Raw genomic sequence first — 44,368 nt, forward strand, 5'->3', positions numbered from 1 at the left:
GAGGCGATCGCCTGGGCCCCGCGCCGGCGCCGTCCGCCCCCGGCCCGCGCCCGCGGCACGGCGTCCAGCAGCGCCCGCGTGTAGGGATGGGCGCAGCGCTCGAACAGATCTTCGGGGCGCCCCTGCTCGACCACCCGGCCGAGATACATCACCGCGACCTCGTCGCAGAGATAATCGACGACCGCGAGGTCGTGGCTGATCAGGATGTAGCTGAGGCCGAACTGCTCCTGCAGATCCTGCATCAGGTTGAGGACCTGCGCCTGCACCGAGACGTCGAGCGCGGAGACCGGCTCATCCGCAACGATCAGCTTTGGCTGGGTGATCAGCGCACGCGCAATCGCGATGCGCTGGCGCTGACCGCCGGAGAATTCGTGCGGATATTTGTCCATATCCGCTTCGCGCAATCCGACCTGCTTCAGCACCGTCGCGACGCGGGCACGGAAGGCGGTCCGGTCGGCATCGTCAAGCACGGTGAGCGGCTCGGCGACGATGCGGGCAATGGTTTGGCGTGGGTCGAGCGAACCGTACGGGTCCTGAAATACCATCTGGAAATCGCGCCGCGCACGGCGCAGTTCATCAGGAGAGATGCGGTTGAGATCGCGGCCGAGCAGCGTGACCTGCCCTGCCGCCGGCCGCTCCAGCGCCATCACGACGCGCGCAAACGTGGATTTGCCCGAACCGGATTCGCCGACGATGCCGAGGCTTTTGCCGCCCTGAACCTGCAGGCTGACGCCGTTGAGCGCGCGCACCTGGCCGGGCGGACGGAACAGGTTTTCGCGCGGCAGCGTGTAACGCTGCTCGAGATCCTTGACGTCGAGAAGCGGCGCTGCGGTCATGCGGACAGCGCCCCGACATTCGCGGCCATCGAAACGTCGGTTCTGATGCAGCGGACATTGTGGCCGGCCCCGACCTCCACCATCGGCGGCAGCGCAGAGCGACATCGTTCGATCACCAGCGGACATCGATCGGCAAAAGTGCAGCCGGAGGGCAGATCGGCGAGTTCCGGCACCGTGCCCGAGATCGTCGTCAGCCGCGTCCCCTTACGCGCGCCGAGTTTTGGGCGGGCGCGGAACAGGCCCTGCGTATAGGGATGCCCCATCCGGCGGAACACCTCGTCGGTCGGCCCGCTCTCGACGACCGTGCCGCCATACATCACCATCATGCGCTGCACGTTCTCGGCGATGACGCCGAGATCGTGCGAGATCAGGATCATCGACATGCCGCGCTCCTCGACAAGATCGGCGATGAGGTCGAGGATCTGGCCCTGGATGGTGACGTCGAGCGCCGTGGTCGGCTCATCCGCGATCAACAGCTCCGGCTCGCAGGCGAGCGCCATCGCAATGGTGACGCGCTGGCGCTGGCCGCCGGAGAACTGGTGCGGATAGGCATCGATACGCTTGGCGGGATCGGGCAGCCCGACACGGTCGAGCAATGCGATCGCTTCTTTGCGCGCCTGCGCAGCGGAGTATCTCTTGTGGCGCCGCAGGGGTTCTGCGACCTGGTGCCCGATCGTGTGCATCGGGTTCAGCGCCGTCATCGGCTCCTGGAAGATCATGCTGATGCGATTGCCGCGCAGCTTGCAGTATTCCGCGTCAGGCAGCCGCGCGAGCTCGGCACCATCAAGCTTGATGCTGCCGGTGACGACGGCACTATCAGGCAGCAACCCCATCAGCGACAGCGCCGTGACCGACTTGCCGCAGCCGGATTCGCCGACGAGCCCGAGCGTCTCGCCGCGCTTCAACGCAAAACTGACGCCGCGCACGGCCTGCGCCGGGCCGCGGCTGGTGTTGAGGCGGACGCCGAGATTGTCGACCTCGATCAGGGTTGCGGAATCGGCCATCGTCATCGCTCCCGCGCCAGACGGGGATCGAGCAGATCGCGCAAGCCGTCACCGAGCAGATTGAGGCCGAGCACCGCGATTGCGATCGCCGCGCCCGGATAGACCGCGAGCATCGGCGACTGGAACAGCATGGTCTGCGCATCGTTCAGCATGCGGCCCCAGGACGGCTGCGGCGGCTGCGTGCCGAGGCCGAGATAGGACAGCGCGGCTTCTGCAAGAATGGCGAGCGCGAACTGGATGGTCGCCTGCACGATCAGGATCGACAGGATGTTCGGCAAGACGTGCTCGATGGTGATACGGAACGCGCCCTTGCCCGAGGCGCGCGCGGCCAACACGAATTCGCGCGCCCAGATCGCATTGGCCGAGCCGCGCGTCAGCCGGGTCAAGGTCGGGATCTGGAAGATGCCGATCGCGATGATCGAGGTCACCATGCCCGGTCCTGCCACCGCGGCGAGCATGATCGCCGACAGCACGGCCGGAAAGGCAAAGGTGAAATCGGAGAAGCGCATGATGATCTCTTCGGTCCAGCCGCGCTTGGCCGAAGCGATCAGGCCGAGGCAGACGCCGAAGGAAAGACCGATGCTGACCGCGATAACGCCGACCAGGATGGTCGAGCGCGCGCCCGCGAGCAGCAGCGAGACGATGTCGCGGCCGAAGGAATCGGTGCCGAGCCAGTGCGCCGCCGACGGCGGCCGGAGTTTCGCGGCGATATCGATCTCGTACGGAGACCACGGCGTCCACACCAGCGAGAGCAGCGCCGAGGCGACCACCAGCAGGCTGAGCAGGCCACCCAGCACAAAACTGCGATGGCGCAGCGCGCGGCTCCAGAATGTGCGTGCCGGCAAGGGCCGCGTTGCGATCGGCGCGTCAACCGGGGGGGAAAGCTGCGCGCTCACAGGTCGTGCACCTTGATGCGGGGATCGATGAAGGCATAGAGCACATCGACCACGAAATTGACGATGACCACCATGGCCGCCAGCAGCATCACGCAATTGCGCACCACGATGAGGTCGCGGTTGGCGATCGACTGGAAGATCAGCCGGCCGAGGCCGGGCAAATAGAACACGTTCTCAATCACGATGGTGCCGGCCAGCAGGTTGGCAAATTGCAGGCCCATCACCGTCATCACCGGGATCATGGCATTGCGCAGCACGTGGCTCCACAGCACCTCGCGCTTGCCGAGCCCCTTCGCGCGCGCCGTGCGGACAAAATCTTCGCGCAGCACTTCGAGCACGGCTGACCGTGTCACGCGGGCGAGGATCGCGGCCTGCACGACAGCGAGCGAGATCGATGGCAGCAGCAACGATTTGACACCCAGCCAGATGCCGTCATCCCAGCCGGCGAAGCCGCCTGCGGAAAGCCATTGCAGCCGCACCGCGAACAGCAGAACCAGGAGAATGGCAAACCAGAAGTTCGGCAACGCGATGCCCACTTGCGTCAGCGACATCACGCCGACGTCGCCGAGCTTGTTGTGGTTGGCCGCGGTGTAAATGCCGGCCGAGAGCGCCAGCACCACCGTGATCAGCATCGAGATGATCGCAAGCGGGATGGTCAGCACCAGCCGCTCTGCGATCAGGCTCGCAACCGGCGTGCCATAGACATAGGAATTGCCGAGATCGCCGACGACGAGACCCTTGATCCATTGCAGGTAGCGGATCGCCAGCGGCTGGTCGAGCCCGAGCTTGATCGTGAGCGCACGGACCGCGTCAGGCGAGGCGTCAGCCCCCATCAGCATCTGCGCGGCATTTCCAGGCAGCGCGTCCAGCACCAGGAAAATGATCACGGATGCGCCTACCAGCGTCGCCAGCAATGTCAGGACACGTCGGAGGACAAATACGCTCATGCGCGGTCGGGTTCGGGGCTCATCAGCGGCACGATCAACATGTCCGGACGCCGGACGCAAGCCCTTTGCGGCCTATACATGCCGTCATTCCGGCCGGCGGGCGAGAAGATCGGACGAGGCCTCGAACAGCGCACTGACCCGCAGCAATTCCGCGTCAAGCCGGAAGCGGCCGACGAGTTGGAGCCCGATCGGCAGGCCGTCACGGCCGAAGCCGCAGGGCAGACTGATCGCGGGGTGGCCGGTCATGTTGAACGGCATGGTCCAGGGGAACCAGTGCGGCCGGACGCTATCAAACTGCACCCCGTCGATTTCGATCTTGCCGAACAGGTCCTGGTCGATCGGCAGTGCGGTGCGGGTGATGGTCGGCATCGCCAGCAAATGCCCGCGCGCAAGCAGGGATTGCACCCGACGGAACAACGCCGTGCGCGCGAACATCGCCTCCTGATAGTCGACGCCGCTGACATTGGTCGCGAGTGCAATCTGCTTGATGAAGGCGTCGCTAAGAACCTCGCGATGCTCGGCCACCAGCTTCGAGAAGCGCGAGCGCCAGACGGTGTGGTTGATGGCGCGCCAGATCGGCTCGACATCGTAGCCCTCGCCGGAGAACTCCTCGAGCTCGGCACCGAGGCTAGCGAGCCGGTCGAGGCTCGCCTTGAAGGCGGCGGCGACATCGGCCGACACGGGCCGGCCGGGCGGCGAAGCACAGAACAGGATTTTTTGCCCGCGCAGATCGCCGCGCGGGGCGGCGGTGCCGATGAAGTCAGGCACGGGCAAACCGATCGACCAAGGATCGCAGGAATCTTCGCCCGCCATCGCCTGCATCATCAGCGCCGTGTCGGCGACCGTGCGCGTGGTCGGCGTGACATAGGTCTGGTTGCCGAACGCATCGAGCGCCTGGCTGTGCGCGATCACGCCGTTGCTCTGCTTCAAGCCAACGACTCCGTTGCAGGCGGCGGGAATTCGCGTCGAGCCGCCGCCATCGGTCGCGATCGCCAGCGGCGCGATGCCGCTCGCCACCGCCACGGCCGCGCCGCCGCTGGAGCCGCCGGAGGAGCGCTCCGCGCTCCAGGCATTGCGGGTGCGGCCGAACAGCGGCGAGTCGGTCAGGCACTTGCTGCCGAATTCGGGCGTCGTCGTCTTGCCAATCAGGATCGCGCCTTCCGCGCGCAGCTTCCCGACCGCGACCGCATCTTCGGTCGGCACATTGTCCTTGTAGGGAACTGCGCCGAAGGTGGTCCTCACGCCCTTGGTGTTGACGATGTCCTTGACCGTCATGGGAAGCCCGTGCAGCAGGCCAAGCCGCTCGCCGGCCATCACCTTGCGCTCGGCCTCGCGCGCCGCTGCCATCGCCTCGTCGCCGCAGATCGTGATGAAGCAGTTCAGCTTGGGCTGAAGCGCTTCGGCGCGAGCGAGCGCAGCGCGGGTGATTTCGACGGGGGAAATCTGCTTGTTCGCAATCAGCGGACGCAATTCGGTTGCGGACAGCAGGCAGGGATCGCCGTTCATCGTCAAATCATGCTCCGAAGCGGGCCGCCGTTGGCCTCATGCATTGACATCGAGAATGACAGTTTTGTTAACTCGGCGTCCAATACGATTTTGGTGGTCAACCCATACGGTTTGGGTATGCCTATGGATCTTCGCCGTCTCCGCTATTTCGTCGCCGTGGCCGAGGCCCGCAGCGTCGGCAAGGCCGCCGAACAGTTGCGGATGGCGCAGCCGCCGCTCTCTGTCCAGATCCGCAAGCTCGAGGCAGAGGTCGGCGCGCCGCTATTTCACCGCGGCACGCGCGGCATGGACCTGACGGAGGCGGGCCAAGCCCTGCTGGCGCGCGCCGGCGAGGCCCTGGCGCTGGCGGCCGACGGCATCGAAGCCGCTCGCGCGGTCGCGGCTGGCAGGCGCGGGCGGCTCTCGGTCGGCTACATGTTCGTGCTGGCGAACGCCGTGCTGCCGCGGCTGATTCCGGAGCTGCGGCGATCCATTCCTGGCGTCGATCTCGACTTCGTCGACCTCAGCGCATCAACGCGCGAGGCGCGGCTGCTCGACCGCAGCGTCACGGTTGCACTGTGCATGCCGGCGATCCACCATCCTGAAATCCAGGTGACGCGGATCGGCGCGCAACCCTTCATGCTGGCGATGGCGAACAGCTCGCCGCTGGCACGTCTCGGCGCCGTACCGATCGCGCGCTTGCAGGGCCGCCCGCTAATCGCACTACCACCGCCGGAGCGGGACCCCGCCTCCTCCGCGGTCGCGGCCCTGCTGCGGCGGCATCAAATCGTGATGCCGATCGCTAGCCGGGTGGAGACGGTGAATTCGGCGATGAGCCTGGTTCTTGCCGGTGAGGGGCTCGCGATCCTGCCGGCCTGTGCCAAGCTCGGTGCGCCGCGCGGCATCGTGTTCCGGCCGCTGGGCGATGTCGCCGATTCCATCGACATCGCGGTGTGCTGGCGGCGAGATTCGCAGAGTCCGCTCATCCCTAAATTTCTGAAATGCGCCGAAAAGGCTGTCGCGCGACTGTGACGCGGCCTACCAGCTCCAGCTGATCTCGTGGCTCCAGGGCGGATCGGCGCCCGGGCGGGTGCAGGTGAGGCCGGCGCAGTTTGCGGCAAAAGACAATGCGCGACGAAGCCCATCGGCGCTGATGTCCTTGAGTTGCTGTCTGGCGAGACGGCCCTGCTTGTGCAGTGCGAACAGCAATGCGGCCTGAAAGCTGTCACCGGCGCCGATGGTATCGGCGACCGCGACCTTCGGCGCCTCGACCTCGATCTGGCCCGTCTTCGCATGCCAGGCGATGGCGCCGTTGTTGCCGCGGGTGATGACGACAAGGCTCGGGCCCTGCCCCAGCATGGCGTCCGCGCGCTGCTGATACGGCTCCTCGCCGAAGAGATAAGCGAAGTCGACGTCCGACATCTTGATGAGATCGGCTTGGGTCGCGAACTGCACCATGCGGGCGAGATAGCCCGGCTTGTCCTTGACCAGATTGGGCCGGCAATTCGGATCGAAGGAGATCGTCGACGTCGCCTTGGCATCTGCAATCAACGCTTTGGTCTCGGCGGCGCCTTGATCGTTGACCAGCGTGGTCGAGCCGACATGAACAGCTTCGACCGTATCGAACGGGAGGGTGCCGCGCCGAAACGTCCAATTCCGGGTCGCGGTCTCGGCGTCATAGAACGCATAATGCGACTCGCCGGCGACGATGCGGACGAAGGCCAGCGTGGTCTGGTGATCGCTGCGCGTGGCGAAACCAAGCTCGACATTAGATGCGGCGGCATGCTCCGCGATCATGCTTCCGAACATGTCGTTCGAGATGCCGCCGACAAAACCGGTGGGGGCGCCGAGCCGCGCGATGCCGATCGCGACGTTGAGACAGGAGCCGCCGACCGCCGGCATCACCGCTTCGCGGCCCTCGGCGTTTTTCGTCGGCACGAAATCAATCAGTGCATCGCCGCAAGAAATCAGCATGTCTCTCAACAGGTCCTTCTAACTCTTGGCGATGTCGCGCATCGCCGCGCGACTGTCGCGATCGACCTCGCGCAGCAGCTTGTACACCTCGCGCTTCCTGGTGTGAAATGCGGCCATGTCGGGCGCGGTCGGTTCGCTCTTGCGCCCGAGCGCCGACATCTTTGCCATGGTCTCGCCGATCGAGGCATAGGCGCCGCCGGCGACCGCACCGAGCATCGCGGCGCCCAAGAGCACCGGCTCCCTGGTCTGCGGCAACGCGACGGTGAGGCCGGTGGTATCGGCCATGATCTGCCGCACCAAGGGGCTGCGGCTGGCGCCGCCGCCCATGATCATGATGCCGGCATGAACGCCATGCGCGGCAAAGGCTTCGATTACCTCGGCGAGTCCATAAGCGAGCCCGCACAGGCCTGCAACGAAGAGCCGCTCCATCGAACCGACATCGGTGTCGAGATCGAGGCCGGCGATCACAGCGCGCGTATCGGGGTCGGCGTAAGGCGAGCGGTTGCCGATGAACTCGGGGAGCACATGGACGTCGCGGGCGAGCAGTGCCGCGCGGCTGGCATCGCCGGCGCGCGCGATGATGCGGCGCTCGAGAAACTCGATGAGGTCGACACCCTCATTCTTCGCCGCCGCACTCGCCTCGGCATGGCCCGGATGCGATCTGAGAAGGTGGTCGATCGCCGCGCCGGCGGCCGATTGGCCGCCTTCGTTGAGCCAGAAGTTCGGCACCATACCGGAATAATAGGGACCCCAGACGCCCGGCACGAAGCACGGATCCTTCGTGGTCGCCATGATGCAGGCCGACGTTCCCATGATGTAGGCCAGACGATCGGTGACGTCAGTCGTTCCGCCCGACCCGTCGCGTCCGCCGATCGCGCCGATGCCGCCGGCGTGAGCATCGATCAGGGAGGCGCCGACCGGGGTGCCCGCGGACAGGCCGAGATCGACGGCGGCGGCGCGGGTGAGGCCGGCGCCGAGCCGCGTGCCAGGGGCAACGATCTCGGTACCGATGCGGGCGTATTTTTCACTCACGAAGTCGGACAGGCCGATGCGCTTGAAGAACGGCGCGCTCCAGCCGCCGCCGTCATGGGCGAGATAGTTCCATTTGCAGGTGACGGTGCAGGTCGAGCGCTGCAGCGATCCGGTCGCGCGCCAGGTCAGATAGTCTGCCAGATCGAAGAAATGCCCGGCGGAATCAAAGCTCGCGCGCAGATGACGCTTGAGCCACAATAGCTTCGGCATCTCCATCTCGGGTGAGATCGAGCCGCCGACGTAGCGCAGCACGTCGTCTGCGGTCTCGTTGATCAGCCGCGCCTCGGCGATGGCGCGATGGTCCATCCAGACAATGACGTTGCGTTGCTTCTCGCCCGAGGCGCTGACCGTGACCGGCTCGCCCTCGCGGTCGAGCACAACCAGGGAACAGGTCGCGTCGAAACCGATGCCGCCGACACTGTCGGGCGCGATGGCCGCCTCCGCCGTCGCCGCCCGCACCGATTTGACACAGGCCTCCCAGATGTCCTGCGAGGACTGCTCGACGATGTCGCCGGCCTCGTGCCAGACCCGGATCGGATGCTTGGCGGTCGCAAGCAGCGTTCCCGCCTCGTCAAACACCCCTGCCCGCGTGCTCGTGGTCCCTACATCGACGCCGATATACGCTCGCGGCATTGTCGCTCCCGGTGGCTTCCGTCAGTTTTGACGGCAAGCCTACCAGCAAGTGTAGCCGCCATCCACCAGCACGATGCTGCCGGTCATCAGGCTCGCGGCCTCAGATGCCAGGAACAGCACGACCGAGGCGATCTCCTCGACCTGCCCCATCCGCCCCATCGGAGTTCCACCGATCCAGGCGTCGTACATTTTCGGGGTGCTCTTCACGAAGGCGTTGAGCGGCGTGTCGATATAGGTCGGCGCCACCGCATTGACGCGGATGCCGCGCGCGCCCCATTCGGCAGCCAGCGACTTGGTCAGATGGTGCACGCCGGCCTTGGAGGCATTGTAGAAGCACTGCTCCTGCGGCTTGTTGACGATGAAGCCGGACATCGAGCCGACATTGACGATCGCGCCGCTTTTGGCCTTGAGCATATGCTTGCCGAACTCGCGGCAGCACCAGAAGGTGCCGTTGAGATTGACATCGATGACGTTGAGCCAGTGCTCATCGGTCACGGTCTCGGCCGGGGTTTCGCTGCGCGCAATGCCGGCGTTGTTGACGAGGATGTCAACCTTGCCGTGCCGGGCGACGAGATCGTTCGCCACCTCCGCCACCCGTTTGGTGTCGGTAACGTCCATGATCGCGGTCTCGATGTCATAACCCTTCGCCTTCAGGCTGGCCTTGGCGTCGCCGGCGACTTTGTTGTCGCGGTCACCAATAGTGACCTTAGCACCGGCTTCGGCCAGCGCTTCGGCGCAGGCGAGCCCAATGCCCTGCCCGCCGCCGGTGATGAACGCAGTCTTGCCGCTCAGCTTGAATTTTTCCAGGTACATGGTCGTAGTCCCGTTTCTTGTTAGTTCCTGATCGCATTGCCGCTCGCGTCGAAGCGGTGGATGCGCGTGGGGTCCGGCAGCAGCGACACGCGGTCGCCGGCATGCAGGCTCAATTCGCCGATGTAGCGCGCGGTCAGCATCCCGAGCGGCCCGGCGTCGACATAAAGAAAGGTGTCGCTGCCGAGGTGCTCGGCGACCGCGATCGTCCCCTGCCAGCCTCCAGCGCCTTCGCGCTCGATCTTGAGATGCTCCGGACGCACGCCGATTGTGGCCGCGCCCTGCTGCGCAGCGCTGTCGCCGGTGACGAAATTCATCTTGGGCGAGCCGATGAAGCCGGCGACAAAGAGATTGGCGGGCCGCTCGTAGAGCTCCAGCGGCGAGCCGTATTGCTCGATCTTGCCGGCGTTCAGCACGACGATCTTGTCGGCCATGGTCATGGCCTCGACCTGGTCGTGGGTGACATAGATCGCGGTGGTGCCGAGCTGCTTCTGGAGCCGCGTCACCTCGATGCGCATCTGCACGCGCAGCGCGGCGTCGAGATTGGACAGCGGTTCGTCGAACAGGAACCCCTTGGGCTCGCGGACGATGGCGCGCCCGATCGCGACGCGCTGGCGCTGGCCGCCGGAGAGCTCTCGCGGCTTGCGGTCAAGATAAGGCGTGAGGTTCAGCGTCGCCGCGGCCGCCTCGACCTTGCGATTGATCTCGTCCTTGGGCAATCCCGCCATCTTCAGGCCAAAGCCGATGTTGCCGCGCACGCTCATATGTGGATAGAGCGCATAGGACTGGAACACCATCGACAGGCCGCGCTTGGCCGGCGGCGTGTCGACGACGTTCTTGCCGTCGATCAGGATGGCGCCGCCGGTAACGTCCTCGAGGCCTGCGATCAGCCGAAGCAGCGTGGTCTTGCCGCAGCCGGAAGGACCGACAAAGACGACGAAGGAGCCGTCAGCGATGTCGAGATCGGCGCCCTTGATGATGTGCACGGGGCCGAAGGATTTCTGCACGCCTTGAAGTGTGATCTGACCCATGATCCGGCAGCCCCTTTATTTCACCGCGCCGAAGGTGAGCCCGCGCACGAGCTGCTTCTGGCTGAACCAACCGAGGACGAGAATAGGCGCGATCGCCAGCGTCGAGGCCGCCGACAGCTTGGCCCAGAACAGTCCTTCGGGACTTGAATATGAGGCAATAAAAACCGTCAGCGGTGCGGCCGCCGAAGTGGACAGGTTGAGCGTCCAGAATGCCTCGTTCCAGGCCAGGATCAAATTAAGCAGCATGGTCGAAGCAAGCCCCGGGATCGCCATCGGCGTCAGCACGTAGATAAGCTCGCGGCCGATGGTGGCGCCGTCCATGCGCGCGGCTTCGAGGATGTCGCGCGGGATCTCCTTGAAATAGGTGAACAGCATCCAGATCACGATCGGCAGATTGCCGAGGCAGAGGATGAAGACCAGGCCAATGCGGGAATCGAGCAGGCCGAAGGACTTGTAGATCAGGTAGATTGGCACCAGCACGCCGACCGGCGGCATCATCTTGGTCGAAAGCATCCAGAGCAGGACGTCCTTGGTACGCTTGGTCGGCGAAAACGCCATCGACCAGGCCGCGGGGACTGCGATCAGGAGCGCAATCAACGTCGAGCCGCCAGCGATGATGATCGAGTTCATCGCATGGTGGAAATAATCGCTGCGTTCCTGCACCGTCGCATAGTTTTCCAGGGTCCAGCGGAAGAACAGGAAGGACGGCGGGATCGCAAAAGCCTCGAGCTCCGTCTTGAAACTCGCCAGCACCATCCACAGGATCGGAAAGAAGATCAGGAAGCCGAAGAACCACGCCCCGATCGTCGAGACCACCACCCGCTGCGTTGTTGACTTGCGCGCCATCTTTCTAGGCTTCCAGGTTACGGCCGACGATGCGGACCAGGAAGAACGCGACGACGTTGGCGATGACCACCGCGACAAGGCCGCCCGCCGAGGCGCTGCCGACGTCGAACTGAATCAGCGCCTGCGAATAGATCAGGAAGGCGATATTGGTGGTTTGCAGGCCCGGCCCGCCGCCGGTGGTGACGAAGATCTCGGCGAACACCGTCAGCAGGAAGATGGTCTCGATCAAGATCACCACGGTGATCGGGCGCGCCAGATGCGGCAGCGTGATGTAGATGAAGGTCGAGATCGCGCTGGCACCATCCATCTCGGCCGCTTCCTTCTGCTCTTCGTCGAGCGATTGCAGCGCGGTCAGCAGGATCAGCGTCGCAAACGGCAGCCATTGCCAGGCCACGATCAGGATCACCGAGAACAGCGGCACGTCGTTGAACCAGTCGACCGGCGTGAGCCCGACCAGCTTGGCGAGCCAGGCGAACAGGCCCGAGACAGGGTGCATCAGCAGGTTCTTCCAGACCAGCGCGCTCACAGTCGGCATCACGAAGAACGGCGCGATCACCATCAGGCGGACGAAGTTGCGACCGACCACGGGCTGGTCGAGCAGCAGCGCCAGCGGAATCCCGAGCACGATCGTCAGCGCCAGCACGGAGCCGACCAGCACCAGCGTGTTCTGGAGCGAGGCGAGAAAGGCCGGATCGGTGAGGAAGTAGCGGAAGTTTTCCAGTCCAACGAAGGATTCCGAACCGGGATCGAGCAGGCTGTAATGCAGGGTCGAGAAATAGATCGTCAGCGCGAGCGGAACGATCATCCAGATGAACAGCAATCCGACGGCTGGCGCCAGGAGCGACCGCGCAAGAAACTGCGTCTGCCGGGTTGCCATCCTCGGGATCTCCCTCAGAGCGTTTTCGAGCGAAGTGGAGGCCTCGCGGGAAGAAAACGCGTCAGAATAAAACCTTGGGAAGAAGGCGGCCATCCATCGCGCAAGGAGTGGACGGCCGCGAGTTGAGCTCAGGGAGAGCTCGGGTTTACTTGATGTAGCCGGCGCGCTTCATCTCGCGCTCGGTGGCAGATTGCGCCGCAGCCAGCGCCGCGTCCACCGTCATCGATCCCGCAAGCGCGGCCGAGAACTGCTGCCCGACTTGCGTGCCGATGCCCTGGAATTCGGGGATCGCGGCATATTGCACGCCGACATAAGGCACCGGCTTCACGGTCGGCTTGTTCGGGTCGGCTGCGTCGATCGATGCCAGCGTCATCTTGGCGAAGGGCGCGGCTTTCACATACTCAGGATTCTGGTAGAGCGAGGTGCGCGTACCCGGCGGCACGTTGGCCCAGCCCTCCTTCGCGGCCACGAGCTTGGTGTAGTCCTTGCTCGTTGCCCAGGCGATGAACTTCTCGGCCGCATCGGCCTTCTTGGAGCCTGCGGGAATCGCCAGACTCCAGGCCCACAGCCAGTTGGCGTTCTTGCCGAGCCCTGTGTTGGGCGCCAGCGCAAAGCCGACCTTGTCCGCAACATTCGAGTCCTTCGGGTTGGTGACGAAGGACGCAGCGACCGTCGCGTCGATCCACATCGCGCATTTGCCGGCATTGAACAGTGCGAGGTTCTCGTTAAATCCGTTCGAGCTCGCGCCGGGAGGGCCGGCGTCCTTCATCAGATTGACGTAGGTCGTGAGCGTCGTCTTCCATTCCGGCGTGTTGAACTGCGGCTCCCACTTCTCGTCGAACCAGCGCGCGCCGTATGAATTGGCCATCGCCGAGAGGAACGCCATGTTCTCGCCCCAGCCGGCCTTGCCGCGCAGGCAGATGCCGTAGACGCCGGCGTTCTTGTCAGTGAGCTTCTTGGCGGCATCGATGACGAAATCCCAGGTCGGCGTTTCCGGCATCTTCAGGCCGGCCTTGTCGAACAGATCGGTGCGGTACATCACCATCGAGCTCTCGCCGTAGAATGGCGCGGCATAAAGCTTGCCGTCGACGGAGACGGCGTCCTTGATCTTCGGCAGAAGGTCGGCAACGTCGTAGTCGGCGCCGAGATTGGCGAGCGGCACCAGCCAGCCCTTCTTGGCCCAGATCGGCACCTCGTAGGTGCCGATGGTCAGCACGTCGAACTGACCGCCCTTGGTGGCAATATCGGTGGTGACGCGCTGGCGCAGCACGTTCTCCTCCAGCGTCACCCATTTTACCGAGATGTCCGGGTTTGCCTTGGTGAATTCGCCGGTCAGCCCCTGCATGCGGATCATGTCGCCATTGTTGACAGTGGCGATCGTCAGAGTCGTTTCGGCGATCGCGGGGACGGCAAGCAGTACGGACGCGCCGCAGACGGCGCCCAGAATGTGTTTCACGGTGTCCTCCCTCAACTCGCGCTTTGAGCATATGCCCACGCGTTGGGCGTATGTTCGGCTGAGGTGCCACAGATGTCAAGCAGGCGCGCGGGCGTTTTGGCAAGTTATGAGTGCTGCGGTGCGGGAGGATGCGAGCTGATCCTCATTGAAGGTCGTCATGCCCGGGCTTGTCCCGGGCATCCACGTTCTCAGTGCTGCAAGAAAGACGTCGATGGCCGGGTCAAGCCCGGCCATGACGACGCAGAGACCTTCGCGGGACCAAACGCCTACCGGTCCAGGATCGCCCTTGCGGTGGCCTCGTCCGTGATCAGGCCGTTGATCAGGCGCCCGTTTAGGGCTGCTGCGATCGCGGACACCTTGGCCGCACCGACCGCGGCGCCGATGGTCGTGGCCTTCGCGGGCACCTCTGGCGGAATGCTGGTGAGGCGCTTGTTGGTGCCGGCCTTGAGCAAACGGCCCTTGGAATCATAGGCCCAGCCGGTGATCTCGCCGATCGCGCCCTGCCGCATCATCTCGAACAATTCATCGCGGGTGACGAAGCCGTCGATATGGACCTGCGCTCTCTGATCCATTTGGCCGATACCGACAAGACGCAGATCGGCCTTGGCGGCGACCGCCTTGACCTTCGCGATCGGCTCGATGCGAACCATCCTGTTGCGCTCGTCCTCAGACGACATCAGGAACGGCAGCGGCATCGGATAATGCCGTGCGCCGGTGCGGTCAGCGAGCCGGCCGACGGTGTCGTAGAAGCTCGCCGAACCGTCCGCGGAGATGTTGCCGACCAGCGATACGATCTGATGGTTGGGCCGGTCGATCGGGGTGACGCGCTCGACCGCGGCGCGCACGGCCCGCCCCGTGCCGAGCGCCACGATCACGGGTGTCTCAGAGCGCAGCGTCGCATCGAGCAGATTGGCGCAACGCTCGGCAATTCCGGCGTTGGACTGCGGCGAGGCTGGATCGGCAGGCACGACCTCGCAATGGCGGAGATCAAAGCGCTCCTTCAGGCGCGCCGCCAGCTCCATGCAGGCTGCGATCGGATGTTCAAGCCGGAACGTGATCAGCCGCTCGGCGAGGCACAGCGACACCAGTCGCTGCGCCGAGGCGCGCGACACCTGGAGCATCTTTGCGATCTCGTCCTGGGTGTGGCCGGCAATGAAATAGAGCCAGCCGGCGCGCGCGGCGTCGTCGAGCCTGGATTTTTCGTTCTCGGCGGCCATGCGGCCTCACGCCCCCCAGAAATCGCTCATCTGTGCGAAGACCCGATCGGCCCCGGCGGCGGACAATATAGCGCGGCCGTCGCGGCTCCGATAATGGGCACCGCCGACAAATCCCCAGACCATCATCCCGGCCGCCTTGGCAGCCTGGACGCCGCTGACACTGTCCTCGATCACCAGGGTGCGAGAAGGGCTGGCCTGCATCTTGCCGGCGGCATGGAGAAAGAGATCCGGAGCCGGCTTGCCGTACCTGACCATTTGCGCGGTGTAGAGCCGATCGCCGAAATGCGGGGCGAGACCGGTGACCTCAAGCGACAGCGAGACGCGGTCAAGGTCGCTCGACGATGCGACACAGCATGGCGTCTTCAATCTCGACAGCACGGTGCCGACGCCGGGAATCGGCTGGAGCGAGCCGGCAAACGTCTCGAGCACGCGCGCCTTCAGTCGCGGAAGGAATTCGCTCGGCAGAACCTGGCCGAGCTCGCGGTAATGCTGCTCGATCGCCCCCGTGCTGCGTCCGAGAAAGAGCTCGAGCGCCTGCTCCACACTGAGCTGAAGGCCGAACAGCGCCAGCACCTCGGACAGGCAGCGACAGCTGAGCAGTTCGCTGTCGACGAGCACGCCGTCGCAATCGAAGATGATCAGATCGGGTTTTGGCCGGTCCAGGTCCATCCCGTCATTCGATCATATACCCAGATGATGAGCAATAGTTCAAAACTCGGTACGCCGCGCCGGGGCAACCCGCGGCAGGACGAGCTGAAATTGCGTTCCGCCGCCCGGCTTGCTTTCAAGCCGGAGCTGCCCGCCCAACCGATCGACGACGATGCTGTGGACGATGTGCAGGCCAAGACCGCTCGCGCCATCGTGCCGGCGCGTCGTAAAGAAAGGATCAAACGCCCGCCGCTCCACGTCCGGCGCCATGCCGCAGCCGTCATCCGCAAACGAGAGCGCGATATGCTCCTGGCCGGAGGGGCCGATCGATACGTTGATGGTCCCACGCTGGCCGCCGGGGAATGCGTGGGTCATCGCATTGACGGTGAGATTGGTCAGAGCCTGGCCAAACGGCCCGGGATAGCTGTCCATCGCAAGATCCGGCATGCAGTTGACGCTGAGCGCGATGCCACGCTGTCGAAGCTGCCGCGCGAATTGCGAGAGCACCTGGCCGGTCAGTTCTCCCGCGTCAAAGCTTCGTCGATGGGACTCGGTCTGGTCGGCCGCAACCTGCTTGAACGATTGGACGCGCTCGGCGGCTCGTCCGAGATTGGTGACAAGTTGCGCCGACGCATCGTTCACCAATTCCAGAAACCCGATCAATGTCGAACGCCTGAGGTTCCCGCGCGCGACTTCCGCCGCGAACTGTTCGGCCTTGCGCTGGAGCGTCGAAGCCACCGTCAGGCTGCTGCCGAGTGGAGTATTGATCTCGTGCGCGACGCCTGCGACCATACGTCCGAGCGCGGCGAGCTTTTCCGCCTCGATCAGGGAGTCCTGGATATCGCGCAAGTGCCGAAGCGCCGTTTCGGCAGCATCTCTGGCACCGCGGATTTCGCGTTCGGCCCGCTTTCGTTCGGTGATCTCCTCAGCCGCCACATTGACCGCAACGATCTCGCCATTTGGCATCCGCAGCGGATGCCAATAGGTGACCCAGGAGCGCTCATCGAGCTGATCAGCCCGCTGCCCCGCCACTTCGATGCCGATCACTGGCTCGCCCGTTACCATGATCGAACGCACGATCTGTTCGACTGACTCCGCCAACGCGGGCACGCAATCCCGCACAGTATGCCCGAGATGTCCCTCGACGGAGATACCGCAGATTTCGGTCAGGCGCTGGTTGATCAGCAGATACCGGCAGTCCGGCGACAGACAGGCGAGCCCGATCGGGGCGGTATCGTAGATCAGCTGCAACGCCGGCAATGTCGAGACCAGCATCAGCTCCGATGCCGGCGATGACCTCGCTGTGCTCGTCACTCAAATTCCCCGTGATCCCTTGCACCAACTGCATGAAATTCGCGCGGGATTGGTCGTCGGTTGATCTAGATCAACAGACCAGGCGGCGTCACAGCCATCGGCCTTCGGACGCGGCGCGGCCTTCACCGGGATTTTGAAGAAGCGACCGGCCGCGGTCGAGAGATCGCGGCCCGGTGGCGTGATCACTCCGGTCAAAACAGAACAAAGGCGCCGATCAGCAAACCCGCCGCGAAGGACATCAGTCCCAGGGTGCAGACGGAAACGATGCGCACGAGGATGCGAAGCCGCACCTCATACTCGTCGTCCGTCATTTCGTTGATACGAGCCGCCACTGGTGCTGCCCTGCCCGTGCGCTGTTCGGCAACCTTTGGATCTTAGCCCAAATCATGGTCAAGGCGAGGCATCGGTCTCGGTCGCGATGCCAATGCCGTGATGGGATTGAGGAAAATTGGACCGTATGAGGGCGGAGCCGGAGCCCCGCCCCGCGGGCAATCTATTCCTATCGTCGCTGGTTATAGACGTCGATGCACACAGCTCCGAGCAGCACCAGGCCCTTGATGACCTGCTGGTAGTCGATGCCGATGCCGAGGATAGACATGCCGTTGTTCATCACGCCCATGATCATGGCGCCGACCACGGCACCGCCGACGCGGCCGACGCCGCCATAGGCCGAAGCGCCACCAATGAAGCAAGCGGCGATGACGTCGAGCTCGAAGCCGAGACCGGCTTTCGGCGTCGCGGTGTTGAGGCGCGCGGCGAAGACGAGACCGGCGAGCGCGGCGAGCACGCCCATGTTGACGAAGGTGAAGAAAGTCAGCCGTTCGGTCTTGATGCCCGACAGGCCAGCCGCCTTGGCGTTGCCACCAACGGCATAGATCTGGCGGCCAATCACGGTGCGGCGGGTGACGAAACCATAGAGCGCGATCAGGACGCTCATGATCACGAGCACGTTAGGCAGGCCGCGATAAGTCGCGATCAAATAGGTGAAATAGAGCACGGCAAAGGCGAGCACGACACTCTTGCCGAGGAAGAACGCGTAGGGTTCAACCTCGATGCCGTGCGACACCTCGCGCGCGCGGCTCTTGGCGCTGGCGTAGACCAGACCGAGCGCCAGCACCGCTCCGATCAGCATCGAAGTGGGATGCAGCGTGCCGGCCTCTGGCAGCAGCTCCGGAATGAAGCCCGACGACAGCTTCTGGAAGGTCGACGGGAACGGCCCGAGCGACTGGCCCTGCAACACGGCAAGCGCAAGGCCCTTGAACACCAGCATGCCCGCCAGCGTCACGATGAACGACGGGATCTTGAAATAAGCGACCCAATAGCCCTGCGCCGCGCCGATAGCCGCCCCGACCGCAAGACAGATCAGGAAGGCGAGCGTGTAGTCGACCTTGTATGTCACCATCAGAAGCGCGGCGACCGCACCGACGAAGCCCGCGACCGATCCGACCGACAGGTCGATATGGCCGGTGACGATTACCAGCAGCATGCCCAGCGCCATGATGACGATGTAGCTGTTCTGGAGCACCAGGTTCGTCAGGTTCAACGGCTGCAACAGCGTGCCGCTGGTCATGACCTGGAAGAACAGCATGATCGCAATCAGCGACATCAGCATGCCGTAGTTGCGCAAATTGTTCTTGATGAAGCTGCCGTGCCGGCGCTCCTCGGGCAGCGACACCGTCTTGTCGGTCATGGCTGCGATCCTCCCATCTCCGCGGCCCTGGCCGCGCCGTTTCCGTTGCTTCGTTCGTTGCGCATGATAGCGCGCATGATGTTTTCCTGTGTCGCCTCAGCGCCCGGGAACTCGCCGACGAAGGCCCCGTCGTTCATGACACAGATGCGGTCGCAGATGCCGAGCAGCTCGGGCATCTCCGAAGAGATCACCACGACGCCGCGGCCGGCCTCCGCCAGTTCGTTGATAATACAGTAAATCTCGTATTTGGCACCGACGTCGATGCCCCTTGTCGGCTCATCCAGGATCAGCACCTTGGGGTCGGTCATCAGCCATTTCGACAACACGACCTTCTGCTGGTTCCCGCCGGACAGCTGGCCGGTCTCCTGGTAGACGTCGGAGCAGCGGATCCGCATCCGGTTGCGGTAATCGCTGGCGACCTTCAGCTCGGCGATGTCGTCGATCACCCGCCCCGGCGCGACCTGGTCGAGGCTTGCCAGTGTAATGTTCTTGCGCACGTCGTCGGCCAGGATCAGGCCGAGCTGCTTGCGGTCCTCGGTGACATAGGCAAGGCCGGCGTCGATGGCGGCCGCGACGGTCGGCAGCACGATCTCGTGACCCTCGAGGGCAATGCGGCCGCTGATATTGGTCCCCCAGGAGCGGCCGAACAGGCTCATGGCGAACTCGGTGCGACCGGCCCCCATCAGCCCGGCAATGCCGACGACCTCGCCGCGCTTGACGCCGAAATTGACATTCTTGATCACCTGCCGATCGGGATGGATGGGGTGATAGACCGACCAGTTCGAAACCTCGAGCACCGGTTCGCCGATCTTGGCGCTGCGCTCGGGAAAACGATGGGCAAGGTCGCGGTTGACCATGCTGCGGATGATGCGGTCTTCCTGGATCGGCTCGGCGCGGCAGTCGATACCGTCGACGGTGCGTCCGTCGCGCAGCACGGTGATGTGGTCGGCGACGCGGGCGACCTCGTTGAGCTTGTGCGAGATCAGGATCGAGCCGATGCCCTGCTCGCGGAACTTCATCAGGCGTTCGAGCAGTGCAGCGCTATCGGCCTCGTTCAGGCTCGCGGTCGGCTCATCCAGGATCAGCATCCGGACGCGTTTGGACAGCGCCTTGGCAATTTCGACCAGCTGCTGCTTGCCGACGCCGAGATCGGTGATCAGCGTATCCGGCGATTCCTTCAGACCGACCTGCGCGAGCAGCTCGCGCGTGCGCCGGTACACCTGGTCGCGATCGATCACGCCGAATTTTGACGGCGGATGCGAGAGAAAAATATTCTCCGCAATCGACATCAGCGGAATCAGCGCCAACTCCTGATGGATGATGATGATGCCGAGCGCCTCGGAATCGTTGATGTCGCGGAACCGGCGCTCCTGGCCCTCGAAGATAATGGTGCCTTCATAGCTGCCCGCCGGGTAGACCCCGCTCAGCACCTTCATCAAGGTTGATTTTCCGGCGCCGTTCTCGCCGACGAGGGCGTGGATCTGCCCGGCTTCAACCGAGAAATTGACGTCACGCAGCGCCTGCACACCGGCAAAGCTCTTGCTGACGTTGCGCATCTCCAGCATGGCGGTCATTGCGTTACGTCCCCTCCGTTACGTCCCTCTCCCCGCGAACGGGGAGAGGGAAACTTGAGTGTCTTACTGGAACTGCGACTTCTTGTAGTAGCCGCTGTCAACCAGAACCTTCTCCCAATTGTCCTTGTACACCACGACGGGCTTCAGGAGATAGGATGGCACGGTCTTGACGCCGTTCTCGTAGGTCTTGGTGTCGTTGACGGTCACCTGCTTGCCGGCGAGCGCGGCGTCGACCATGTCGGCGGTCACCTTGGCGAGATCGCGGGTGTCCTTGAAGATGGTCGAATACTGATCGCCCCGCAACATCGCCTTGATCGACGGCACTTCGGCGTCCTGTCCCGAGATGATCGGCATCGGCTGGTCGGCACTACCATAGCCTACGCCTTTCAGCGAGGAGATGATGCCGATCGAGAGGCCGTCATAGGGCGACAGCACGGCGTGGACCTTCTTGTTGCCGTAGTAGGCGCTGAGCAGATTGTCCATGCGGGCCTGCGCAGTGGCACCGTCCCAGCGCAGGGTCGCGACCTTGTCCATGCCCATCTGGCCCGAGGCGACCACGAGCTTGCCGCTGTCGATATACGGCTTCAACACGCTCATCGCGCCGTTGTAGAAGAAGTAGGCATTGTTGTCGTCGGGTGAACCGCCGAACAGCTCGATGTTGAACGGACCCTTGCCCTCCTTGAGGCCAAGCCCCTTCTCGATCGATTCCGCCTGCAGCACGCCGACCTGGAAATTGTCGAAGGTCGCGTAATAGTCGACGTTCGGCGTGCCGCGGATCAGGCGGTCATAGGCGATCACGGTGATGCCTTTCGCTTTCGCCTGCTTGAGCACGTCGGACAGCGTGGTGCCGTCGATCGCGGCGATCACGAGCGCCTTGGCGCCCTTGGTCACCATGTTCTCGACCTGCGAGAGCTGGTTCGGGATGTCATCCTCGGCATATTGCAGGTCGGTGTTGTAGCCGCGCTCCTTCAGCACCTTCACCATGTTGTTGCCATCGTCGATCCAGCGCGCCGAGGACTTGGTCGGCATGGAGATGCCGACGGTTGCCTTGTCCTGCGCGGAGGCGGTGAGACCTGTAGCCATCGTTGCGGCGCCCGCCAGCGCCATCGCCAGAAATGTCGTCTTCAATTTCAACATGCTTCACTCCCTTTGGGTGTCAGACTGTTTGTTAGTGTCGTGCAGTACATCGGTAAAGGTCGGTTTCGGGTCTCCTATGCGAGCTTGACGTCGGGCTCCGCGCGACCGCGCGCGGAGGCTTGTAACACAAAAGTGCAGCCGGCCTGTGGGTCGGCGGCGCGCGCCTCTGCGTCCATGTCCTGCCAGGCCGAAGTGACCAGCAGGCGCGATAGATCAGGACCGACGAAAGCAGGGCAGCTCGCCTGCTTGGCCGGCACATGCAGCGAGCGCAGGCACTCGCCTTGCGGAGAATAGACATCGACGCGGCTGGCGCCCCAACAGGCATTCCAGATCTGGCCATCGGCATCGCACACCGAGCCGTCAAGCCCGCCGACGCCGGTGTGACGCAGCAACACCTCAGGCTCGCCGCGCGGCAGGCCCGTGTCAGGATCGAGCGGCACGGCATAGAGCGCGCCGCGTGCGGTGTCGGTGAAATAGCCTGTGGCGCCGTCCGGCGAGAAGCAGATCGAGTTTGGGATGCTGATGCCCGGAAACAGCATCGAGATCTTGCCGCGGTGGAGCGCGTAGATCGCCCCCAGATCTCGCTCGGCCTTGCGTCCCATCGTTCCGATCCAGAACGTTCCGGATTGATGCACCCGGCAATCATTGGAGCGTGTCGCGGGATTGTCCGCTTCCAGCGGGCAGAACAACGTCATTGCGCCATCGGCGAGTGTGCGGACGTAACAGCCATCCTCGGCGACCACGAGCTGGCGCTCGGCATCGATCCGCCCCAGCGCGCTCGCCATCCGGCCCAGCGCGTGGATTCGGATCGCGCCGCTGCCAAGATGCGCCTGGAACAACTTCCCCTCGCGAATGTCAAACCACCAGGCGGTGTCGGTGGCCACGTCATAGGTCGGGCCTTCACCGAGATGACATCGCTCGGTGGAGAGAATGGTCGTCGGCACCTGCTCCATCATGGCGCCCTCGCTGCGAAGCGATAGACGGTGTGATGTCGGTAGACACTGCCGGGGTCGAGGCGCGGGCTCGGAAAATCCGGCCGGTTCGGCGAGTCTGGCCACATATGCGGCTCCAGGCACAAAGCGTCCGATTGACGGATCAGCTTGCCGCCCTTGCCCGCGATCGTGCCGTCGAGATAGTTGCCGGAATAGACTTGCAGGCCGGGCTGGTCGGTGAACAGCTCCATGATCCGTCCTGAAAGCGGTGCTTCCAGCCGGGCCGCAAGCGCGAGCTTGCCATCGCGCGCGAGGCAATAAGTGTGATCATAGCCCCTGCCGTTTCGTAATTGCAGATCGCCCTCGCGGATGCGCGCACCGACGGGGTGAGCCTCGCGAAAGTCGAACGGCGTGCCGGTTACGCTGCGCGGCGGTTCCGGCAGCGGGATGGCGGTGGGATCGATAGCGAGGAAGTGGTCGGCCTTGATCGTCAGCCTGTGATCGAGGGTGGACGCGCCCGAGGTCGCGCCCTCCAGATTGAAGAAGCTGTGATTGGTGAGGTTCACGATGGTCGGCCGGTCGGTCCGTGCCTCCATGATCAGCGACAGCTCGGTCGGGCCTGTGACGCGATAGGTCAGGCGCACATCGAGCTTGCCTGGATAATTCTCCTCGCCATGCGGGCTCGTATAGGTCAGCGTGACCGCAGGGCTGGCGCCGTCATCGATCTCGGCAATGTCCCAGATCTTGCGGTCGAAACCGTCGAGGCCGCCATGCAGCGCGTTGGGGCCGTTGTTGACGGCAAGCTGGAAGGTCTCGCCGTCCAGCGAAAACCGGCCGTTGGCGATGCGGTTGGCGTAGCGGCCAACGGTGGCGCCAAAGAACTTCCGTTCAGCAAGATAGCCGGCAAAGCTGTCATGGCCGAGCACGACGTCGTCGGTGCCGCCTTTGGCATCCGGCGCGATCAGCGCCTGGATCACGGCGCCATGGGTGATGATGCGGGCCTCGAACCCGCCCTCCCCACGCAGCACGACACGCTCGACACTGCGTCCATCCGGCAGTGTTCCGAACACGTCCTTTGCTATTTTCGCACCAGCCATGTCTAGTCCACAAACGGTTCGACGATAGTACGCTTGCCGAGCAGGAAAGAGTCGGCGACGAGGCGAAGTGGTGCCAGGTCGACATCGCTCACGCCTGATGCCGCGAGCTTGACGAAGTGACGGTAGAGTTCTCGATATTCCTCGTCAGGCGCGTCGGCAACAACCTTGCCGTCGACCTCCATGATCCTGCCACCACGAGACAATGTCATCCGGCCCTGATCGGTTTCCGCCACGATATCCCAGCTCTGCGGCCCGGTCTGACGAAAGTCGAACTCGGCTGTAACAGGCAGGCCGCCGATGTCGGTCAGCGTCAGGTTGGCGGCAATCGGCGACTGGCAATTGGCCGGAAAGGCAAGTTCGGCCGCGGTGACGAACACCGGCTTTGGCAATATGCGGGTCAGGATCGAGAGCGCATTGATGCCGGGATCGAACACGCCGAGCCCGCCCGGCTCCCAGATCCAGGTCTGGCCGGGATGCCAGACGCGGACATCTTCCTTCCAGATGATGTGAACCGACTTGATCCGACGCGTTGCCAGCCATTCGCGGGCCGGCTCGACCGCCGGGGCGTGGCGCGAATGCCAGGTCGCAAACAACGTGCGCTTTGCGTCGACCGCCATTGAGATCAACGGATCGAGCTCTGCAACGCCGATACCTGGCGGCTTCTCCAGCATGACATGCTTGCCGGCGGCGAGCGCTGCGGCAGCCTGGGCGCGGCGCACCTGCGGCGGTGTGCAGAGCGACACCGCATCGATCTCTGGACCCTTCTCCAGCAGTTCCTCGATGGTCGCAAAATGGGGCAGGCCGGGCAGCGACGCGTTGCGGCTCGCGACGGCGGCAAGTACCGCGCCAGGCGTCGCGGCGATCGCGCCGACATGCTGGTCGCGCGCGATCTTGCCGAAGCCGACGATGGCGATACGAAGAGCTGTCACGGATGTTCTCCAGGTTCTGCAGGCGCGGCCGGTGCCGTCTCGGCCGCCGTGTCCTTATGCCGGCGCATGCCGTTGTGAATGACGAAGGCCATGGCCTCGGCCGCCGCGTCGGCGTCACCTTCTGCGATCGAATCGACGATCTTCTGGTGCCAGAGTAAGGTAATCTCGCGGTCTTCCGATCCCGCAGGTGCACTGAGCATGAATGCCGTGCGCAAGGCAGCCTCGATCACATGACCGATGGAGCGCATGAACGGATTGCCGGACGCTCGGGCCACCGCAAGGTGCAAGGCGAGGTCGGCTTCGGCAAAGTCGACGGACTCGGACGTCTCCTGCCGCATGCGGTCCATGCTGCGCCGAAGCTCGGCGATGTCTTCTTCCGAACGGCGCCTGGCCGCTAGTGCCGCCGCGCGCGGCTCGACCGCAAGACGTATCTCCGCGAGATCGTTGAGAAAGCGCCTGTCGATGCCGGCGTCGAGATGCCAGGCCAGCACATCGGCGTCGAACATATTCCAGGCGGCGCGCCCGCGTACAACGGTGCCAACCCGCGCCTTGGTGGTGAGCAGGCCCTTGGCGACCAGCGTTTTCACGCTCTCGCGCAACACCGGACGCGACACGCCGAACATCGCCGTCAGCTCGGCATCGCCCGGAAGCCGCACGCCTTCCGCGTACCGGCCAGCGATGATGTCAACGCCGATCGAGCGGGACACTTCCGCGTGGTTGGAATGGGCCCGTCGTGTCGGGATGACGACGATGCGCGAAGTCATGAGGCTGCTCCCGCGCGCGTTGCCACTGGCCGGCGCGCCAGCGCGACCAGGCCCTGCTGAAGTGCGATGAAGGCGAACAGCAAGATGCCGGTCGCGATCTTGGTCCACCAGCTCGACAGCGTGCCGTCGAAATTGATGTAGGTCTGGATCATGCCCTGGATCAGCACGCCGAGGAAGGTGCCGATCACCGAGCCCTGCCCGCCCGTGAGCAGTGTGCCGCCGATCACCACGGCAGCGATGCTGTCGAGCTCGACACCGACAGCTGAAAGCGAATAGCCGGCGCTGGTGTAGAAGGAGAACACGATCCCGGCAGTCCCTGCCAGCAGGCTCGACAGCATGTAGATCTTTATCGTCATCTTGCCGACTGCAACGCCCATCAGGCTCGCGGTCGCCCGGCCACCCCCAAGTGCATAGACATTGGCACCGAACCGGGTGAGACGCAGCAACAGGATGCCGCCGATCAAGATCACGAGCATGATGATCGCGATAGCGCTGAGCCGCCCGCCCCCGGGCATCCGCAACGCAAAGTCGGACACGGTCGAATAAACAGGCGCCGTGATCGGCACCGATTCCGTCGAGAGCAGGAAGCTGGCGCCGCGCGCCAGGAACATGCCGGCCAACGTCACGATGAAGGGCGGCAGGTCGAAAACGTGGATGACCGCTCCCATCGCCGCACCAAAGGCCGCCGAGAGCACGAGGATGGCGACGAAGGCAACCAGCGGCGGCACGCCCCAACGTTCGATCGCCAGCGCAACGAACACAGTGGTGAAGCCGATCACCGAGCCGACCGAGAGATCGATCCCTCCGGAGATAATGACGAAGGTCATGCCGGTCGCGACGATGCCGAGGAAGGCATTGTCGGTGAGCAGATTGCCGACCACGCGAGTCGAGGCAATGTTGGGGAACTGCATCGCGCAGAGCGCAAAGCCCACGACGAGCACAATGGCCGTGATCAGGACGGGCGGGAGGCCTTTCATGGTTTCGCCCTCCGCAGCCGCGCCATGATGCCGGCAAAGCCGGACAGATTTGGCGATTGCAGCAGCAGCACCGCGAGCACCACCACGGCCTTGACCAGCAAATTGAACTCCGGCGGATAGCCCGATAGCAGAATGCCGGTGTTCATGGTCTGGATGATCAGCGCACCCAACACGGCCAGAACGAGGCTGAAGCGGCCGCCGAACAGCGAGGTGCCGCCGATCACGACCGCGAGAATCGCGTCGAGCTCGAGCCAGAGGCCAGCATTGTTTGCATCTGCCCCCATGATGTCGGCCGCGGCGATCACGCCCGCGAGCGAGGCGCAGACGCCGCACCAGACATAGACCGCCAAGATCATCGCGCGGGTACCGACGCCGGCAAGCTCGCTCGCGCGTGCATTGCCGCCCGTCGCCTCGATCAGGAGTCCGAGTGCCGAGCCGCGGACCACCGCGCCCGTGAGGATCAGCATGCCGAGCGCAATCGCGATCGGGACCGGAACGCCGAGAATGGCACCGTTGCCGAGCCAGACCAGGTCCGGCGAGCTGAAGGTCACAATGCGCCCCTCGGTGATGAGCTGGGCAATGCCGCGCCCTGCCACCATCAGGATCAGCGTCGCCACGATCGGCTGCATGCCGAGCACGGCGACAAGAAAACCGTTCCACAATCCGCAGACGAGGCCGGCGCCGAGCGCGGCCGCCAGCACCACCGGCAGGCCGTGACTATCGGCGAGGCTTGCGGCGATCGCGCCGCAGATGGCCATCACCGCACCGACCGAGAGATCGATGCCGCGCGTTGCGATCACAAGCACCATGCCGAGCGAGAGCAACGCCACCGGCGTGCCGCGATTGAGCACGTCGATCAGGCTGCCGAACAGGCGGCCGTCCTGAAGACGCAGGTCGAAAAATTGCGGCGATACCACGCGGTCGACCGCGAGGATGACGATCAGCGCCAGGATCTGGGCAAGGCCGCGGCGCGGCAGCAGCATCGTCATGCCCGGGCCTCTTGCATCGCTGCGCCATCGGCGGCGATGGCCGCGAGGATATTGGTGACGTCGATGGCCTCGCCCGCGAGCTCCTCGACATGGGCGCGATCGCGCAGCACGACTACGCGATCGGAATAGGTCACGATCTCGTCGAGCTCGGAGGAGATCACCAGGAGCGCCAGCCCGTCGTCGCAGAGCTCGCGGATCAGGCGGATGATCTCGGCGTGCGCGCCGACATCGATGCCTCGCGTAGGTTCATCCAGCACGAGGAGCCGCGGCGACGTCGCGAGCCAGCGCGCCAGCAGCGCCTTTTGCTGATTGCCGCCGGAAAGCAGGCCCACCGGGCGCTCGGGGTCGGGCGGACGGATGTCGAGCATCTTGACGTAGCGGCGGGCAATCTCGTCCTGCTCACGGCGCGACAGCGGCCGATGCAGGCCGCGCTTGGCCTGAAGTGCGAGCACGATGTTCTCGCGCACGGTGAGCTCGGCGACGATGCCCTCGGTCTTGCGCTCCTCCGGGCAATAGCCAAAGCCCTGGCGGACGCCGTCGCGCGGCGACTGCAGTCGCACGGGGGCACCCTCCACCCTCGCCTGCCCGCCATCGGGGCGCTCGGCGCCGAACACCAGCCGCGCCGTCTCGGTACGGCCCGAGCCGAGCAGTCCGGCAAGGCCGACGACCTCGCCATGGCGCAGCTCGAGATTGAACGGCGCGACATAGCCGGCCTTGCCGTAATTCTCGAAACTCGCACAGACCTCGCGCGGCGGACGGTCGCCTGCCGCCGCCCGCGCGCTGGTGGTCTCGGCGAGCTCGCGCCCGAGCATCATCCGGATCAGCTCGAGCCGGGGCAGCGAGGCCGTCTCGCGCTCGCCGACCAGGCGGCCGTTGCGCAGCACCGTGATCCGATCGGAGATCTCGTAGACCTGATCGAGGAAATGGCTGACGAAGACAATGCCGATGCCGCGCCTGGCAAGCTGACGCATGATGCCGAAGAGGATCTCGACCTCGTGACGGTCGAGGCTCGCAGTCGGCTCGTCCAGAATCAGCACGCGTGCGGAAAGATCGACGGCGCGCGCGATCGCGGTGACATGCTGGATGGCGACCGAATAATTGCCGAGCGGCGCTGCGACATCGATGTCGAGGCCGAACTCGGTCAGCAGCGCCTTGGCGCGGCGGCGCATCTCGCCTTCGCGCACGATGCCGAATCGCATCGGCTGGCGGTCGAGAAAAAGGTTCTGTGCGACCGACAGGTTCGGCAGCAGATTGACTTCCTGGTAGACGGTGGCAATGCCGGCCTCGAGCGCAGCCTTGGCCGAACGCGGCGCGACCTCCTCGCCGCCCAGCCGGACAACACCGGCATCGCGCGGGAACACGCCGGTGACGACCTTGATCAGCGTGGATTTGCCGGCGCCGTTCTCGCCGAGCAGCGCATGGATCTCGCCGGCGCGAAGCGTGAAGTCGACCTCCTGCAAAGCGCGCACCGCACCAAAGCTCTTGCTGATCCCGCGCACCTCCAGGAGCGGCGGAGCAGGACCAAGGCTGTTCTCCATAACGACGTCACTCCCACCGGTGCCCGCTTATGCTGCGGACACCCAGCCTATTCGTTCGCGCGACGGTTGCGAAGGGGCTTTGCCGGACCACGGAGCGTGGTCCGGCAAGACGCCTGCCTCAGTAACCAAGGCCCTTCTTGCTGTCGTATTCCTTCTGCGGATTGTCAGTGGCCGTGAGCAGCCTTGATTCGGTCTGGATCCACTTCGGTGGAACCGTGCCCTTCTCCTTGAAGGCCGCGACGGCGTCGAAGGCGGGGCCGGCCATGTTCGGCGTCAGCTCGACTGTGGCATTGGCCTCCCCGGCGACCATCGCCTTGAAGATATCAGGCACTGCGTCAATCGACACCGTGAGGATGTCCTTGCCCGGCTTGAGACCGGCTTCCTTCATGGCCTGGATCGCGCCGACCATCATGTCGTCGTTGTGGGCGTAGACTGCGCAGATGTTCTTGCCGCCGCCCTCGGCCTTGATGAAGCTCTCCATGACTTCCTTGCCCTTGGCGCGGGTGAAGTCACCGGTCTGGCTGCGCACGATCTTCAGATTGGCGTGCTTGGCGATCGCGGTGTCAAAGCCCTTCTTGCGGTTGGCGGCAACGCTGGCGCCGACCGTGCCCTGCAATTCGACGATGTTGCAGGCCTTGTCGCCGACGGTCTTGGCCAGCCAGTCGCCGGCGACCTCGCCTTCGTGGACGCTGTCCGAGGTGACGGCGGTGAGATAGAGGTCCTTGCCCGAGGGATCGATGTCGCGGTCAAGCAGCACGACCGGAATCTTGGCTTCCTTGGCTTCCTTCAGCACCGCATCCCAGCCAGTCGAAACGACGGGGGCGAGGAAGATCGCATCGACGTTCTGCGCGATGAAGGAGCGGATCGCCTTGATCTGGTTTTCCTGCTTCTGCTGCGCGTCGGCGATCTTGAGATTGACCTTGCGCTTGGCGGCCTCCTGCTTGGAGACCGAGGTCTCGGCTGCGCGCCAGCCGGACTCCGATCCGATCTGCGAGAAGCCGACGGTGAGCTCTGCGGCATTGGCCGGCAGTGCAAGCAACAACGCGGCGGTGGCGCTGGCCGCAAAAAGGGCTTTGAGGGTCATGAGGCGTGTGTCTCCCAAGTGTTATCCGGGGCGCCCACGGTATCATGACACCCTCAGGCCGGCCTTCAGGGCGGCGGAAGGGACTATTCCACGGAAGCCGGCGTCCGTATAGTCATATTATTTGACTATTTGGTCGAATAATCTGGAGAGCGAATTCTACACGCAAAGAGTTAATATTATACAGTATACAACTTAAAGATCAACTTGTTTCGACGAGACAGCACCGTCATGGCCGGGCTCGTCCGGGCATGACGATCTCATGGCAATTCGCGTGTGTTCTGCGATCAGCAGCAGGCAAGCGAAAAAGCTAGATCAGCTTGCGCTGCGCAAGGTTCTTCATCAGTGCGCCGATGCCGAACGTCCACGGCTCGCACTCGTCGCTGGTCCGCATGCGGTTGACGAGCTTGCCGAGTTGCGGGGCGGCAATAGTGACGATGTCGTCGCGCTTGTGGGTGAACCCCTGCCCCGGCGCATCGCGATCCTTGACCGGTGCGAACATCGTGCCGAGGAACAGCACGAAACCGTCGGGATATTGATGCACCTTGCCGATGGTCTGCGCGACGAGATCGGTCGGATCGCGGCTGATCTTGCTGATCGAGGAATGCCCCTCGAGAACAAAGCCGTCAGTCCCCGTTACGTTCAGGCTGATGTCGAGCTTGCGCGCGTCATCGAGCGTGAAGGTCTCGTCGAACAGCCTCAGCAGCGGGCCGATCGCGCAAGAGGCGTTGTTGTCCTTGGCCTTCGACAGCAGAAGCGCCGAGCGGCCCTCAAAGTCGCGCAAATTGACGTCGTTGCCGAGCGCACCGCCGACGATCTTGCCACGGCTGGAGACGAACAGCACGAGCTCCGGCTCGGGATTGTTCCAGGTCGATTTCGGATGCAGCCCGGCATCCATGCCGGTGCCGACCGAGGAAAGCGTCGGCGCCTTGGTGAAGACCTCGGCATCGGGGCCGATGCCGACCTCGAGATATTGGCTCCAGGCGTTCTGATCGATCAGCACCTGCTTCAAATGCATCGCCTGGTCAGAACCCGGCTTGAGCTTGGACAGATCGTCGCCGATCAGCCGCGTGACTTCCTTGCGAATGGCTTCGGCCGAGGCCGGGTTGCCCTTGGCGCGCTCCTCGATCACGCGTTCCAGCATCGAGATCGCGAAAGTGACACCCGCGGCCTTCAGGGTCTGGAGATCGACCGGCGCGAGCAGCCAGGGCTTTTTCGGATCGCGCCCATCAGGTGCCGTGTTGGCGACGATGGCTTGGAGATCGTCGATGCGTTCGCCCTTGACCGCGGCAAGCGCCTTGGCCGGATTGTCCTCCTCGCAGAGGGCGCTGACGGTCGGAAATTTGGCGGTGACGTCGAAGACGCCGTCGGCGCGCACCGCGACCACGGCCGGACCGTTCGCCTGCGGCAGCCAGACGCGGCCGACCAGCGTTCCCTTCGTTCCGTCCTCGGGGAGAAGGTCTTGAACCGTCAAATTCGTCATGGCCGGCGTCCTCGCTGTTTTTCGGACCAGCCCATTTCGCAAGCGGCCGATCCCATTGGCGAAGACAAATAAACGTCTGGCAGGGGAAGTCCAGAGTGGCAGGATGCCTCGCCGCTATGCCCCTGCCCGCGCCTTCCGCGCCGCGACCTGCTGCAGCGCCCAGCGCGCATTCTTGCGGACATCGGGATCGGAATCGTCGGCGATAACGGCCAGGAACGCTTCGCCGTCCGCGTGGGCGATTTCGCCAAGTGCGGCAGCCGCCTCTTTGCGCAAATTCGCCTGGTCGTGATTGACGCAATTGCCGATCGGACGCACCGCACGCTCGATCTTCATCCTGCCGAGGCTGCGGATTGCCTTCAACCGCACCTGCCAGAATTCGTCACCGAGCGCGCCGACAAGCTGGTCGGCTGCGAGCGAACCATTGGCGTTGAGACCCAAAGTCTCGGCCGCCATCTCGCGCACCATCCAATCCGAATCCTTCAGTGCGCGGGTGATCGTCTCCGCTGCCGGCTTCATCTGCGAGAACGCCAGCGCGCTGACGGCGGCACGCCGAACATGCGCATCGGGGTCGTTGATCAGTGCCGTCAACGCGGGGATCGATTCTTCCAACTTGAGGAATCCGATCACGCCGATCGCCTGCACGCGGACGGCAGCATCGGTGTCCTGCAGCGCTTCGAGTGCTGGCTTGAGCGTGTCCTTGCAGCGCAACTCCTTCAGCGCCCGCAGCGCGCCCATACGAACGAAGGCGTGGGCATGCTTGACGAGCGGCAAGATGACATCGGCGCAGGCGGGATCCTTGAATTCCGCCATGCTGTCGGCCGCGGCCGCCGCGACGATCCTTTCCGGATCGACCAGCAGCTTCACCAGCGCACTTGCCGCCTCCGGCCCATCGAACTCGCCGAGTGCCATCGCCACCTGTTGGCGCACGCCGGCGTCGGGATCGGCCACCATATTGGCGAGGTGCGCGACGGCCGCGGGATCGCCGGAATGGCCGAGCGCGATGATCGCGACGCGGCGCTCGGCAGGATCGGCGGCCTGGAGCCGCTCGTCGGCATCTTCGAGATCGTCGTAAGATTCGAACGGGCTCGACATGATCACCTCAACAGGTAGGGAATGTTGACAGTAACGGCGCCGGTCGGGCAATCGGCCTCGCAGGGCATGCAGTACCAGCACTCATCATAGGCCATGTAGGCCTTGCCGGTCATGTCGCTGATGCGCAGCACGTCGAGCGGGCAGACGTCGACACAGACGGTGCAGCCCTTGTCGGCGATGCATTTGGCGTCGTCGACGACCACCGGAACCGATGTCTGATAGGACGCGAGAGGCATGTGATGTCTCCTGTTGCTCTGTTGCGGTGGATCAGGCAGTGGCGCGGATGCGCTGCTTGTCGTAGAGATCCTTCTCGTCGTCGGCGATCGGGACGACGTAAGGTTCGACGGCGCGCTTCTCGCTGGTCATCTTGCCGTTCTGCTTGCTCAGCAGCGTGTGGCAGAACCAGTTCTCATTGTCCTTCTCCGGGAAATCGGTGCGCCAGTGGTAGAGGCCCCAGCGGCTCTCCTCGCGATAGAGCGAGGCATGCACGGCCATGTCGGCGCAATCCATGATCGACTGCACTTCCAGCGCGCGGAGCAGCTCATGCGCGTTGCGTGCGATCATGCGCTCCTGCATGTCCTGCCGCGTCTCGGCGAGGCGGCGCATGCCGAGCTCGTATTTGCGCGTGACCTTCGGCGGCTGAAGGTAATCATTCACCAGGCGGCGGGTCTTGTATTCGACCTGGTTCGGCGGAATGCCGTCCTCGCGTTTGGTCGGTGCGAGCACGCGATCGCGCTCCATGGCGATATCAGCCGCATCGAACTCGGCAAAGTCGTGATTGTCGGCGAACTCCATCGCGTCGATGCCGGCGACCGAGCCATTGGTGAAGGCGCCGAGCATGTAATTGTGCGGCACACTCGCCATGTCGCCGGCGGCGTACAGGCCCGGCACGGTCGTGCGCGCGTTGTCGTCGACGAACACGCCGGAGGCGCTGTGGCCGGAGCAGAAGCCGATCTCCGAGATGTGCATCTCGATCGACTCGTTGCGGTAGTCGACGCCGCGCCCCTGCTGGAACAGACCGCGCGTGGGCCGCTCGACCTTGTGCAGCGTGGATTCGATCTCCGAGATGGTGTCGGGATGGAGATGCTTGAGCTGGAGGAAAACCGGCCCCTTGCCGGACAGGAGTTCGTTGTAGAACTCCAGCATCATCTGGCCGGACCAGTAATCGCATTCGATGAAGCGCGAGCCTTCGTTGTTCGCCGTGAAGGCGCCGAACGGACCGGCGACATAGGCGCAGGCCGGGCCGTTATAGTCCTTGATCAGCGGATTGATCTGGTAGCATTCGAGGTTCGCGAGCGCGGCACCAGCGTGATAAGCCATGGAATAGCCGTCACCGGAATTGGCGGCGTTCTCGTAGGTGCCGAACATGTAGCCGGAGGTCGGCAGGCCAAGCCGGCCGGCGGCGCCCATGCAGAGGATCACGGCCTTGGCCTTGATCACCAGGATCTCGGCGGTGCGGGTGTTGACGGAGATCGCGCCGGCAATGCGGCCGTCAGACGATTTCAGCAGCCGCGTCGCCATGTAGCGGTTGGAGATCAGGATGCGCGCGCGGCGGAGCTGACGGTACAGCGCCTTCTTCACGGTCTCGCCGTTTGGCATCGGCAGCACATAGGTGCCGATGTGGTGCACCTTCTTGACGGCGTAGTCGCCGTTCTCGTTCTTCAGGAAGCGGATGCCGAAACTGTCGAGCTCCTCGATGATCTTGTAGCAATTCTGGGCATATTTATAGACCGCCTTCTGGTCGACAATGCCGTCATTGGCGATGGTAATTTCCTTGGTGTACTGCTCCGGCGTCGCGTAGCCGGGGATGACGGCGTTGTTCAGTCCGTCCATACCCATCGAGATCGCGCCTGAGCGCTTGACGTTGGCCTTCTCGAGCAGGACGACGTTGGCCTTCGGGTTCTTCAGCTTCGCCTTCAGCGCCGCCATCGGGCCGGCGGTGCCGCCGCCGATCACGAGCACATCGCAGGAAACCTCCGAAAGTCCGTCGACGATCTGATCTAGTGCCATCGCTTGCTCCTGGTCCGCCGGCATCTCCGGCGCCTTTGCATCAGATTTGTTCAGGTGGTCGTCCGGCGATAGCAATTAGTTGTCGCCGGGACGCGATTTGCGCCTCAGCGCTCGACGAAGGCCTTTTCGATGACGAAATGACCGGGCTGGCTGTGATTGCCCTCGACAAAGCCGCGCGCGGAGAACATCGCGTGCAGTTCCTCGAGCATCGCCGGACTCCCGCACAACATGATGCGGTCGGTCTCGATATCGAGGCCGGATTGGCCGATATCCTCGAACAGCTGGTTGGAGGCGATAAGGTCGGTGATACGGCCGCGATTGCGGAACGGCTCGCGGGTGACGGTCGGATAATAGACCAGCTTGTCGCGGATCAGGGGGCCGAAGAATTCGTGATTGCGCAGACCATCGACGACGTGCTCGCCATAAGCGAGCTCGGAGACCTGGCGGCAGCCATGGGCAAGCACGATGGTCTCGTAATTCTCGTAGACGTCGGGGTCCTTGATCAGGCTGGCGAAGGGCGCAAGGCCTGTGCCGGTCGAGAGCAGCAGCAGGCGTTTTCCCGGGATGAGATTGCCGGTGATCAGCGTACCCGTCGCCTTGCGGCCGACCAGGATGATGTCGCCTTCCCGGATCTTTTGGAGGCGCGAGGTCAGCGGGCCGTCCTGCACCTTGATCGAGAAGAATTCGAGCGCTTCCTCGTGATTGGCGCTGGCCATGCTGTAGGCGCACATCAACGGCTTGCCCTCAACTTCCAGCCCGATCATCGCGAACTGGCCGTTCTGGAAGCGGAAGCCGGGATCGCGCGTCGCGGTGAAGCTGAACAGGGATTCGGTCCAGTGCCGGACCGACAAAACCGTTTCCTTCTGAAATGCGCTCATGGTCTCTCCTTTGATTGCGCGCAGGTTCTCGGAGAGAGCGGAGTCCGGCAATTCGGAAGTGGAATTCCCGGTCGATTAGTTTCACATTTCGCGAGCGGTGATTGCAGAGCAGGCGGCAAACCGTCCGATCGCATGCTCTCGCTGGCAATTAGTTGCTATCCGCGCGCGCCGGCGGCGACGTAGACAGTATGAGGAGGTTCGTCTTGACCATGACCCTGATGGCGCCAACCGTGGCCGACTACGAAGCAAGCGCCGATCTCGCGACGCTCCTCGTCCGCACCACCGAGGGTGATGACCTCAGCGTTCCCGCCGAGAAGCTCCGCCTTTCCTGCAAATGCGCCCACTGCACCCGTGCCCGCTTCGACGAACGTTTCCCTGAAAGGTTTCCGGGAATCGCCATCACCGAGATCGGCGACCTCGGCTATGGGCTGAACATCTCGTTTTCGGACGGACACAACAGGGGGATTTACCCGAAGCCGTATCTGCTGAGTCTGGCGGGGCGGTAGGGTCTTCACAAACTTCGCTGTCATTCCCCGCGAAGGCGGGGAATCCAGTACGCTGCGGCTCCTCCGTTTCCCATCGACGCCTCTGGGATACTGGATCGCCCGCCTTCGCGGGCGATGACAGCGGGGTGAATGGCGTGCACCAAGCTCCCCATCTGGCACGGACATTGCTCATCTGTAGAACGATTTGAACGTTCCGGAGGCAGACAATGTTGCAGGCGGCAAGTGCAGTGCGCGGGACGGTTCCCCCGGCAGTCCGACCTGCGGCTAGTTCCTCGCTGCTGCTGACCGAGAACCAGCAATGGATCGGCGGGCCGCCGGCGCTGATGGACAAGCTCAGCCCACGAGAGCGGGAACTGGTGCTGAAGCAGGGCCGGCGAAAGGTGCTTAACCGCGGCCAGACGCTGTTCAGCCAGGGCGGTAAGCATGACGGCATCTGGCTGATCGAAAGCGGCCGCATCCGTGTGTTCTATACCTCGCCGCAGGGGCGCGAGATCACACTCGCCTATTGGCATGTCGGCAACTTCGTCGGCGGGCCCGAAGTGTTCGAGGGCACGGTGCATCAATGGTCCGGCGTCGCGTCGAGCAATTGCAGCGTCGTGCACCTGCCCGGAAGGGAACTGCGGTCCCTTGCCGCGGAGATCCCGAACCTCGCGATCGGTCTTATTGAAGGCCTGACTTTCAAGGGCAAATGCTATTCGGCGCTGGCGCAGATGCTGGGAACTCGCTCGATCACGCAGCGCCTCGCACATCTGCTCCTGCACCTCGTCGAGCTCTACGGCGTCGAGGATGCCGAGGGCCGCGTGATCGCGGCCGCCTTCACCCATGCCGACATCGCCCACATGGTCGGCGCCACCAGGCAATGGGTCACGATCAGCCTGAAGCGGATGCAGGAGAAGGGAATCGTCATCACCAAGCGCTCGCAGATCGTGGTCTGCCGAACCGACGTGCTGGAGGAGATGCGCGGCCAAGCCTCCGACTGAAAAAGCCGACCAGGAAGGTGCACAGGCAAGCGGCTTTATAGTGCAGGATTGCCCAAGGACTATGCAATCAGCTTTTCCCGGCAACTAATCGACTACCGCGGTCATTCCGGATTTGCCCTGCCCGCGCCCTCCCCCAATCATGGCAACCGCAGCACATCCAAACCGAATGAGGATGAGAATGGTCCGCCATCTTCCCACGCTCTCGATCGCGATGTCGGTGACGTCGCTGGCGCTAATCCTCGCCCAGCCGGCCTCGGCGGAAACCGTCACGCTCGGCATCGGAACGCAGGACACCACGACCAACACGGTGACCGCGGGCGTCGTCATCCGGCAGCTGCATCTTCTCGAAAAATATCTGCCCACGTCAGGTAAATACGCCAACATCAAGTTCGAGCTGGAGTGGCAAAATTTCACGTCCGGTCCGCCCGTCACCAACGCGATGATGGCGAACAAACTGCAGATCGGCATGATGGGCGACTATCCGCTGATCGTGAACGGCTTCACCTTCGAGAGCAACCCTGAAAGCAAGAGCCGGCTGATCGGCATCGCCGCATACAGCCTGTCCGGCTCCGGCAACGGCATCGTCGTCCACAAGGACTCGCCCTACTACGATCTCGCCGATCTCAAGGGCAAGCTGGTCAGCGTGCCGTTCGGCTCCGCTGCGCACGGCATGGTGCTGAAGGCGATGCAAGACCGCGGCTATTCATCCGATTTCTTCCAGCTCGTCAGCCAGAGCCCGGAGGTCGGCTCGACCAATCTCCAGGAGAAGAAGATCGACGCCCATGCCGACTTCGTCCCCTTCGCTGAGCTGCTTCCCTTCCGCGGCTTCGCGCGAAAAATCTTCGACGGCGTCGAGACGAACTTGCCGACCTTTCACGGCATCGTCGTGCGCACGGACTTCGCCGAGAAATATCCTGAAGTCGTCGTTGCCTATTTCAAGGCGCTGATCGCCGCCAACCAGTGGCTGCGCGACGATCCCAAGCTTGCTTCCGAGAAGATCCAGGAATGGACCGGCATCAACAAGGAAGTCGTCTACATCTTCCTGGGACCGAGCGGCAACATGACCACCGATCCGACGATCAAGCCGGCGCTGATCGAAGCAGCCAGCGCCGACGTCAAGGTGCTGCAAAACCTCGGCCGCATGAAGGAGTTCGATCCAAAGAAATGGGTCGACGACAGCTACATCCGCAAGGCCTACGCCGAGATGAAGCTCGACTATGACGCGCAGCTGGGCAGCACAAAGAACTATGAGATCAGGGGCGAAGACGCCTTCTGCAAGAAGCCGATCACCGATCCACGCATGGCCGGCGAGGTCTGGGTCGATGAGGCCGGCATCATGCCGTTCTCGTCCGCCGCCTGCACGCTCGGAGCTTATGCCGACTTCAAGGCCAAGGGCAAGAAGATCAACGTCGCTTACGTCTTCGACACCACGCGCGGCATCAAGCTATTCGCCGACCAGGCCTTCTTTGCGGTCGGCAATGGTGACGTCGCCCCGTTCCTGCTCAAGAAGGACGCCGAGGCCTATGCCGCCAAGATCAGCGGCAAGGTGCTCGGCTTCGACGACGCGGTGAAGGCAGCCGTCAGCGGAGACAAGACGTGAGCAGTCCCGCCCTCGTCAGACATCCCGAGGACAGTATGCCGGCAACAGCAGCACTTGCACAGGCGGGCCTCGCGCCAGCCGCCATCCCACCCGCGCCACCGCCGTCCTTCGGCACGCTCGCGCTGCGCTGGTACCGGCTGAACCAGGATCGGCTTCGCGCCACCGCGATCGGCATCATCTCGCTGATCGCCTTCCTGCTGGTCTGGCACCTGCTCACGACCTATCGCGTCGTGTTCTTCGTGCGTTTCACCAACGTACCCTCCCCGCTCGCGGTCCATGCGAGCTTCGTCAAGGCCATCCACGATCCCAAATTCCTGATGCACATCTTGCTGAGCTGCCGGCGCATCTTCATCGGCTTCTCGCTGGCCGCTGTTGTCGGCGTGCCGCTCGGCCTGATCATGGGCCGCTTCAAGCTGGTGCATGAGATCATCTTTCCCGTGGCCGAGGTGCTGCGCCCGATCCCGGCGATCGCCTGGGTGCCGATGGCGATCATGCTGTGGCCGACCAACGAGCAGAGCATCGTCTTCATCACTTTCCTCGGCTCGTTCTTCCCGATCCTGGTCAACACGCTGCACGGCATGTCGCTGGTCGACCCCGTGCTGGTGCGCGCCGCACAATGTCTCGGCGCGCGCGAACGGTCGATCTTCCGCGAGGTGTATTTTCCGGCCTCGCTGCCGCACATCTTCACCGGCCTTACCGTCGGCATGGGCGTCGCATGGGTGTCGCTGATCGCGGCCGAGATGATCTCGGGCCAGTACGGCATCGGCTATTTCACCTGGGAGGCCTATTCGCTGGTGCAATATGCCGACATCGCGCTCGGCATGATCGCGATCGGCGTACTTGGCCTCGGATCGAGCCTGCTGATCAGGGGTGCGGGACATCTGGTGATGCCATGGAGGTCGACGAGATGAGCGAGATGCTTGCGAGCGAACCGAAGGGCCATATCGACGTCAAGAACTTCTCCCTCAGCTATGACAGCATCGAGGGGCCGGTTCAGGCCGTCACCGATACGCAGATCCATGTGAAGCCGGGCGAATTCGTCTCGATCGTCGGGCCCTCCGGCTGCGGAAAGTCCACGTTGCTCAACGCGGTCGCCGGCTTCCTCAAGCCCACCACCGGCATCGTCACCGTCGACGGCGAGCGTGTGAACGGCCCTAGCGCCGAACGCGGCATGGTGTTCCAGCAATATTCGCTGTTTCCCTGGAAGACGGTGCGGGAGAATGTCGAGTTCGGCCTCAAGATGCGCGGCATGCCGCGCTCGCAGCGCGAACGGGCCGCGCGCACATTGCTCGGACTCGCCGGCCTGGAAGCCTTCGAAAAGCATTACCCGGAGAAACTGTCCGGCGGCATGAAGCAGCGCGTCGGCATCGTCCGTGCGCTCGCCACGGGACCGAAGGTGCTGCTGCTCGACGAGCCGTTCGGCGCGCTCGACGCGCAGACGCGCGTCATCATGCAACAAATCCTCACCAACATGTGGCAGCGCCTGAAAATCTCGGTGCTGTTCGTGACCCACGACATCGACGAGGCGATCTTCCTGTCCGACCGCGTCTACTGCATGACCGCGCGCCCCGGCTCGATCAAGGCGGAGATACCGATTCCATTGGAGCGGCCGCGGCAGCAATCGATGATGATGTCGTCGGAATTTTTGGCACTGCGCCGCGGTCTGATGTCGCTGATCCGCGAGGAGAGCCTGAAGGCGATGGGCGGCGAGATCAACGACATGGGCATGCAGGGGCTCAACATCGAGCTGCACGGGCATTCGCTGGCGGACGTGATTTGATTTAGCGATTCTGCATGCGGCGATGACAGTCTCGTAGGGTGGGCAAAGCGGAGCGTGCCCACCGAAATTCGCCTACGGAGACAGGTGGTGGGCACGGCGCTTACGCGCCTTTGCCCACCCTACGGCGGCCTGGCTCTGATCACTTGAACCAGTGCACCAGCGCGATGCTGATGCCCAGCAGCAGCATCAGCGACAGTGTCACAGCCGCTGTGACCCTGCCCCCGACATTGGCGAGCACGCGCACATCAACGCCGAGGCCGAGGGCCGCCATCGAAACCACAGTAAGGAACGTCGTGATCTTCGTCACCGGCGCGACCACTGTGCCCGGCACGATCTCCAGCGAGCGCAAGGTCGCGAGCGCCAGGAAGCCGAGGATGAACCATGGAACCAGACGGAAGAAGCCTACATTGGTCTTCTTGGCGCCGGCCTGCCAGCGCGAGGCGACCAGCGAGAGGCCGACGACCACGGGGCCCAGCATCAGCACGCGCATCAGCTTCACCAGCGTGCCGATCTGCGTGGAGATCAGACCGGCCGGCACCGTCGCCGCGAGTACTTGCGGCACGGCATAGACGGTTAGCCCAGCGAGAATGCCGTACTGCGTGGCGGTGAGCTGGAGCAGCGGGATCAACAGCGGCAGGCCGAGCACCATCATCACGCCGAGGATGGCGGTAAAGGAAATGGAGGACGCGATCTCGTCGCTGCTGGCGCCGATGATCGGCGCGACCGCCGCGATCGCCGAATTGCCGCAGATCGAATTGCCGCAGGCAATCAGGATCGACAGCCGCGTCGATAGCCCGAGCATACGGCTCAGGCCGAAGGAGACGCAGAGCGCGATCACCACGACTGCAGCGATCGAGGCGAGCAGCGCGATGCCGGAGGCCGCGATGGCGGCAAAGCTGATGGAGGCGCCGAGCAGCATGACCGCGACTTCAAGCAGCTGCTTGGCACTGAAGGCGATTCCGGCCTGCCAGCGCGGCGCCGGCTTCCAGAAGCTGCGCAGGGCCATCCCCAGCAGGATCGCCATCACCAGCGCCTCGATATAAGGGTGCTCGAACACGCCGAGCTCCGCCCGCTCCAGCAGGGCCGAAACACCTGCGACAAGGATGCAAAGGAGAATGCCGGGAATCAGCGCGACGATACGGCTAAAGGCCGTGGTCGGCTTGGCGTCGGCCTGGCTGGATGCTTGATTCTGCGACACAAATCTCTCCCAGAGGAGAAAGATTTATACGCACGGCGCTCGCGTTGGGGAATAAGTTTTCGACATATCAGGGCCGAGGGAAGTTTGATCCTCGGCGTGGAATAACCCGGCTCAAAACAGCGGTCCGTCTCAGAAGAGCAGGTCCTTGGCGAGCGAAGCCACGTGGCTGAACCTGTCATAGACGCCCGGCTCGAAGAACGCCGCACGTGCGAGCACGATGCCTGCGACCAGCGTCCAGAATACGGTGGTGCCGGCCCGAAGCAGCAGCTTTGAGGCACGCGATTGCGATTGGCTGTCCGTCGCGGACACCAGCTGCTCGCCGAAGGGCTCAAATCCAGTGCGTTCCATGGCCGTCAATCCATCAATTTCTGGATGGAATGTCGTCGTTTCGGCCCAAAACGGCAATGGAAGCGATTGGCGTTTTTGGTCCCTTGAGGGGAAACTCCTTCCGCAGGAACATCCCACGGCAATAGTTTTCTTCTTTCGCCCCATTTGGCACCTGGAGCCTGGACCCGGAAGCCGGCCGCATGGACGATTCCATCCGGGTCGACTAGCCTGCCGTCGCCCACAGGTCCGTCACGGGATCGCCGGAGATCAGAAGAAGAAGATGAACATCGAATCTCCCCGCAAGCCCCTCGACCTCGCCTCGGCCATTGCGGAAGGGGACATCCGCTGCCTCCTCATGGTGCTGGTGCACATGACCGGCGAGGCGCGCTGGCTCGAGCCTCCCTATCTTCCCAAGCGCGACATCCGTCTCATCCCCGATCCCGAGGCCGGCGTCCCCCGACAGATCCAGGACGAGATCCGTGCCGCCGTGGTCGAGCTCTTTGCCGACGACACGCCAACACCCGTCATCACCAATCCCGGCGAAGAGCTGCTGCTCAAGATGATGCGCGCCTGCCTCGGCGAGAACGTCGCACCGGAATATGCGCCGCTGATGCGCGAGGAGATGGGCTTTGTGTCGCGCGAGGCGCAATGGACCAGGCGGCCATCGGACGAGAAGCTCACCGCACAGCACGTCCTGATCGTCGGCGCCGGGGTCTGCGCCATCGCGCTCGCCGTTGCGCTCGGCCATCTCGGCATCCCCTACACCATCGTCGAGAAGAACGCCGAGCTCGGCGGCACTTGGTGGATCAACCGCTATCCCGGCTGCGGCGTCGACACGCCGAACCACTCCTATTCCTACTCGTTCGGCCCGCGCAATGCCTGGACACGCTATTTCTGCCAGCGCGAGGAGCTGCTCGATTATCTCCTGAAAGTCGCCGATGAATACGGCATCCGCAAGCATCTGCGCGTCAACACGGAGCTGACCTCGTCGCGCTGGGATGAAGGCAAGCGGCGCTGGATCTCGACGCTGAAGACGTGCAATGGCGAAGAAACCTTCGAATCCACCGCGCTCGTCGCGGCCATCGGCCAGCTCAACGATCCCTCCCGCGCGCACTTCAAGGGGGAGGAGAGCTTCGAGGGCACGATCCTTCACTCGGCATTGTGGTCGGGCGACATCAAGCTCGACGGCAAGCATGTCGCCGTGATCGGCACCGGCGCGACATCGATGCAGCTGGTGCCGACGATCGCCGGCCGCGTCGCCTCGGTCACGGTCTATCAGCGCAGCGCGCAATGGGCGCGACCGGTGAAGGGCTATGCCGATCCGATCACCGAGGGCGCGCGCTGGCTGCTCGCGCACCTGCCATTCTATGTGCAATGGTATCGCTTCAACATGTTCTGGCGCTACGGCGACGGCCTGCTGCCGTTCCTGCGCAAGGACCCGGCCTGGCCGCATCCGGAGCGCGCCGTCAACAAGGGCAACGATCGACACCGCCAGGAGCTGACCGACTTCATCCTGTCAGAGCTGAAGGACCGGCCCGACCTGATCGCAAAATGCGTGCCGACCTATCCGCCCTATGGCAAGCGCATCCTGCTCGACAACAACTGGTTCAAGACATTGACGCGGGATAATGTCGAGCTCATCACCGATACGATCGACCATTTTGACGAAAGTGGTATCGTCACCGCCGACGGCACGCACCGCCCCGCCGACATCATCGTGGTTGCCACCGGCTTCAAGGTCACCGAGATGGCCGCGCGCCTCAACATCAGCGGCCGCGACGGCAAGGCTTTGCGGCAGGCCTGGGCCAACGACAATCCGACGGCGTTCCTCGGCCTCACCGTGCCCGATTTCCCCAACTTCTTCTGCATGCTCGGGCCCAATTCCGGTCCGGCGCATGGCGGCAGCGTCATCTTCCAGTCGGAATGCCAGAGCCGCTACATCTCAGCTTGCCTCGTCGACATGATCGAGCACGACATCGCCGCGATTGATGTCCGCCAGGATGTGCTCGACGACTACGTCAGCAAGGTCGATGCAGAGCACGAGGCGATGATCTGGACCCATCCGGGCATGAGCACTTACTATCGCAACGCAAGCGGCCGCGTTTTCTCGGCGATGCCATGGCGCTTCGTGGACTATTGGCGCATGACACACGATCCCGACATGCGACAGTACAGGCTGACGAAGGCTTAGGTTCGCGGCTCTACGCCGCGAGCCCGCTTTCCACCGGTGCGAATTCCAGCCCCAGGCTGTCCGCCACCGCCTTGTTGGTGACACGGCCGCGATGCACGTTCAGCCCGTTGCGCAAATGCGGGTTCTCCAGCATCGCGGCAAAGCCCTTGTTCGCCAGCATCAGGCCGAACGGCAGTGTCGCATTGTTGAGCGCCTGGCTTGAGGTGACCGGCACCGCGCCCGGCATGTTGGCCACGCAATAATGCACGACGCCATCGACCTCATAGGTCGGCTCCGCATGCGTCGTCGCATGCGAGGTCTCGAAGCAGCCGCCCTGGTCGATCGCGACGTCGACCAGCACTGCGCCTGGGCGCATCGATTTCAGCATCGCGCGCGTGACGAGTTTCGGAGCGCTCGCGCCCGGCACCAGCACCGCGCCGATCACGACGTCGGCGCTGAATACTTCTTCTTCGACGGACTCGATCGTCGAGAAGCGCGTGCGCACACGTCCGGTGAAGAGATCATCAAGCTCGCGCAAGCGCGGAATCGAGCGGTCGATCACGGTGACTTCGGCGCCGAGGCCTGCGGCCATCCGCGCGGCCTGCATTCCCACCACGCCGCCGCCAAGCA

At 63.8% G+C, this 44,368-nt stretch carries 42 protein-coding genes; 7 read left to right on the top strand and 35 right to left on the bottom strand.

Annotated elements, in window-relative coordinates; all coding sequences use genetic code 11:
- From XH98_RS14495 to XH98_RS14515, 5 genes are all read right to left on the bottom strand, one after another.
- A partial coding sequence (locus tag XH98_RS14495; protein WP_271619014.1) for an ATP-binding cassette domain-containing protein occupies window positions 1–836 on the bottom strand: 836 nt, incomplete at its 3' end.
- Entirely contained in the window at window positions 833–1,840 is a 1,008-nt protein-coding gene (locus XH98_RS14500) for an ABC transporter ATP-binding protein (RefSeq protein ID WP_271602155.1), read from the bottom strand. The genes XH98_RS14495 and XH98_RS14500, both read right to left, overlap by 4 nt.
- A 2-nt stretch (window positions 1,841–1,842) precedes the next feature.
- Complete coding sequence (locus tag XH98_RS14505) at window positions 1,843–2,736, bottom strand: ABC transporter permease (protein ID WP_271602156.1); 894 nt, start codon at window positions 2,734–2,736, stop codon at window positions 1,843–1,845.
- Complete coding sequence (locus XH98_RS14510) at window positions 2,733–3,683, bottom strand: ABC transporter permease (RefSeq protein WP_220002742.1); 951 nt, start codon at window positions 3,681–3,683, stop codon at window positions 2,733–2,735. Before XH98_RS14510 ends, XH98_RS14505 begins: the two co-directional genes overlap by 4 nt.
- 84 nt (window positions 3,684–3,767) lie before the next feature.
- Window positions 3,768–5,189: an amidase gene (locus XH98_RS14515; protein WP_271619015.1), complete on the bottom strand. Its 1,422-nt coding sequence runs from the start codon at window positions 5,187–5,189 to the stop codon at window positions 3,768–3,770.
- 123 nt (window positions 5,190–5,312) lie between these two features.
- On the opposite strand from XH98_RS14515, the gene XH98_RS14520 reads away from it, so the two are divergent.
- On the top strand, window positions 5,313–6,200 hold the full coding sequence (locus XH98_RS14520; RefSeq protein ID WP_220002740.1) for a LysR family transcriptional regulator: 888 nt from the start codon (window positions 5,313–5,315) through the stop codon (window positions 6,198–6,200).
- A 6-nt stretch (window positions 6,201–6,206) separates the two neighbouring features.
- Here XH98_RS14520 and XH98_RS14525 read toward each other — a convergent pair whose 3' ends face one another.
- The 27 genes from XH98_RS14525 to XH98_RS14655 form a co-directional block, all read right to left on the bottom strand.
- Window positions 6,207–7,142, bottom strand: coding sequence for a carbohydrate kinase family protein (locus XH98_RS14525; protein ID WP_271602158.1), 936 nt, complete (start codon window positions 7,140–7,142; stop codon window positions 6,207–6,209).
- 18 nt (window positions 7,143–7,160) lie between these two features.
- Entirely contained in the window at window positions 7,161–8,807 is a 1,647-nt protein-coding gene (locus tag XH98_RS14530; protein WP_271619016.1) for an FGGY-family carbohydrate kinase, read from the bottom strand.
- A gap of 39 nt (window positions 8,808–8,846) precedes the next feature.
- Window positions 8,847–9,620: an SDR family NAD(P)-dependent oxidoreductase gene (locus tag XH98_RS14535; protein WP_220002737.1), complete on the bottom strand. Its 774-nt coding sequence runs from the start codon at window positions 9,618–9,620 to the stop codon at window positions 8,847–8,849.
- Window positions 9,621–9,640: 20 nt separating this feature from the next.
- Window positions 9,641–10,648, bottom strand: a complete 1,008-nt coding sequence (locus XH98_RS14540) for an ABC transporter ATP-binding protein (protein WP_220002736.1) — start codon at window positions 10,646–10,648, stop codon at window positions 9,641–9,643.
- A gap of 15 nt (window positions 10,649–10,663) precedes the next feature.
- The gene (locus XH98_RS14545) at window positions 10,664–11,494 is read right to left on the bottom strand and encodes a carbohydrate ABC transporter permease (protein ID WP_220002735.1); all 831 of its coding nucleotides are present in this window, start codon (window positions 11,492–11,494) and stop codon (window positions 10,664–10,666) included.
- A gap of 4 nt (window positions 11,495–11,498) precedes the next feature.
- Window positions 11,499–12,371, bottom strand: a complete 873-nt coding sequence (locus XH98_RS14550) for a carbohydrate ABC transporter permease (protein WP_220002734.1) — start codon at window positions 12,369–12,371, stop codon at window positions 11,499–11,501.
- A gap of 145 nt (window positions 12,372–12,516) precedes the next feature.
- Window positions 12,517–13,827 carry an ABC transporter substrate-binding protein gene (locus tag XH98_RS14555; protein ID WP_271602161.1) on the bottom strand — a complete coding sequence of 437 codons (1,311 nt, stop codon included), beginning with the start codon at window positions 13,825–13,827 and terminating at the stop codon, window positions 12,517–12,519.
- Between the two features lie 266 nt (window positions 13,828–14,093).
- Complete coding sequence (locus XH98_RS14560) at window positions 14,094–15,044, bottom strand: sugar-binding transcriptional regulator (protein WP_271602162.1); 951 nt, start codon at window positions 15,042–15,044, stop codon at window positions 14,094–14,096.
- Between the two features lie 6 nt (window positions 15,045–15,050).
- Window positions 15,051–15,713, bottom strand: a complete 663-nt coding sequence (locus tag XH98_RS14565) for an HAD family hydrolase (RefSeq protein ID WP_271602163.1) — start codon at window positions 15,711–15,713, stop codon at window positions 15,051–15,053.
- Between the two features lie 39 nt (window positions 15,714–15,752).
- Window positions 15,753–17,006, bottom strand: coding sequence for a sensor histidine kinase (locus XH98_RS14570; RefSeq protein WP_271619017.1), 1,254 nt, complete (start codon window positions 17,004–17,006; stop codon window positions 15,753–15,755).
- A gap of 191 nt (window positions 17,007–17,197) precedes the next feature.
- A complete protein-coding gene (locus XH98_RS14575; protein WP_157083801.1) occupies window positions 17,198–17,338 on the bottom strand; it encodes a hypothetical protein in 141 nt (46 codons plus the stop codon).
- A gap of 167 nt (window positions 17,339–17,505) precedes the next feature.
- Window positions 17,506–18,696: a multiple monosaccharide ABC transporter permease gene (mmsB, locus tag XH98_RS14580; RefSeq protein WP_271602165.1), complete on the bottom strand. Its 1,191-nt coding sequence runs from the start codon at window positions 18,694–18,696 to the stop codon at window positions 17,506–17,508.
- A complete protein-coding gene (gene mmsA / locus XH98_RS14585; protein ID WP_057758944.1) occupies window positions 18,693–20,270 on the bottom strand; it encodes a multiple monosaccharide ABC transporter ATP-binding protein in 1,578 nt (525 codons plus the stop codon). The genes mmsB and mmsA overlap by 4 nt, the downstream gene beginning before the upstream one ends.
- A 63-nt stretch (window positions 20,271–20,333) precedes the next feature.
- Window positions 20,334–21,407 carry a multiple monosaccharide ABC transporter substrate-binding protein gene (chvE, locus tag XH98_RS14590; protein ID WP_057758946.1) on the bottom strand — a complete coding sequence of 358 codons (1,074 nt, stop codon included), beginning with the start codon at window positions 21,405–21,407 and terminating at the stop codon, window positions 20,334–20,336.
- A 74-nt stretch (window positions 21,408–21,481) separates the two neighbouring features.
- Complete coding sequence (locus XH98_RS14595; RefSeq protein ID WP_271602346.1) at window positions 21,482–22,360, bottom strand: SMP-30/gluconolactonase/LRE family protein; 879 nt, start codon at window positions 22,358–22,360, stop codon at window positions 21,482–21,484.
- Window positions 22,360–23,436 carry an aldose epimerase family protein gene (locus tag XH98_RS14600; protein ID WP_271619018.1) on the bottom strand — a complete coding sequence of 359 codons (1,077 nt, stop codon included), beginning with the start codon at window positions 23,434–23,436 and terminating at the stop codon, window positions 22,360–22,362. Before XH98_RS14600 ends, XH98_RS14595 begins: the two co-directional genes overlap by 1 nt.
- A gap of 2 nt (window positions 23,437–23,438) precedes the next feature.
- The gene (locus XH98_RS14605; protein WP_271602168.1) at window positions 23,439–24,365 is read right to left on the bottom strand and encodes a Gfo/Idh/MocA family protein; all 927 of its coding nucleotides are present in this window, start codon (window positions 24,363–24,365) and stop codon (window positions 23,439–23,441) included.
- Window positions 24,362–25,129 carry a FadR/GntR family transcriptional regulator gene (locus XH98_RS14610; RefSeq protein WP_271602169.1) on the bottom strand — a complete coding sequence of 256 codons (768 nt, stop codon included), beginning with the start codon at window positions 25,127–25,129 and terminating at the stop codon, window positions 24,362–24,364. Before XH98_RS14610 ends, XH98_RS14605 begins: the two co-directional genes overlap by 4 nt.
- Window positions 25,126–26,106, bottom strand: coding sequence for a galactofuranose ABC transporter, permease protein YjfF (gene yjfF / locus XH98_RS14615; RefSeq protein WP_271602170.1), 981 nt, complete (start codon window positions 26,104–26,106; stop codon window positions 25,126–25,128). Before yjfF ends, XH98_RS14610 begins: the two co-directional genes overlap by 4 nt.
- The gene (locus XH98_RS14620; protein ID WP_220006863.1) at window positions 26,103–27,095 is read right to left on the bottom strand and encodes an ABC transporter permease; all 993 of its coding nucleotides are present in this window, start codon (window positions 27,093–27,095) and stop codon (window positions 26,103–26,105) included. The genes yjfF and XH98_RS14620 overlap by 4 nt, the downstream gene beginning before the upstream one ends.
- A complete protein-coding gene (locus tag XH98_RS14625; RefSeq protein ID WP_271619019.1) occupies window positions 27,092–28,633 on the bottom strand; it encodes a sugar ABC transporter ATP-binding protein in 1,542 nt (513 codons plus the stop codon). Before XH98_RS14625 ends, XH98_RS14620 begins: the two co-directional genes overlap by 4 nt.
- A 118-nt stretch (window positions 28,634–28,751) precedes the next feature.
- On the bottom strand, window positions 28,752–29,717 hold the full coding sequence (ytfQ, locus tag XH98_RS14630) for a galactofuranose ABC transporter, galactofuranose-binding protein YtfQ (protein WP_057758962.1): 966 nt from the start codon (window positions 29,715–29,717) through the stop codon (window positions 28,752–28,754).
- A 307-nt stretch (window positions 29,718–30,024) separates the two neighbouring features.
- The gene (locus XH98_RS14635; protein ID WP_271619020.1) at window positions 30,025–31,197 is read right to left on the bottom strand and encodes a fumarylacetoacetate hydrolase family protein; all 1,173 of its coding nucleotides are present in this window, start codon (window positions 31,195–31,197) and stop codon (window positions 30,025–30,027) included.
- Window positions 31,198–31,311: 114 nt separating this feature from the next.
- Entirely contained in the window at window positions 31,312–32,289 is a 978-nt protein-coding gene (locus XH98_RS14640) for a HEAT repeat domain-containing protein (protein ID WP_271619021.1), read from the bottom strand.
- 2 nt (window positions 32,290–32,291) lie between these two features.
- The gene (locus XH98_RS14645; protein WP_008141081.1) at window positions 32,292–32,525 is read right to left on the bottom strand and encodes a 4Fe-4S dicluster domain-containing protein; all 234 of its coding nucleotides are present in this window, start codon (window positions 32,523–32,525) and stop codon (window positions 32,292–32,294) included.
- Between the two features lie 31 nt (window positions 32,526–32,556).
- Window positions 32,557–34,299, bottom strand: coding sequence for a fumarate reductase/succinate dehydrogenase flavoprotein subunit (locus XH98_RS14650; RefSeq protein ID WP_271619022.1), 1,743 nt, complete (start codon window positions 34,297–34,299; stop codon window positions 32,557–32,559).
- A gap of 104 nt (window positions 34,300–34,403) precedes the next feature.
- The gene (locus XH98_RS14655) at window positions 34,404–35,177 is read right to left on the bottom strand and encodes a ferredoxin--NADP reductase (protein ID WP_271619023.1); all 774 of its coding nucleotides are present in this window, start codon (window positions 35,175–35,177) and stop codon (window positions 34,404–34,406) included.
- Window positions 35,178–35,386: 209 nt separating this feature from the next.
- On the opposite strand from XH98_RS14655, the gene XH98_RS14660 reads away from it, so the two are divergent.
- The 5 genes from XH98_RS14660 to XH98_RS14680 all read left to right on the top strand — a co-directional run bounded on the left by XH98_RS14660 (window position 35,387) and on the right by XH98_RS14680 (window position 40,043).
- The gene (locus XH98_RS14660) at window positions 35,387–35,683 is read left to right on the top strand and encodes a DUF971 domain-containing protein (RefSeq protein ID WP_271602347.1); all 297 of its coding nucleotides are present in this window, start codon (window positions 35,387–35,389) and stop codon (window positions 35,681–35,683) included.
- A 206-nt stretch (window positions 35,684–35,889) separates the two neighbouring features.
- Entirely contained in the window at window positions 35,890–36,663 is a 774-nt protein-coding gene (locus tag XH98_RS14665) for a Crp/Fnr family transcriptional regulator (RefSeq protein ID WP_271619024.1), read from the top strand.
- A gap of 178 nt (window positions 36,664–36,841) precedes the next feature.
- Entirely contained in the window at window positions 36,842–38,263 is a 1,422-nt protein-coding gene (locus XH98_RS14670) for an ABC transporter substrate-binding protein (protein ID WP_271619025.1), read from the top strand.
- Window positions 38,260–39,174, top strand: a complete 915-nt coding sequence (locus XH98_RS14675; protein WP_271619026.1) for an ABC transporter permease — start codon at window positions 38,260–38,262, stop codon at window positions 39,172–39,174. The genes XH98_RS14670 and XH98_RS14675 overlap by 4 nt, the downstream gene beginning before the upstream one ends.
- Window positions 39,156–40,043: an ABC transporter ATP-binding protein gene (locus tag XH98_RS14680; protein ID WP_442868583.1), complete on the top strand. Its 888-nt coding sequence runs from the start codon at window positions 39,156–39,158 to the stop codon at window positions 40,041–40,043. Before XH98_RS14675 ends, XH98_RS14680 begins: the two co-directional genes overlap by 19 nt.
- A 139-nt stretch (window positions 40,044–40,182) precedes the next feature.
- Here XH98_RS14680 and XH98_RS14685 read toward each other — a convergent pair whose 3' ends face one another.
- A complete protein-coding gene (locus XH98_RS14685; RefSeq protein WP_271602180.1) occupies window positions 40,183–41,241 on the bottom strand; it encodes a YeiH family protein in 1,059 nt (352 codons plus the stop codon).
- 129 nt (window positions 41,242–41,370) lie between these two features.
- Window positions 41,371–41,589: a hypothetical protein gene (locus tag XH98_RS14690; protein ID WP_271602181.1), complete on the bottom strand. Its 219-nt coding sequence runs from the start codon at window positions 41,587–41,589 to the stop codon at window positions 41,371–41,373.
- Between the two features lie 259 nt (window positions 41,590–41,848).
- Here XH98_RS14690 and XH98_RS14695 point away from each other — a divergent pair, with 259 nt between their 5' ends.
- Window positions 41,849–43,759 (top strand): flavin-containing monooxygenase, encoded by a 1,911-nt coding sequence (locus tag XH98_RS14695; RefSeq protein WP_271619027.1) that lies wholly within the window; start codon window positions 41,849–41,851, stop codon window positions 43,757–43,759.
- A gap of 10 nt (window positions 43,760–43,769) precedes the next feature.
- On the opposite strand, the gene XH98_RS14700 is transcribed toward XH98_RS14695, so the two are convergent.
- Window positions 43,770–44,368 (bottom strand): alanine dehydrogenase (locus XH98_RS14700; protein ID WP_271619028.1); only part of this gene is annotated, 599 nt, incomplete at its 5' end.

The organism is Bradyrhizobium sp. CCBAU 51745, from assembly GCF_028128715.1.
Lineage (GTDB): Bacteria > Pseudomonadota > Alphaproteobacteria > Rhizobiales > Xanthobacteraceae > Bradyrhizobium > Bradyrhizobium manausense.

Bases quoted from the DNA above. Each gene is read 5' to 3' on its own strand.
- XH98_RS14500 (WP_271602155.1), bottom strand. From the start codon at position 1,840: ATGGCCGATTCCGCAACCCTGATCGAGGTCGACAATCTCGGCGTCCGC.
- XH98_RS14510 (WP_220002742.1), bottom strand. From the start codon at position 3,683: ATGAGCGTATTTGTCCTCCGACGTGTCCTGACATTGCTGGCGACGCTG.
- XH98_RS14515 (WP_271619015.1), bottom strand. From the start codon at position 5,189: ATGAACGGCGATCCCTGCCTGCTGTCCGCAACCGAATTGCGTCCGCTG.
- XH98_RS14520 (WP_220002740.1), top strand. From the start codon at position 5,313: ATGGATCTTCGCCGTCTCCGCTATTTCGTCGCCGTGGCCGAGGCCCGC.
- XH98_RS14525 (WP_271602158.1), bottom strand. From the start codon at position 7,142: ATGCTGATTTCTTGCGGCGATGCACTGATTGATTTCGTGCCGACGAAA.
- XH98_RS14530 (WP_271619016.1), bottom strand. From the start codon at position 8,807: ATGCCGCGAGCGTATATCGGCGTCGATGTAGGGACCACGAGCACGCGG.
- XH98_RS14535 (WP_220002737.1), bottom strand. From the start codon at position 9,620: ATGTACCTGGAAAAATTCAAGCTGAGCGGCAAGACTGCGTTCATCACC.
- XH98_RS14540 (WP_220002736.1), bottom strand. From the start codon at position 10,648: ATGGGTCAGATCACACTTCAAGGCGTGCAGAAATCCTTCGGCCCCGTG.
- XH98_RS14545 (WP_220002735.1), bottom strand. From the start codon at position 11,494: ATGGCGCGCAAGTCAACAACGCAGCGGGTGGTGGTCTCGACGATCGGG.
- XH98_RS14550 (WP_220002734.1), bottom strand. From the start codon at position 12,371: ATGGCAACCCGGCAGACGCAGTTTCTTGCGCGGTCGCTCCTGGCGCCA.
- XH98_RS14560 (WP_271602162.1), bottom strand. From the start codon at position 15,044: ATGGCCGCCGAGAACGAAAAATCCAGGCTCGACGACGCCGCGCGCGCC.
- XH98_RS14565 (WP_271602163.1), bottom strand. From the start codon at position 15,713: ATGGACCTGGACCGGCCAAAACCCGATCTGATCATCTTCGATTGCGAC.
- mmsB (WP_271602165.1), bottom strand. From the start codon at position 18,696: ATGACCGACAAGACGGTGTCGCTGCCCGAGGAGCGCCGGCACGGCAGC.
- mmsA (WP_057758944.1), bottom strand. From the start codon at position 20,270: ATGACCGCCATGCTGGAGATGCGCAACGTCAGCAAGAGCTTTGCCGGT.
- chvE (WP_057758946.1), bottom strand. From the start codon at position 21,407: ATGTTGAAATTGAAGACGACATTTCTGGCGATGGCGCTGGCGGGCGCC.
- XH98_RS14595 (WP_271602346.1), bottom strand. From the start codon at position 22,360: ATGGAGCAGGTGCCGACGACCATTCTCTCCACCGAGCGATGTCATCTC.
- XH98_RS14600 (WP_271619018.1), bottom strand. From the start codon at position 23,436: ATGGCTGGTGCGAAAATAGCAAAGGACGTGTTCGGAACACTGCCGGAT.
- XH98_RS14610 (WP_271602169.1), bottom strand. From the start codon at position 25,129: ATGACTTCGCGCATCGTCGTCATCCCGACACGACGGGCCCATTCCAAC.
- yjfF (WP_271602170.1), bottom strand. From the start codon at position 26,106: ATGAAAGGCCTCCCGCCCGTCCTGATCACGGCCATTGTGCTCGTCGTG.
- XH98_RS14620 (WP_220006863.1), bottom strand. From the start codon at position 27,095: ATGACGATGCTGCTGCCGCGCCGCGGCCTTGCCCAGATCCTGGCGCTG.
- XH98_RS14625 (WP_271619019.1), bottom strand. From the start codon at position 28,633: ATGGAGAACAGCCTTGGTCCTGCTCCGCCGCTCCTGGAGGTGCGCGGG.
- ytfQ (WP_057758962.1), bottom strand. From the start codon at position 29,717: ATGACCCTCAAAGCCCTTTTTGCGGCCAGCGCCACCGCCGCGTTGTTG.
- XH98_RS14635 (WP_271619020.1), bottom strand. From the start codon at position 31,197: ATGACGAATTTGACGGTTCAAGACCTTCTCCCCGAGGACGGAACGAAG.
- XH98_RS14640 (WP_271619021.1), bottom strand. From the start codon at position 32,289: ATGTCGAGCCCGTTCGAATCTTACGACGATCTCGAAGATGCCGACGAG.
- XH98_RS14645 (WP_008141081.1), bottom strand. From the start codon at position 32,525: ATGCCTCTCGCGTCCTATCAGACATCGGTTCCGGTGGTCGTCGACGAC.
- XH98_RS14650 (WP_271619022.1), bottom strand. From the start codon at position 34,299: ATGGCACTAGATCAGATCGTCGACGGACTTTCGGAGGTTTCCTGCGAT.
- XH98_RS14655 (WP_271619023.1), bottom strand. From the start codon at position 35,177: ATGAGCGCATTTCAGAAGGAAACGGTTTTGTCGGTCCGGCACTGGACC.
- XH98_RS14660 (WP_271602347.1), top strand. From the start codon at position 35,387: ATGACCCTGATGGCGCCAACCGTGGCCGACTACGAAGCAAGCGCCGAT.
- XH98_RS14665 (WP_271619024.1), top strand. From the start codon at position 35,890: ATGTTGCAGGCGGCAAGTGCAGTGCGCGGGACGGTTCCCCCGGCAGTC.
- XH98_RS14670 (WP_271619025.1), top strand. From the start codon at position 36,842: ATGGTCCGCCATCTTCCCACGCTCTCGATCGCGATGTCGGTGACGTCG.
- XH98_RS14680 (WP_442868583.1), top strand. From the start codon at position 39,156: ATGGAGGTCGACGAGATGAGCGAGATGCTTGCGAGCGAACCGAAGGGC.
- XH98_RS14690 (WP_271602181.1), bottom strand. From the start codon at position 41,589: ATGGAACGCACTGGATTTGAGCCCTTCGGCGAGCAGCTGGTGTCCGCG.
- XH98_RS14695 (WP_271619027.1), top strand. From the start codon at position 41,849: ATGAACATCGAATCTCCCCGCAAGCCCCTCGACCTCGCCTCGGCCATT.